A 57,671-nucleotide genomic window follows, 5' to 3' on the forward strand; every position below is an offset into this window, starting at 1 on the left:
TTTGCAATATTTGGGCAGCGAGAGTTTCGATTTTCGTCGGGTAGGTCATTCTTGGTAGGTGTGAGAATCACCAAGTTAAGGGCCTACCCTTTTTTAGAAGCCTAAAATCGTAGCGGACCATTGTGATACACACGTAAAGAAAGGCCCGAAAACAAGCACTTTGAATTGCGTACCTTTGCGCCCTCAAAGCGATGATTTTTAGGGCCACCTCCCCCAGGCCAAACAGTTCCAAAAGACCAATTAGACTATGTTAAGCGCAACCGGTATATATCAGCAGTACGGCGATCGGGTCCTGTTCAATTACGCTTCCTTCGTAATCATGGACCGCGACAAGGTGGGCCTGGTGGGCCGCAACGGGGCCGGCAAATCCACCATGCTGAAGATTATTGCCGGAGATATGGGCAGCGACGAAGGTACCGTAGTACGGCCAACCGGCAGCACCCTCGGGTTTCTGCACCAGGAAATGGAACTGCCTACCGGCCGGACGGTGATGGAGGAAACGCTCACCGCTTTTGCCCACATTCAGGCCATGGAAGACCGGTTGGCCGAGCTCAATAAAGAGATGGAGGTACGGACCGACTATGCCTCCGATTCCTATTCCCGGATGCTGGAAGAGTTTACCTCCCTGACCGAGCGCTTCGCGCTCGTGGGCGGCATCACGATGGAAGCCGAAGCCGAAAAATTCCTGAAGGGTCTGGGCTTCGAACAAAAAGATTTCAACCGGCAAACCACCGAGTTCTCCGGCGGTTGGCAGATGCGCATCGAACTGGCCAAAATGCTCCTGATGCGGCCAGACTACCTCCTGCTCGATGAGCCTACGAACCACCTCGATATCGAATCTATCATCTGGCTCGAAAACTGGCTGAGCACTTACTCCGGTGCCGTCATCACAATCAGTCACGATAAGCAGTTCCTGGACAACGTCACCAACCGTACCCTCGAAATCGAACTGGGCAAAGTGTATGATTACAAAGCTAATTACTCGAAGTACGTAGAGTTACAGGCTGAGCGCCGTGCTAAAGCAGAAGCGGCTTACGAGAACCAGCAAAAAGTCATCGCCGAAAAGGAACGGACGATCTCCCGCTTCATGGCCAAGGCTACAAAGACCAAGATGGCGCAGTCTATGCAAAAACAGCTGGACAAGGTAGAGCGTATTGAGCTGGACGTAACCAACACGGCGGTGATGAACCTACGCTTTCCCAAAGCGCCGCGCTCCGGCGCCATCACCCTGCAGGCCCGCAACATCACCAAGAAGTACGGTGACCTGGAAGTACTGCGCGGGGTTAGCCTGAAGGTCGACAAGGGCGACCGGGTTTCCTTTGTAGGGCAAAACGGACAGGGTAAAACAACCCTGGCGAAAATCCTGATCGACCAGATCCCCGCAACGTCGGGTGAGGTGGAACTGGGCCACAACGTAACCATTGGTTACTACGCCCAGAACCAGGCCGAAGAACTGAACGGCAAAATGACTTTGCTGGAAACGATGGAGGAGCACAGCCCTCCGGAAATGCGGACGCGCCTGCGCTCGATGCTCGGTTCCTTCCTGTTCAGCGGCGAAGACGTAGACAAAAAAGTGTCCGTCCTCTCGGGGGGAGAGCGTGCCCGGCTGGCGCTGGCCTGTATGCTGTTGCGGCCATTCTCCCTGCTGGTGCTCGATGAGCCTACGAACCACCTCGATATGGCCAGTAAGGACATGTTGAAACAGGCGGTCCTGAACTACGACGGAACCCTGATTGTGGTAAGTCACGACCGGGAATTCCTCGCCGGCCTGACGGATCGGACCATCGAGTTCCGTGACCATAAGCTTTACGAGCACCTGGGCGACATCAACTTCTACCTCGAAAAGCGGAAGATTGACAACATGCGGGCTGTCGAGCTGGAAAAATCCAAAGCGGATACCCCGGCTGCTTCAACGTCCGCTGCACCTGCGGCCGCGCGAAAAAAGCCGACGCTCAGCCATGAAGAGAAACGCAGACTCGAAAAAGATGTGGGTAACGCCGAGCGGAAGATCGAACGGTTGGAAAAAGAAATTGCGAAGATTCACCTGCAAATGTCGGTTCCTGATTTTTATGATGACTCCGCAAGGGTAGATAAGACCACCGCAGAACTGAAGGCGAAACAGGCTGAACTGGAACAGGTGATGGAGAAGTGGGAAGAGGCCACTTTAGCGCTGGAGGGATAAAATGGCTCGTGGTAGCAGCAAATTTGATTTTGTAAGATTGCGTCAAAGCCAAAAATAAAGTATTAAAGTCGACCCATGGGGTATACTATTCGCGGCTGCGAAACGTATATTGGGGGCACTATATTAGGAACATTAGCCCTGTCGTACCCAGTTTTCCCTCAGAACTTTTACCCCTACGTTGACAAATGAAAAACCTGTTCACCACCTCCGTGCTCGCGGCGGCGCTCCTCCTCATCCTCTCCGGGTCCAGCAGTTCTGGTCTGGGTACTCCAGAAAACTACCACCGCTTCGAGTTGCCTTTTTATGCGCAGCCGGTAGACATCGTGTATGATCCCGCAATGGTGATCCCCGATCCGGGGCCGCTTACGAGTATCAGCATCGTGAAAAGCTACCGCCTGCTTACCAAAAAACCGACGCGGGTACTGCTGAACAGTTTGCTGGAAGCAAAGCAGCGCTACGAACTAAACGATTTCCTTTTCTACAAACTCGCCCGTACCAGCCTTCAGGTAGTGTACGGAGATGCGGACCAGAACGCCCGCGAAATAACGCTGTTCGGCCTGCTGGTCGATGCGGGTTTTGACGCACGACTGACTTACCGTGGTAACCGCGTCTTCGTGAATGTGTATACAACCGAAGACCTGTTTGAAGTGCCGATAATCGACACCGGTGGCCGGCCCTACGCCAACCTAAGCTGCCTGAACGGCGAATGCAGCGGCCGCCAGCGGTTGTTTATTCTTGATGAACACCCGAACCCCAGAGGTCGGTCGTTCGGCTTTCAGCTCGACAACTGGCCGGCACTCGGGGTGCAGGCTACCGAAAAGCAGATGCACTTCAAATACCACGGTATTCAGCAGGATATAAAAGTAACTTTTGACCGAACGGTAGTGGACATCATGAAAGATTATCCTTTTATCCACGAGTATGCCTACCTCGAAACACCGCTGTCTGGTACATTGCGCAGCAGCCTGCTGCCCCAGCTGCGCCGTTACCTCGAACCGCTGGATGAGCGCCAGCGGATCGAATTGCTAGTGAGCTTTACCCGCTCGGCTTTTGAGTACAAAGAAGACAACGAATACTTCGGACACTCCAAACCGATGGTGCCGGAAGAATTGTTCGGTTACAGTTTCTCCGATTGTGAAGACCGCTCCGCACTGTTTTTCGCGCTCGTCCGCGATTTGCTGAATATGCCAATGGCCGTGGTCGCCTACGATGATCACCTCACTATAGCTGTTGGAACCGATAATATTACCGGAGATTCTTTTACCTACGAAGGCAAAAGGTATGTGTTCTGTGACCCGACCGGGCCGAAGGACTCAAGCCGGATCGGACAAATTCCACCCGGCTACGAGAATAAAAATTTTCAAATCATAGGGACTTATAAGTAGCTGGTTTTCAGCAAAAAATAGTGCTTTCGTGACTTCAATGCGCAGGTTCGCGTCCAAATGTTACTTTTGCGGTCTGATGGAGTGAAACCAAATCGCTCGCTGATGGCTTATTTAAGTAGAGCGATTCAGTTTTGCTCTTTTTAAGACAACAAAAAAAACACGCGTTAGTATGTATTGGACTCTAGAACTTGCTTCCCACCTCGAAGATGCTCCCTGGCCCGCAACCCGCGACGAACTGATCGATTATGCAGTTCGCTCCGGTTCCCCCCTGGAAGTGATTGAAAACCTCCAGGCGATGGAAGACGAGGGTGAAACCTACGAGATCATTGATGATGTCTGGCCGGATTACCCCCGCAAAGATGACTTCCTCTTCAACGAGGACGAATATTAAGACATCGTGCATTTTCTGGTTTTTTGAAATTTGCGCAGTCGAATAAAATTTCACTGCGCAGATTTCAAAAACAACGAAAATGGTACAGGTGAAAAGCCGGTGGATCGCCCCGACTACCGGCTTCGTCGTGTCCGTACCTTACCTTCGCGGCTGACAACCGCCAACCGACCATGAAATACACCATCGCCATTGACGGCTACAGCGCCTGCGGAAAATCCACGCTCGCCAAGGCCATGGCCAAGCGCCTCGGCTACCGTTTCATTGATACCGGAGCGATGTACCGTATGATCACCCTGTACTTTCTACGGGAGAAAATCGACATCACGGATGAGTGCGCGGTCGCAGGTGCACTGAATGGTTTACGGGTAGATTTCGTACCCGGCAGCAATGAAGCACTCCTGAACGAAGAGAACGTTGAAACCGAAATCAGAGGCAGAGCAGTGTCGGAGATGGTCTCTCCGGTGGCCACCATTTCTGCCGTCCGCCGCTGGATCGTGCCGCAGCAACGGGAAATGGGTAAGGAAGGAGGTATCGTGATGGACGGCCGCGACATCGGCACCGTCGTCTTCCCGGATGCCGACCTCAAAATATTCGTCACCGCCAGCATGGAGGTACGTACCGAACGCCGCCTGCAGGAAATGAAAGACAAGGGCATCCCCGCCACCCGCGAGCAAGTAGCCGAAAACCTCGTCACCCGCGATCACATCGACTCTACGCGGGAAGACAGCCCCCTGCGGCAAGCAGAAGACGCCATCGTACTCGACAACAGCCACCTCAGCCTGGAAGAATTCATTGAGGCGGGGATGGTTTTGGTGAGGGGCATCCCCGGGTAAGCAGTTACGCAAAGCGTAACCTCCCGGATATTACCGCAGGCATTACCTTACGTAGCAAATCCGCTTTATGCCAGCCTCTAAAACAAAAGACTATTTCTTCGTAGGTATACAGTTGCTAATCTTCGGAGCCTATGCCCTCGGGTTTCGGGCGCTGAGCTTTAGCCTTCCGTCGGTATTCGGTTATGTGGGGCTGTTCCTTGCCTTTAGCGGACTTTGCACCGGCGTCCTCGCCCTGTTACAAATGAAAACAAGCTTTTCTCCTTTTCCCACCCCAACGGCCGCGGGAGAATTGGTGACCTCCGGTTTGTTTGCATGGAGTCGTCATCCCATTTATACGAGCATTTTACTGGTTGCATTCGGCTTTGCGCTGTACAGTGGCTCCGGCTACCGGATGTTGATTGGGCTCGCTTTGCTCGTTCTGTTCTTCTTCAAGTCTTCTTATGAGGAAGAGCTGCTCTCAGCTCGATTTACCAAATACGCCGACTACAAGAAAAAGACGAGCAGGTTTGGATTCAGTTTCTGATTGAAAGCAGGTTTGTTTTTACGAATGATATTTATGCGGTTTCACGCTCATTTGCGTCTAATCCGGAAAGAACCCACAAAATGCGCACCCTACATTGCTTGTTTTCCGGAACAGCCTTTTCGCAATCAATTGAATCCGACAGTGTAGTCTTAGCCCCCCGTGCCCGAACCAGGAGACAAACTACCTTCAATCGAGTTGTTTTCAGTGGAGCAGAATCTGGCGTTCACGAAACAGTCGGTATGAATATCGTTCGCGTTGTAGATACTTCAAATTCCTACCGATGGAGTGACGAATCCGAAGTAATCACCTTCCCTCCGGAACTCAATACAGTTACTATTTGCCGGCAGGGCGATGCAGATGGAAATTTGATCGGTGCTTTTGATAAGTCAAATGGCCTGGATAATAATACAAAGCTGGGTTTGATTCGGAAATAGAAGGAGTAAAAGCAGCAACGAGCGGGAGTTTCTCCCCTCCTCAAACGCCTGTCCTGTGCGGCAGCACTTTCTACTATATTCTACCCACTACCCACTACCCACTAAGGCTTACTCAAATCCAACTCCCGCACCATAGACAAAAACGACCGGCCAAAATCTGTCAGGTTATCGAAATTGAGTTGGCTGACGGCGGGCCGCAGGCGCGGATAGCTGTCGTGGTGGCGTTCGGCGAGGTCGTTTACGGCAGCGCGTATGGCGCGGCGGGCGGGGCGTCCGTCGCGGTCCAGGAACTGTTGTTTGTAGCCTAGTTTACGGAAGTATTCGTCTTCGCGGACGCGGTAGTAAAGTTGAAGCAGGTCTTTATCCGGCGGCGGTACGGCGTAGTTGAACAAGGCGTAGCCGACGATGTAGCCGGGGATGGCCTGGGCTACTTCGGGCAGGCCATTGTCCTGGTACCAGTCCATATTCGGCAATTCGTTATCGATGAGCGCGGAGAGGCGGTCGTGGTTGGCGGGCAGGGTAATGCCGAAGGTGGATTTGCCAGCGTAAAGTTCTTCGGAGAACGACTCCGGAGCGCGGCGCAGCAGGTGCTGAAGCTCACTGAGGAGACGTACATTTTTGTAGGTTACCGGCTGTTCGTCTTCGCGGGCGAAGTACATACGGTGCATCCGTTCCAGGGCTTCCATGGAGTAGCCTTCGGGAATGAGGAGGTAATCGAGTTTGTAGACGAGGTCGAGCAGCAGGTAAGCCACGGCTCCGGGTTGGTCTTCGGGGTTCAGTTTTCCGGTGGCGAGGTAATCGATCACACCCTGTATCCGGTCGCGCAGGAAGCCCAGTTTCAATTCTTTTTCCTCGGTTGAGAGTTCACGCAGGTGGGTAATTTCGACGGGGCTTAAAAAGTCGCGGAACTCATCGAGCAGGAGGTCGTCCTGCTTATCGGCGCGGAGTGCCATTTCCTTGAGGGCGTGGTAGAGCTTGTGCGGGCTGGCGTCGTTGATGGGAGAGTCGAACACGATGGTAAGGCAGTCGTCTTCGTCGATGGCAAAGCGGCTGTACTTCATTTCGTAGTTCATCGTCGTCAGGCGGTGCAGCAGGTCGGCGTTGTTGGCGTCAAGGCGGGCAATACGGGCGGTGGCGCGCAGTTGCTCTACGTCGGCAAATCCGGTTACGCGTTTACTGCCCTGATAGAACTCAAAGTACAGTTTTCCTTCTTCGGGCTGCCATTTAACGTTATCCTCTGTGGGGTCGTAGAGGTAAGCCATGAAGGCTTCAATGCTTTCCAGGTACTGGCCGCGCTCGAAGGCGGAGAGGGCTTTGTCCCAGGCAGCATAGTTCTCCGGCGTTTTGAACGCATCGGTGTAGCGGCCGAAACTGTAGTCGGGGCCGCTGTCAGGGTCGTAGCCGGAGGCGCGGCCGAAAAGATTATCCCAGATGCTCAAAAGGTGATCGGTTGGTTGAAGTATACTTGTGGCCTGTCAGGTTGAACGGGGGCCGTTCGGCAAGGTACGGTAAATCTCCTGTTTGTGTTGGTTGTTCGCCCTGGGTATGTACAACACAAACTGCACAAATGCCCAAAATGCTAGCTGCCGTGTTTTCCCCTCCCCGGGAACTCCCGGAGGAAGCAGCACAACGAAAGGGACCGGGGAAGAGGGTGGGATCCACCTGTTTCGTAATGTACACCAGCCAGGGCCTGTCAGCTAAACTACTTTTTAAGGTGAGGAGGCGGCGCTGGCGCAGGTGCAGCGAAAGGTTTTTGGAGAATGGACGCGGCAAAGACTTGTAAGATTCCAAAATCTTGACCTACCTTTGCGCATGGAAACGAACTACCCCTCCAAATTCGCAGAACAAGGCCTCACTTTTGATGACGTCTTGTTGCTCCCCGCTTACAGTGAAGTACTTCCCCGCGAAGTCAGCCTTTCCAGCCAGTTGACCCGTGGATTGCGCCTTAATGCGCCCATCGTCTCTGCCGCAATGGATACGGTAACCGACGGCCGTCTGGCCATTGCTATTGCCCGCCAGGGTGGCATCGGTATCGTACATAAAAATATGACCATCGCTCAGCAAGCCGAGCAGGTGCGCATGGTTAAGCGCTCTGAATCCGGAATGATCGTTGACCCCGTAACTCTGAAGGTCGACGCTACGGTCGCTGATGCTAAAACCCTGATGAAGCGTCACCGAATTGGTGGCATCCCCATCGTCAACGATGCGAACCACCTCATCGGAATCCTTACAAACCGGGACCTTCGTTTCGAGAAGGACGGCAAGCGGGCCATCAAGGAAATTATGACCACGGAAAACCTGATCACGGCCCCCGTCGGCACAACCCTGAACCAGGCGAAGGTTATTCTGCAACGGCATAAGATCGAAAAACTACCGGTAGTGAGCGAAGTCGGCCTGCTGGAGGGCTTGATCACGTACAAAGACATCATGAAGGTGAAGGATTACCCCAACGCCTGTAAAGATAGTTACGGCCGGCTGGTGGTAGGCGGAGCGATCGGTGTTACCGCTGATATGCTGGAGCGCGTACAGGCCCTGGTTAACGTCGGGGTAGACGTAATTACCATCGATACCGCCCACGGCCACAGCCGCGGCGTACTTGACTCGGTGACCAAGACCAAAGACGCTTTCCCTGACCTGCAGATCATCGGAGGCAACGTCGCAACCGGTGCTGCTGCCAAGGCCCTGGCCGATGCCGGAGCGGATGGCGTGAAGGTTGGTGTAGGGCCAGGCTCTATCTGTACCACCCGTATCGTGGCCGGTGTGGGTGTCCCTCAGCTCTCGGCTATCCACAACGCCGCGGAGGCGTTGAAAGGAACCGGCGTACCGATTGTTGGCGACGGAGGTATCCGCTATTCCGGCGACATTGTGAAGGCGCTGGCCGCAGGTGCAAGCACCATTATGGCGGGTAGTCTCTTCGCCGGTGTAGACGAAAGCCCGGGCGAAACCATCCTCTTCGACGGCCGGAAATTTAAGGTCTACCGTGGCATGGGCTCCCTGGGAGCAATGAACAAAGGATCTAAAGACCGTTACTTCCAGGATGTGGAGGACGACGTGAAGAAGCTCGTCCCCGAAGGCATCGAAGGTCGCATCCCCTACAAAGGATCGCTGGCCGAAGTTGTTACCCAGTACCTCGGCGGCCTGCGGGCCGGCATGGGTTACTGCGGTGCTGCTACGGTGGCAGACCTGCAAAAGGCGCAGTTCGTACGCATCACCAGCGCCGGTATGGGCGAGTCGCACCCGCACAATATTACGATTACCAAGGAGGCTCCTAACTACTCCCGGAGGTAGAAGTTATAGCGTGCGTATCACCAGATGCACTACTATCACGAATTCGCCGCATGTCACGTCTCAACAAGGGCCGGGGGTGAAGGAGATCCGTGCATCTCGTGATACACACGTTATAGCCAGCGGCTGCGGCAGCCTGGTGCGCGATTGTCCCCGGAGGTAACGAAGCGCGTGCTGTTTGATTACTTAATGATTCGTTGCACAATTTGCCGGTTGCCATCGTCAATATTCAGGAAGTATACTCCCTTAGGTAGTCCGACTACGTTCAGGCGTATCTTATTGAGCCCGTCAACGGCGGTCATCTTTTGCTGGTGCACGAGCTGGCCGGCATAGTTATGAACACTAACCGTTACCGCTTTCTCTTTTTCGGTTTCGTATTCCACGGTCAATTGGTCTTCCGTTGGTACGGGGAATACCCGTACAAAATCGAAGTCTCCACCCTCCCGGACAACCTGAATAATTTCAGACAACTGGGAATGACCGTCAAAATCAATCGACCGAAGCCGGTAGAAGGAATTTGTGTAAGGCGCATCGTCCATCGAACTGTATTCCTGCGGAGACGATGAGAAACCGATGGCTGCTACCTCACTGATAATATGCCAGTCAGAGACTCCATCGTTAGAACGTTCCACCTGGTATTTTTCGGTGTTTTCTTCAAGTGAAGTTACCCAATGAATTATATTGCTGCCTTTCCCGGGGACCGCTGAAAATTCACTTAGGGTGACCGGCAATGGCATAGAGTTTGCCACACAGATGACCATCTCTTCTATGCGCGTATCCGAATTGCATTCTACGGAGGCATCTGACGAAACAACCAGAATGATGCAATCGCCAGAGGCGACACTCGAAAAGGTTAAACCGGTTAAGTCGCCGTCTAAATCATTAGCTAACTGAGTTCCGGACGCAATGGAGCCCGAAGGGCCGGAATAGATATCAAGTTCGTCATACTCTTCCTCGATTTCGCCCTGCATGAATTCGATGTCTACCTGAGAAAATCCTGGTTCCGGACAAATTTCCACCAGTTCAGAGGTGCCAGGGTTGAAGTTCTCGTAGCAAGCTATGATGGTATTGAGGCAAGAAGGAGTATAACAAGTGGTGGTAAAAGATATTGGGGTATACCCCTGATCTGCGCAGGTGTTAGAAAAATTAGAGTTGACGTAGATGCTGATGCACTGGTCTGCGACTGGAGCTGTTAATACGAGGCCCGTCAGGTTTCCTGCTGTTCCGTAGCTTTCATAGATTAATGTGCCATCAGTGCCCGAGCCTGCCGGTCCGTAATACGCCATTAATTCATCGGAATTGTTCTCTACCTCTCCCGCGGTAATCGTTACTTCTATAGCTTGTCCGGTAGCCGGGCAAAGGTCAACAGCAATCGGTATTCTACTAGAGGTGCCTGAGTAGCAAACGGGGCCTCCGCCTGATGGGCACTGGGCCAGAATTGGTGTGGAGACCAAACACGCGGCCAGGAGCAAAAAGGTGGTGATTCTTGTTTTCATGTGTCGATCTGTTTTTTGAAGAATGGGTAATATGAATGTGGTTTGTGCATCCGACCAATAATGGTGGGGTGTGCTGTTTACTGGTAGAAGGAGACAAGAGTTTTGGGCCTTGTCTAACAGTATGGGGTTGCTCCTTTTTTACAGGTTCCGGCAGAAACGCGAAGCAGGTTCTAAAGAAACCGTGCAACGAAAAAGGGAGGGAGGTGTGGTTACTGGAAGTAGCGAGCAAGGCCGTTCAGGTACCGTCATGACTTCACCTCCACAGATGGAATACCCGACCATTAATGGTGGATGTGCCAATAAAAATTGGATGTAAAGCTTTGGTCTTTCAGGAGATAGACCTTGCTGCTTGATTGTAAATATAAAAACATTTTGCCCTGAATACCGTCAGGTGGGAGATGAAATATAGATTAAACTTTGTTATCCTACATCAATCTTGCATAAGACTGGAAACACTTAAGAAGGCAGGCTTGAAACCTTTTTTGATTAAAGTACAGGTAGTATGGTATTGTCTCGGAATCCGGAATATCCACCATTTTGATGGGTTTTAAGATGCGAAGAACGGTACCACGAGACTTGGGTAGCGGGGAAGCAAAGTCGGACAGATGCTGAACCGGCGTTCTTAGAACAGACAATAAAAGATCGAACTTCCGTTAAAGCGAGGTTAATCTTAAGCGTTGCAAACCACGCGAACGAGGTTTACGTCGTCTCTTCCCCGTAGCAACTTATCTTTGCGCTCCCAAATGAAAAACTACGGCTGGTACATCGTTGCTCTTCTAACCCTGCTCTGCACCCGCGGCCGCGCCCAAACTGCGCCCGTGAACCAGGATTCTACCGTTCAGGAATACGTAAATATCGATCGTGCCGATACGCTGCGGATGGTGAATCAGGGCGCAAGCCAGATCCTCGTCGGTAACGTGGAACTGAGCCAGGACAGTATTTTTATGTACGCCGACAGCGCTAAACTGGTCAACGAGGTGCAGGTCTACGCCTACGACAACGTTACCATCCAGCAGGGCGACAGCCTGGCCGCTTTCTCGAACGAGCTGGACTACAACGCCGAAAGCCTGCTCGCCAAGCTACGCGGAGATGTCGTACTACAACGCGGCGAAACGGAGCTGTACACCGAGCGTCTGGATTACAACCTGGCCACCAAGCTTGCAACCTACCACACCCGTGGCCGTGTAGTGAACAAGGAAACAGAACTGAGCAGTACCCACGGCTACTACTACGCCGACGATAAGAAAGTGTACTTCCGCGATAGTGTTGTCGTGGTCGATGATCGCTTCGAAATGCGCGCCGATACCCTGATGTACGACCTGGCCGCCGAGCGCGTGTACTTCCTCGGCCCCACCGTAATCAGAACCGATACCCACCGTATCTACTGCGAAGCGGGCTACTACGACATCCAACTAGACGAGGCCGTTTTTGCCCAAAATGCCCAGTACAAATCCGGCGAACGCCTCGCTGCAGCGGATACGATCAAGTACTTCGGTAAAGACGAAGTCTACATTCTGGAAGGCGATGCTTACGTTGCCGAAGGCGACTTCCAGCGTGCCGAAGCCGACCGCATCAACTTCTTCCGCCGTCAGGAACGCTACCTGCTGGAAGGCAACGCTTTCCTGCGCGACTCGGTCCAGTCGGTTAGCGGAGATACCGTGGATTACGACATCAAGACGGAAACATTTGCAGTAAGCGGCGGTCGGCCAAGAATCTCGGCTCCGCCGATGATCATTGACGCCGAGAGTTTTACCACTGACCCGGAAACCGGCTCCCGTACCGCCTCTGGCAATGTTTTCTGGCAGGATACCTCGGCCAATATGGCCATCTCGGCAGCCAGTGCCACCTACAACGAAGAAACCGGCTACCTCTTGGCTACCGGCGGTGCCGGCCCTAAACCCGGCCAGCCTGATTTTATGGGGAACCGTCCTTTGATGACTACCGTAATGGAGGGTGATACTCTTTGGATGGTATCCGATACGCTCATCTCGGTCCAAAAAGAGAAAAACGATACGGTTTACACTGTACGTGAAGTAGAGCGAGATACCATAATGATCGGGGACTCTCTGACCGTAAACGTGATCACCGCAACGGATACGCTGGTGACGACCGATAGTATTCGCTACCTCTCCGCCTACCGCGATGTCCGGATCCTGAAAAGTGACATGCAGGCGGTGTGCGATTCCCTCGGCTTCAATACCATCGACTCGGTACTGACGCTGTACCAGGACCCTGTTCTATGGCAAGACACCAGCCAGCTGACGGGCGATACCGTTCGTATCCACTTCAAGGGAGAGTCGTTAGACAAAGTACAACTCCTCCGGAATGCACTCGTAATCACTACTCCGGACCTGGTCTTTTTTAATCAGGTAAAGGGCAAGCACATCGAGGCCTTCTTTGACAGCACGGCCCTGGAACGGACCGAAGTACAAGGCAACGCCGAAGCCATTTACTACATTCTGGACGACGTGGGGCAGTACGTTGGCGTCAACAAAACAGCTTGCAGTGCGATGGTCCTGCACTTCAGGAACGGCGGCGTTCGCAAAATTCGCTTCCTCAGCGCACCGGAGGGTAAGATGGAGCCGATGAAAGCGGTGAACCACGACGCGATTAAGCTGGAGGGCTTCCGCTGGGAAATCAAACGCAAGCCCCTTACGTTGGAAGATTTGTTCCGGGCACGAAGCAAGGCTGCTCCGGTTACCGAGCCGGTTACCTTACCTGGTTCTTCAGAGCCTGAAATTTTAGAAGAAGAACGGTAGTTGAATACTTTTGCTAACTTTTCATCCGCTTTAAGATTGCTCCCGTTCCGAAAACCTATTTTTGTGCACATGCTGCGTAACCTGATAACACTAGTCTTTCTGTTTTTTACCTTAACGCTCGTTGCTCAGGCGGACAAACTAACCGATGCCCGCGAAGCATTGAAAAGCGAAGATGCCCGCGCTCAGATTGCGGCGCTCGATAGCCTGGTTGCCACCGGGACGGCAAGTGCGGAGCTGTACCAGGCTTTAGGCAATGCCCATTTCAACAACGGTGACTATGGTCTTGCTATCCTGAACTACGAGCGCGGATTGCGCCTCAAGCCCGGGAGTAAAGAACTAAAAAACAACCTGAAGTACGTCCGCGGCGAAGCGGGAATAAACCGCCTTGAGCTGCCCGACTTTTTCCTGGCCCGCTGGTGGCGCAGCGTCGGGGCCGCCCTCGGGGCGGGCACGTTGTTCTGGCTCGCCATGGGCTTTTGGTGGCTCGCCGTAGCCGGCGCCGTTTTATGGTTTTTGCGCCGCAAAGAAATGGATGAAAAACGACGGTTCGCACTGTTGCCCGGAGCTGTCATCTGCCTCGTTGTTGCAGCGATCTTCTTCAGTATGGGCAATAGCCGTAATGCCTGGCTCGAGAATGACCGCGAAGCCGTGCTTACGGCTAAAATTGCTGACCTCCGGGTCGCCCCCGGCCCCGAAGCCACGCTCGAAAAAGCGCTCAGCCAGGGACTCAAACTCCGTCTCCTCGATGAGTTCGACGGCTACGTCAAAGTCGCCCTCGACGACGGTAAGCAAGGCTGGCTCCCAGCAGAAGCCGTAGAGAAGATTTAGAGAGGGGAACAGCAGGGCGGAGTGAGGTGATGCTGTTGTTGATGGGTAAAACCCCCTCGACAGCCGTGAGCTTTGCTATCGGTATAAGTTGTCATCTGTTCCAAAACCCCCTCCCCAACCCCTCCCCACGGGGGAGGGGCTCGTGAAAACGCTTCGCGTTTTGAGGGTTGAACTGTTCTCTGAGTGCCCAACTTGCTGTTGTTAATGCCTGCTTGTTCTGCTATTGCCGCCTATCCCGCCTATAGCTCGCGGCAGCACTACCCACTACGTTCTACTGTCTACATTCTACCCACTACACTCTAAAACCTCCTCTCCAGTTGCTTCGTTTGTTTAGCAAGGTGAAGGTCTCCGAAGGAGACACTGGCCGTGATGGTTCCCATTCGTTCCTGGCTGGGGCGGATGGCAAAGCGGCGAACCTCGGTGGTGCGGGCCAGCTCGGTGATTGTTTTATCGTCGGGTAGCTTCACTTCGCCGTTGTTGAGACTCAGGTCATAAGCGATGCCTTCTCCGCCAAGTGGTTCGTAGATGTAGACGTCGCTTTTGTCGGCATTGATCTGGAGGTCCTGCATCGAGAGATTAGGGCTGAGTTTCAGTTCTCCGTACTGCGCAGTAATATTGAAGGTGCCGCCGATGTCGTAGAGGTTGATGTCTGACCGGCGGGAGTTGATCACTACGTTACCGTCGATGCGTTCCCCGGTTATGTCCCCAAAGCGACTGCGGATGTCCAGAATCCCCTGAACGTTGTCGATGTTGATGGCCGAAAACTCACCGTTTATTCGCAGTTGGTTGCGCAGGTTAGAGATCGTGGCGCCGCCAAAGTGGCTCTTCAGGTACACCGGGCATTCTTCGGGCAGGGTAATGTAGTAGTGCACCGTCAGTTCACTGCGCGATCGTTTCGTTTTGTCTACCAGTTTATTCTTCAGGAAAATCTTCTGGCCAGCAACTTCACTGATGTAGTCCAGGTTTTTCAGGTCTTCTTCTGCCTGCTCAAGTTGCGGATGACGAGCGGTCATGACCACCTTAACGGAGATTTTCTGCTTGTCCCAGGTCTCCACAAAAATCTCTGCTTTTTCACCTTCCACGGCCAGTTCGTTGCCCGGCTTATAGGGGTAGGTGTCTTCTATCGTCTTGGTCACTACTTCGCGCATGGCGTTGTCCGTTTGGGCGCGGACGCAGGTGCAGAGAACCGTTAGAAGAGCAAGAATGGTTAGTCTTAGCATTGTCGTGTTTTCAGGAGAGTAAGTTGTGGACTCAGCCACTTTACTAGAGTTCAACGATGATCCGGCGGTAAACGTCAGACCGGTCGCGTTCAATCTCTCCCAGTTTGCGGATCAGGCCGGGATCATCTTCGCCGTAGGAGACAAGCATTGCTTTTATTTCGTTGCTTGCCTCGGTGAGCTCTCCGAGCTCCTGACCAAGATTATTGAGGGTTGGTTCGTTACGTGCTTCGATTTCGGCAAAGGCATGGTCGAAACTTTCGTCGTCGAGGTTCCAGTCGGCGGCTTTTTTCGCAGGGGCAACTTCCTGGCTGTAGGTTATGCTGACCGTTTGCCGTGCTTGTACCTCCTGGTTGAGGCCCAGGCCAATAGTGACCAGCAGGGCAATGGCGGCGGCAACGCCCGCCAGTTTCCGGAGCGGCAAACGACGTTCTTTAGCTAACCGTTGCTGAGCAACGGCTTCGTCGGTATGCTCCATCTCGCGGCTGATCGCGTTCCATACACCGGCTGCCGGCGTGTAGGTCGGCAGCTTATCGGAGAGGACAGGCTTTAGTCCGCCGACGATGCCGTCCCATACCGAAGCGGGAGCTTCGTGAGAGCGCAGCCGCTCTAAGGCATCCCGCAAAGTTTTAGCATTTTTTTCCTTCATGGCGTTGGTTTTCCCGGAGGGGTGTATTTATTTCTGATCCGAAGCGCTACACGTAGTGCCGGAGGTACTCTCTGAGTTTTTTCTTGGCGTAAAACAGTTGGCTCTTACTGGTGCCGACCGTGATCTCCAGCATATCTGCCACTTCCTGATGTTTGTACCCTTCGACCTCAATGAGAACAAAAACGGAGCGGTAGCCATCGGGAAGCCGGTTGATTGCTTTTTCAAGGTATTCTGTGTCAAGGCTGGTAGTCCCCCAGTCTACCTCTTCGTCTGCATAGTTGAGCGGAAGCTCCTCAGTGACTTTGTGTCGGCGCAGCTTGTTCAGGGCTGTCCTCACAATCACGACTTTCATCCATGCACCGATGGTGCTTTCACCCCGGTAAGTATGCAATTTCTGAAAAACTTTCAGAAAACCCTCCTGCAAAGCATCGTTAGCAAGGTCGAAATCGGCACAGATGCGGTAACAGGCAGTGTACATGGCACGGCTGTAACGGTCGTATAGTTCTTTTTGAGCACGGCGGTCCTGCTGCCGGCAGGCCGCCACGAGTTCCTGTTCGGTCATGCGGGCGGGGGTTGTCGATAGTTCAGGAGAAACCGTGACTTTTTTTTGCAGCTTAAGCATAAGAGTGAGGTGTAGCGTAAAGAGAACGGTTTCATGCCGAGGGTTGGTCTTGGTCAGGAAAAAAACGTAGCGATAAAAGTACTGTGAAGGCTACTCCCTATTTTGTGGGCCGAAACCTGAAACACCGCATGAAACCTATTACCCGTATTTCCACGCTTCTGGTACTGATCAGCGTAGCCTTTCTGAGTTGCGAAAAAGAGGAAGCAGATGACCGCCCCGACTTCATCTTCCAGGGAACACTTACGGATGTTACCGACGGTAGCCCGAAAACCGGGTGGGACGTTTTTCTCTGGCAAGCACAACGGCCAGTCTTTCCTCCTCCCACTGTAGTTCCGATAGTTTCATTTGGTAATGATACCATAGCTGCAGATGGTCGGTTCAGTATGGACGTCACTTCGTACTCGGACAAACGCCGGGCGGGAGAAGAGTGGTTCAACAATGATCCCGAACGAAAACGAGAGTACTACAACGACTACCGCTTATTCTTCCGGGCACCGGGCCCCTACAATGATATCGACCCGACCGATCTCGACTACCTCATTCTTGATCCTGACGACAAAGACCTTCTCCTGGAAAATTTCGACTTTACAACCAAGGGAGAAGTTATCACCCGCGACATTCAGGTGTTCACCGGAGGGCGGGGGCGCGTAAACTGCCGCTACGAAATCGAACGGCCGGTACCGGACCAGGGAAGTATCTCATTTCAGACGTCGATCCGTGATCTATCCTATGACCGTCCGTATTTTATCTACGCCCCCGGCTTCCAGGATTTAACGGAGCCCGGCAGGGTCTACCTGCAGACGTTGGGACCACCGGTAGGTCGTGAGGTGGAAGCAGTGACCACCTTCAGAACCACTCAGTACCGCAGCGATGCCGGAAGTGTTGTAGTGGTGGATTCACTGGTCCTGCGGGACACTTTTCTCATTCAAAGCCTCTCCGATACATTGCAGGAACGCACGTATGTTTACTAGGTGAATTTCGCCAGCAGCTGTAGAAAACGCCTGATTTGTGCAGGAGTTGATTCAAGACCATCACTAAGGGTATCAAACAAAGAACGGGTACTGCAATACGCAGCACCCGTTCCTGAATCTCGGTGTCGATGAATTATTTGTCACCACCGGGGCGTCCACCACCGGGGCGTCCACCACGGGCAGGACGCGCATTCTTGATCTCTTCTACAGAAAGGAAGCCATCGCTGTCGGCGTCGATGGTTGTAAAGTTTTCTGCCAGGCGGCCTGATACTTCGTCTTTGGCAAGTTTGCCGTCTTTGTTAGTGTCCATCTCTGCGAACATCTCTTCCGGAGATTTGCGCTCGCCACCACGTTGCGGGCGCTCACCGCGCTGTTCTACTGCTGCTTTTTCTTCAGTGGCGGCAGTTTTAGTACTGTTGCAACCAACGGCTGCGAGAAGCATAAGAGCTACGGGGAGGAAAAATAATTTTTTCATTGGTAAAGAGTTTTAATGAATGTTGATCGTAACCGAAGTTACTCCCGTAAGACTCATACTTTTTCGTTTTCCTTCTCTCGAGATGAAAACATTTTCATTTTTTTCCCAGCCCCGCCGGAGCTCTCCTCTTTAGTACTTATTTGCTGGTCATGGTCAACGGGTCCCACTCAACAATTCTCCGTTCGAAGTAACTGACGTTCGCCGCCAGCGATGGTGCCGCAGCCCGGAAGCCAAAGGCTCCGTCTTCCACCACGGTGCCTCCGTTGCGGATGGCCGTAAACCAGTTGTTGAAGTGGTGTACGTGATCAGAGTACCCCTCCGGTGTACGGTAAGTCCATTCTTTAGGGCCCTCGATCGTTGGTGGGGCGGGCGGATACTGGGCTTTGTACCACTGCTCGAACTCCTTGCGCTGTGGTTCCGCAAAGGTATTGAAGGCATCCCAGCCGCCGTAGCCGGGAGCGGCGGGGAGTTTGTTGCGCTTCAGGGTGATGGAGTTCCAGCCCAGTTCCAAACTGCCTTCGGTGCCAACGAACCGCGTCCTGGAGTCGCCTCCACCGCCCGCCACGAAGTTGACGCGCAGTTGCATATTGAAGGCCGGGTGTCCGGCTTGCTTGCCGTAGTCGCAGCTGGCAATGAATACGTCGGGTACGTCGCGCCCGTCCTCCCAGTACCGGAGGCCGCCGGTGGCGTAAATCCGGTTAGGGCCCAGCGAGTCCAGTACCCGGTGACTACCCGAGAAAAGATGAACAAAGAGATCGCCCCCAACTCCGGTGCCGTAGTCCTGGTAATTGCGCCACCGGAAAAAACGGGTAGCATCAAAAGGCATCTCCTGGCTGTTTTTAAGGAAGGTGTCCCAGTCAACCGTCTCGGGCGAGGCATCCCGGGGGATCGAGTATTGCCATGCGCCAAGCGCATCGAAGCGATCAGTAAAGGTCTCGATCATGACCAGCTCGCCGAGCTCTCCGCTGCGGTAAATGTCCCGCGCTTTCTCAGTTAGCAACGAGCTGACCCTCTGGCTGCCAACGATCAGAACACCGGGGTTACGTTGTTCTGCCTCCAGTACGGCCTTGCCTTCATCCAGACTTTGCACCAGCGGTTTCTCGCAATAAACATGCTTGCCCGCATCCAGCGCCGCAATCGTGATGGCGTCGTGCCAGTGATCAGAAGTGGCTACAATGACGGCGTCGATGTCTTTGCGGGAAAGGACCTCGCGGTAGTCGCGGGTGACAAAAATGTCCTCGCCGTACACTTCCTGCGCCCGGGCCAGCCGGCCGTCGTACAGGTCGCATGCCGCTACCATCTTTACGCCCGGGTTGCCGAGCGCGGCGTTCACATCGTTGAAGCCCTGGATGCCCATACCGATGCAGGCCAGGTTGATTTGGTCGTTGGCCGCAAAGCGTTGTAGCGGACCGCTAAGGGTGGTTGCGTTTGCCTGCTGAGTAGCGAGCAGCGGCACGGCGAGCAGGGTAGGAAAGCGTTGGAGGAATTGTCTTCTTGTAGACATAGATCGGCTTTAATTTGAAAAGCCAAAGTAACCATCAGGTGCTACAATTTACACCCTCCCCATTATTCTGTCCATAATCCAGCTGGTATGTAGAGCGGTGGCACCCGTCGAAGGATGACGGAAGTTCCCGTCCAACAATTCCTTTTTCATGTTTTCCACATGGGGCATCTGGACGTGCTTAGGGTGTTTGATGAAGCGTTCTTTTCTCTTTTTGCCGTAGTTGAGCACCACCGGCTTTTCGTCGAAGACAGAAAAACGAATGCTGCCGTCGCTACCTGAAATTTCTACGTTGTCTTCAGTTTGGCTGCTGCCAAAGTTCCAGCTCCCCGCGCCGGTAACCCCTCCGGCGTGAAGCCAGCAGGCCGAAAAAGCATCTTTGGCACCGTAGAGCCCCTGCTGGTTCAGGCTGATGCCATGAACGGTAGTGATGTCGCCCAGCAGAAAGGTGAGGAGGTCTAACCCGTGGCTGGCCAGGTCATCGAAATAGCCGCCGGGGGCTACCGCGGGGTTTGTCCGCCAGTTGGGCGCACCTGATAAGTCCAGGGCATCGGGTTGCTTGCTGAGGTGCCAGTTTACATGGCGGATTTCGCCGATCTTTCCGGCCTTTAACCAGGTGGCGATTTGTTCGAAACGGGGCAGGGAGCGCCGGTAGTAAGCCGAAAAAAGAGGAACCTCCTGCTGCGCAAAAGCATCGCAGATGGCGAGGCTGTCGGCGTAGCTCGGGGCTAAGGGTTTTTCCACGCAGCAGATCTTTCCTGCGGCGGCGACCTTCACCGCGTAGTGGCGGTGGGAGTCGGGTGGGGTAGCGATGTAAACGGCGTCGATGTCCGGGTCATTGATCAGGGCATCGGCATCGGTGTACGTTTTTTCGACGCCGTGGCGCAGGGCGTAGTCCTTCAACTTAGCTTCGTTGCGGCGCATCACTGCTTTGAGTTCAAAGCCTTTGGTTTTCTGGTAGGCGGGCCCGCTTTTTACTTCGGTTACGTCTCCGCAACCGATGATTCCCCAGCGGATCGGGGTGGGGTAGGTGGTGGTTCTGGACATCCGGTTAAATTTCCGGTAAGATAATCAGGCGCGGCCGCAGGATGCAGGGGGAGGTTTTAAAAAATCAGTTTCCTACCCGACCTGGTGCACCCCCGCTGCTTCCGGCTTAGCCGTAGCGTTGATCTCCTGCATGATTTCGGCGAACAGAGCGTAAGACTTGAACCGGTCTTCGTGATTGTAGATGGCGGTAGCGGCAATCAGTTCGTCAACGCCCGTCTGTTGCAGGAATTCCTCTACCTGGGCTTTTACGGTTTCTTTACTGCCCACAAACGAGAACTTCAGCATTTGGCTGATGGTAGGGTGCCGAAGGGCGCCCCTGAGTTCGTCGGTCATGTCGGTTGGCGGCTGCAGGAAATCCCTGTTGCCGGTAACCAGGCCAATGAACATCCGGAGGATGGAGGTGTAGAGTCGTTCTGCTTCTTCGTCGGTGTCAGCAACCACAATATTTACGCCAGCAATAGTGTAGGGCTTTTCCAGTTGTACCGATGGTTTAAACTCCCTGTGGTAGATCTCGAGCGCATTGAATAATTGTGCCGTGGCAAAATGGCTGGCGAAGGCGTAAGGAAGGCCTTTCTTCGCAGCAAGGTGAGCACTGTCCGTGCTGGACCCGAGGATGTACAGCGGAACGTCTACTCCTTCGGCTACCGGAGCGCGCACCGCTGCATGCTGGTTGTCTGGAGAGAAGTATTGCTGAATCTTCTCAATCTCGCGGGGGAAAGAATGGGCGGCCTGCATAAAATCTGACCGGATCGCTTGTGCTGTTACCTGATCGGTGCCCGGCGCCCGGCCCAGACCAAGATCGATCCGGTTGGGGTACAGGTTGCCCAGGGTACCAAACTGCTCGGCCACCACGAGGGGAGAGTGGTTGGGCAGCATCACCCCGCCGGAGCCTACGCGAAGTGTTTTGGTCCCTCCGGCAATATGGCCAATCAATACGGGCGGAGAGTTACTGCCTACACTGGCGGTGTTGTGGTGCTCGGCGAGCCAGAAGCGCTTGTATCCGGCAGCTTCCGCCGCCTGCGCAAGCGCGAGCGAGTTGGCAAAGGTGGTGCTTACCGGGTCTCCCTTAGAGACAACGGCCAGTTCGAGGATAGAATAAGCAATAGCTTGCGAATACATAAGTCTGAGTTTTAATGCCCGTGAAGACAGGGGATATTGAGAACACGCTGGCCGTTTCATTAGTTTGTCTGGTTTAGGTCACTAGAACGACGTACCTTAATCCCCCCAACCAAATACCCAATATTCAATGCGTCAGTTTTCTCTGCTCTTTTTACTCCTGCTATGCACCTGCGGCCCCGCCCAGCTACTCTCCCAGAGCAGCCGCGAATACCTGGAACTCGCTAAAATCGCCCACGTAGAGCAAATGCACATGGCACCGATGCGCGATGGCATTCGGCTGCGAACCGATGTTTACCGCCCCAAAACTGATGAAAAAGTCCCCGTTATCCTGAGCCGTACACCCTACCAAATGAACGGCTGGGTGGATGGCGAAGAGCGTACCCGCACCTACCAGCGCGCCCTCGATTGGGTGAAGGCCGGCTACGCCTATGTTGTGCAAAACGAACGCGGTCGCTACTACTCGGAAGGCGAATGGGACATCCTCGGAACGCCAACTACCGATGGCTACGATGCCTTCACCTGGCTGGCCGAACGTGACTGGAGCAACGGGAATATCGGTCTGCTCGGCTGTTCCTCTACCGCCGAATGGCAGATGGCCGTAGCTGCCCTCGGCCATCCTGCACTCAAAGCTATCGTACCGCAGGGCTACGGAGCGGGTGTCGGCAAAATCGGTAAGTTTCAGGAGCAGGGCAACTGGTACCGCGGTGGCGCGACCCAGATGTTGTTCATCGCCTGGCTGTACAGCGTACAGCACGACCCGATGCGGCCACGCATCCCGAAAAACGCCACGAGAGAAGACTTGCTGCGCCTCCAGCGCTTCCACGATATGGCACCGGAGTATCCCCGGGTAGCATGGGAAGACGGACTGAAAACCCTGCCCGTGCAAGACATCATTAAAGCACAAAACGGCCCGCAAGGCATTTTCGAGGAAATGGTAACCCGGACACCAAACAGCAAAGAATGGTTTGAAGGCGGCCTCTACCACGACGATATGCCGTTCGATGTACCCGCCTTCTGGTTCACGAGTTGGTATGATGTTTCTATCAGTCCTAATCTCGCGCTGTTCAACCACGTACGCAAGCACGCAACGACGGAGAAAATGCGCGATGAGCAGTTCCTCGTCATCGCCCCGACCCTGCACTGCGCGTACACGCGGGCAACGGCAAACACCATCGTCGGAGAGCGCTCCGTTGGCGACGCACGACTCAATTACCAGGAGCAGATAGAAGCTTTTTTTGCGCAGCACCTAAAGGGGGAAGCGCAGCAGGCGCGGCCGCGGGTGCAGTATTACGTTATGGGAAGCAACGAATGGAAGTCGAGCACGGCCTGGCCTCCGCCAGCCGCCAAAATGGAGACGTTCTACCTCGACTCCGACGGGAGCGCCAACACGTTGCACGGCAACGGTCGTCTCGTCAGCAAGGCTCCCGCTTCGGATAAGCCCGATGGCTTTGTGTATGACCCTATGAATCCCGTACCGAGTTACGGCGGCAATGTTTGCTGTACCGGCAACGCCGTAAAGGGAGGTGCCTTCGATCAGCGCGTAATGGAAACCCGCAACGATATCCTCGTTTACACCACCGAACCGTTTAAGGACGGTGTGGAAATCGCCGGCAGCATCGAAACGACCCTCTACGTCAGCTCCGACGCAAAGGACACCGACTTTACCGTAAAGCTCATCGACGTTGCCCCCGACGGCACCGCCTACAACCTCGACGAAACCATTCAGCGCGTCCGTTACCGCGAAGGCTATGACAAAGAAGTATGGATGGGGAAGGGCAAGGTCTACAAAGTAGAACTGACACCACTAAGTACCGCCAACTACTTTAAGCCGGGGCACTCCATCCGGGTGGAAGTTTCCAGCTCGAACTTCCCCCGCTTCGACCGCAACCTCAATACCGGTGGGCGTAACTACGACGAAAGCAAAGGCGTGGTGGCCCGGAACATGGTTCACCACTCAGCGGAGTATCCGAGCTCGGTGCGGATTCCGGTGGTACGGTAGGTAGATTCCCTTATCGACATATCGAAGCCGCAGGGAACGGCCAGCTGCTGATACGTTCTGTCCCTTTTACCGTATTCCTGAGTATGATGCGGACTACGGAAGTACGAAGTCGTGGTTGAGCTTTTTCCTTTTAAGCAGAGGGTAGTCAGCAGGCTACCCCAATGCACATTGGGGAGTTACCTGACTCCTTACTGAATCTCCACTTTCTCATAAGTGGTATTGGCCCATCTGATTTGTGCTCTGCCGCCTTTGACCCGGTAAGCTCCGTACCTGATGCCTGATTGTAAGGCTCTTTCGGGTTCCGGGATGTTCCAGTTGTAAGGAGTGCCGCCGATTACGGCGTCAGCGTAGTGGATTTTCCGGGTAGGATCATCGGGATCCTGTCTGAATCCAACTTCCAGCTCGACGTCGGTGGCTTCTCCTTTCGGGATGTTGGTAAGGAAGACAAGGTCTCTGCCCTGTTCGCCCGATCCGCCACGGAAATTGATCTGTTCGCGAAAGAGATCGAACGATACCTGTACCTGATTGCCGTTACTGTCGGGGCCGTACACTGGCTTGGCTAAGTACAAACAGATGGCGGGGTCGTTAGAGCCTCCGCCGCCGGTGTGCTTTCCTTTGGCTTGTATGATGTATGTGCCGTCGCTACCGTCGGAGTTCGTTTTGCCCGTTTCCAAAATCCGGACTGTGCCCGTAAACCGGGCGTAACTCCCTACTCCGGTTGTTTGGGATCGATTCAGCGATCGTTCAATTCGGGGCTGCAGGCCGTTAGCATCAAGGTGGTTGGAGTTATGAGTGATGTTGTACACGCCCCACGTTGTTCCGTCAATGGTGCTTTCCATGTAGTTGGCGTAGCAGCTCCGGTCATCAGCTGTTCCTACGTTAACGGGATTTGGGATGTCTGTTTCCCGGACGGCGTTTGTGCCCGCGGTGGTGCACTCCGTGATCGGGCTGGTATCTTCATCGGTTACCGGTTGCATTTCGACTTCCATTTCATCGAGGATTTCTTCTTTAGAGTTGCAGGAGGGAAGAACCGCCAGCGCGACCAAAAACACTAACGGGAAAAAATGGAGGGTAAGCTTATCTTGTTTCATTCACAGTGAGTTTTATCAGACTAAAAGTGGTGTGAATAATGAGCAAGGGCATCCTGTAGTATCCTGTATACTTTGCCTTTCGGTGAAAAGTAAAAGACGGCTTCTGACTAAATGAGGATAGGGGACGCGCGTTGCCCGGTCTTGGTTCCGGGCGGTAATCCGTTCCCCTTAATCCCCGGCCATTTCTGGCCGGAAGGGTAAGCAGGATAGGCCGGAAGGTCTGTTTCCTTTAGTGCGGAGACCTGGTTTTACGTATTCATCAGTAAAAACGGGGCGCCCTTCTGTATCCTGAGCAGTGGGCGTGGTCCGGTTTCATGCTTTCATTGCTGTTGGCGGGGCTTCCCCTCCTCCTCCTTTCTGCAAAACCGAACACCTTAGTGTTCGTAATCGAACACATTTCATTTTATCGTTAAGTGTAAGTAGTTGAATTGCAGTTTCCGTGGCTTGTGGCATGGTCTTGGCGTGGGTACTATTGTGCTTCAACCGCCTTTGCACCTGCGTTTGCGCCTTAAAAGGGCTTTAGACGATGAAAAGGTAAAAAGTAACTACCGTTCACCGAATAAAACAAGCGTTCGTCGAACAAAACCAAGGAGCCATAGAACTTATTTTTTCTGCGTCGAAACTCCCCCGACATTTGATTTATCAAAGCACAGGGAATAAAAATTCCAAAACAAAGTGCAACCATTCACAAAAACGAAAGTCTCTTCTTACAACCCATACAAATTACAGATCATGAAACGCTTCTTCCTTACTTCTCTTTACAGCCTTCTTATCAGCTGCGCTGTTTTTGCTTCCGGCGCCGGGAAGTCGGGTAGCAGCCTTTTCGATCACTGGATGACGGATAGTAACACCAGCATCGAGCTTCACGTAAATTTTGACAGCCTGGAGGTATACCGTAAGAAAGTAGACTTTATGCCCGCCAAAGTTGTTCAGGACGGCGAAGTGCTTGATCTTGAAGTGGCGGTTCGCGGCAAATTCCGCCGCAGTGCCTGTGCAATGCCGCCTCTGAAGTTGAAGTTTGCAAAAGATGGTCTCCGCGCTGCGGGCCTCAATACCCACAACGACTTCAAACTGGTAACTCACTGTACTAACGACGAAGCCGGACAAGACGCTTTGCTCCGCGAGCAACTCGCCTACGAACTCTACCGTACCGTAAACCCCGCCGCCAGCTTCCGTACCCAGCTCCTCACCATCACTTACGTTAATACTGTCGACGGCAGCACCACTACCAGCTACGCTATCCTGATCGAGGATGTCGACGAAATGAAAAACCGCATTGAAGCTGAAACCTGCAGCGATTGCTACAATATGCCAATCGTAAACGTAGACAATGCTGAAGTCGTCACCTTGTTTCAGTACATGATCGGTAACGCCGACTACAGCACCCGGATGATCCGTAACCTTAAAATGGTAACCACTCCCGATGGTCAGAACACTTTCGTACCCTACGATTTCGACTACACCGGCCTGGTAAACGCAAGCTACGCCAAAGGAATGCCTCACCTCGGGCAGACCAAGATCACGGACCGGGTACTGGTTTGGGAGTTCTCCGATGCTCCGGACTTCGGCGACGCCGCAGATTACCTGGTAAGCCTGAAAGATACCCTCCTGAACCAGGTGGTAAACTTTGACGGGCTGGCTGAAGCCAGCAAGAAAGAAATGACCAAATACCTCAAAAGCGGTCTTCGTCAGATCAAGAACGGCGCATTTGAGATCATCAGCAAATAAGAGTCGGAGACTCTTAAACTCTTAGTGAAATGTATGTGTAACCCTGATTTTTAATTGATTACTAGATGTAGTTTTCACCGGCACCTCTGAGTTTGAGGGCCGGTGTTTTTGTTTGCATACTTGTCGTGCCAACTGTTATTTTCCTTCCTACCTTTGCTGCATGCCCGCTCTTCCCGTTCTTCTGCCGCTTGCCCTGATGGCTGTCGCTATTGTTGCGGCTCTGGCTATCGGCGGATTATTCTTCCTGAAGCAATCCGGCGAGCGAAGGGCCAACCGGTTATACGGAGCGCTGCTCATTCTGGGGGGGCTCACGCAGCTTCATTTTGCCCTCGACTTTGGGGGGTGGCTGATCAGCGATCCGTGGTTGCGTTACTTGCCGATCTATTTCAGTTTGTGGTTGCCGGTTTTACTGTTCAGCCACGTTAAGATCAGCCTCTATCCTTCCTACCAGTTCCGGTGGACCGACATGAAGCACCTGACGCTGCCCATCGGGCAGACGCTGTATTTTCTGGCCATCTGGCTGTTTCCCTCGTTCCGGCATGAGACCGGCCGGTATTTCTACAACCCATTCTACGGTGGCCTCGAACAGGCGCTGTTTTTGTTTGGCTGGCCGCTTTACGTGCTTTTCAGCGTTTTGTACCTGCGCCGCAAGCGGGCGGCACTGAACATGCGGAGCCTGCCGAGGCTGTTGTGGTACCTCCGTAAATTACTCAAGGGAGTACTGCTGTTCATTCTTGCCTACGCCATTCTTTCGGTGGCCGACGTGCTGGCGTTCAAATATTTACTCACTGACCTGCGCAGCAGGGTTTGGTACGCCGGTGCGCAGGCGCTCAGTTTCACGGTTTTATTGCTGTGGCTGTGCGTATACGGAGGGCAGGTACTGGTGTGGGGGCGTGCGCTGCGGGTCGCTGTGCAGAAGCCCTGACCAGAAACGTGATAAAAGTACGGTGGCGCGGCCGCAGGTGAAAAAGAGTTTTCCAGGATCGCTCCTCCGGCAGGGTGAAAATCATTTCGTGCTCCGGGCTTTGGCCCACGCCTGCCAGGCGTAGAAGCCCAGCGCCATCCAGCAAATCATCAGCCCGAAAAACTCCCGCGTAAGCTCTACGTGCGGAGATTCGGCCTTCATCGAGCCGGTGATGGTAGGCATTCCGTCGTTAAGCCACCGGGCGAATTCCGGCACGTAGGTAGTCCACCATCCAAAAAGAACAAGAGCAGGGAGCAGCGGAACGATGGGCCGCAGGCCTCCCCAGAAGGCACGGAGTGCAACAAACACAACTACACCATATGCTGCTACCCATTTGTTCCAGTCCGGATCGTTGAGTTGCCAGTAGGCACAAAGGGCGAAGAGGGCCGCTACGGCTAAATGGAGGTGTTTCATTGGTATTATCTTGCTTGAATTCTTTGCTGGAGTGTCCGCATGGAACCGGGCAAATGTAGTCATATCCCGACCTCTCCGCAGGAAACACTACTTTTGATCCACGATGAATGATCTTACTGCCCGATGAATTGTTCGTCTCCTACAGACTAAATGACCAATCAACAGATGAACGCAATCGATCAGGTAAACCTTTCTTCCGACGGACCCAACCTCTCCCGGATAGTTGCCGGAACCATGACCTGGGGAGAATGGGGAATCGACTACTCCGCTTCGGAAATCGCCGACATGATCGGACATTGCCTGGACCTCGGCATAACCAGCTTCGATCATGCCGATATTTACGGACATTACTCTACCGAAGCTTCTTTTGGCCATGCCCTTAACAAACTCGGCACCAGCGTCCGCGCCCAAATGGAGCTCATCACGAAATGCGGTATCCGGCTGGAGACCAACCGCCGCCCCGAAAACCGGCTGAAAAGCTATGACCTCAGCCGCGACTACATCATCGCTTCCGCCGAACAGAGCCTGAAAAACCTGCAGACCGATTACCTCGACCTTTTTCTGCTGCACCGACCGAGCCCATTGATGAATCCAGCCGAAATTGCCGAGGCCTTCACCCACCTTGAGCAGTCGGGAAAGGTTCGTTCCTTCGGGGTCAGCAATTTTACCCCAAGCCAGTTTGGGCTCCTGAGTCAGGCGGTTACCCTGGTCACGAACCAGGTGGAATGTCATCCCTTACACCCCGATTGTTTCTACGACGGAACTTTCGATCAGCTCCTCGCGGCCAACATCAGGCCAATGGTATGGAGCCCGCTCGGAGGAGCAAAGTATTTCAAGGGGGAATCCACCACTGTTCTCCGTCTGCGCGATACCGTGAAAACACTGGCGGAGAAATACGGAAACGTCGGCGAAGACGTAATCCTTCTGGCGTGGTTGCTGAAGCATCCGGTCGGAGCAATCCCGGTGGTTGGTACTACAAAGAAGGAACGCCTCACCGGAACCCGCCTCGCCCTCGATCTCGAACTGGAAACTCAGGATTGGTTCGCCATTCTGGAGGCTGCCGTCGGCCACGAGGTCGCTTAGAATGAGTAGGTAGCGCGTAGAATATAGTCGGTAATTAGGGCCCCTCCCGCCCGGCAGCAACTACATTCTACCCAACTACGAACTACCAACTACATTCTACCAACTACCCACTAACTATGCCACTGATCGTTCCCGTAAGAAACCACACTCCCAAGTACGGTGAAAACTGCTTCCTCGCCGAGAACGCTACCCTCATCGGTGAAGTAACCCTTGGGGATGATTGCTCCGTTTGGTACACCGCCGTCGTACGCGGAGACGTAAATGCCATCACCTGCGGTGATCGTGTCAACATTCAGGATGGAGCCGTCATCCATGGTACCTACGAACGGGCCGCTACGACCATCGGCAACGACGTCAGCATCGGCCACCGGGCCATTGTGCACGGCTGTACCATCCACGATTCTGTCCTGATCGGGATGGGCGCCATTGTGATGGACGATGCGGTGGTGGAGTCCAATGTCATCATCGGTGCGGGTGCCGTCGTTCCCGCCAATATGCGCTGCGAAGCCAACTCGGTGTACGCTGGCATCCCGGCCAAAAAGATCAAAGACCTTGCTCCCGCTCAGCGGGAGGATACCATCGAACGGATCGCGGGTGCTTACCTGAAGTACGCGTCGTGGTTTAAGTAGAGAGTGGATGGAGTAACTGCGTTCCGCCTATCCCCGACCAGCTCAGTTCAGAATAACTTCTTGTACGTAATCCGGCAGCGCGTTTGATCGTACGGACTAAACTGAACCGCTACAATATCTCCTGAATTTAACTCCCGGGAGGGAAGATTTAACTTTTGATGAACGTGTAGCGCGCATAACTCAATGGTCCGCTACGATTTTAGGGCGCTTTCGCTCCAGAAATCTTTAATATCCTACCCTCTGCTTGCATTTTAGGTGTGTGTAAGACTATTCAGCACCTACGTTTTATGCTCTTTCGTCCAGCGGAAAATGAAATGGTCATGTAACTAAGTCGATTGTACACCAATTTTTACTGCCGGTGCCAAGGCCGATACTCAGGAGTTGAAACTTTAGGTTCCATTTGCAACCACTTAGCTTTTGGATAGAAAAACAGCCTCTTTAGAAGCTTAAACCTTGATTTATGCCTATGCAAAGAAGGCGTTGGTTTTTCCCTGAAGTATAGTCTAATGGCCTTCTTCACGTTAAGCTCTGTGTTCTGAACATAACAATCAACGGTGGCCGGCGTCGCAGCCGAGGTTTTTGCTACCTTTTGACCTCAAAAGTAGGCCACCGGCAGGCATGCTAGACGGGATGTATGACGAGTTATGATGCTGTTACGCCCCTGCACAGACTGGCAGCACGGAAGTAAAGTCATCTCATTAGCTACAAACTGTAGCGGACCATTGTAACTCCAGGGAAACTCGCTCACAGCGTGAGTATTGAACGGGTCTACGCATCCTTTATCATATCCAGAATTTCATCTACACCCAGTTTACCCGCTTTACCCGTTCCGCTGAGGATCTGATCCGCCAGATCTCGTTTTTCTTTGTGGAGGGCGATTATCTGTTCCTCAATCGTTCCTTCGGAGACGAAGCGGTAGACGGTTACAGGACGTTGCTGCCCGATGCGGTGAGCGCGGTCGCTGGCCTGGTCTTCGGCCGCCGGGTTCCACCAGGGATCGAGGTGGAGGACGTAGTCGGCTTCCGTGAGGTTGAGGCCGGTACCACCGGCCTTAAGGCTGATCAAAAATACTTTGCCTTCGCCATTTTGGAAGGCGTCTACTGACTCTTCCCTTTTTTTACCGGGGGTGCTCCCGTCGAGGTATTGATATTCGATGCCCTGGCCTTTGACCCAGTTTTCAACGATCTTAAGGTGTTTCACGAACTGAGAAAAGATGAGGGCTTTATGTCCGTTTTCCAGAATCTCGAGGAGGGTCTCTCCGACCAACTCCAGTTTGGCGCTGCCAATTTTTGAGTTGGGCCGGACCAATCGTGGGTGGCAGGCCGCCTGGCGTAGCTTGGTGAGTTGGGCCAGTACGGTGAAACGTTTTTGTTGTTCGTCGGCAGCGGCGATGTCCTTCAGGGCCTGTCGGCGCATGGCTTCGTAAAGCGCCTTTTCCTCGTCGCTGAGGTCAACGCTCAGTACAATCTCGGTTTTGGGTGGCAGCTCGGTGAGTACCTGATCTTTGCGGCGGCGGAGGATGAAAGGCTTAACGAGGTTCTTCAGCGTTTCGCGTCTTTCTTCGTTACCATCGCGGCTAATGGGGCGGTTGAATTTTTCGTTGAAGGCCGTCTTACCACTGAGTAAACCGGGGTTCAGGAACCGGAAGAGACTCCACAGCTCGCCGAGGTGGTTCTCTATGGGGGTTCCGGTGGTAGCCAGTTTGAAATCTGCGCTCAGATTCTGGACGATTTTGGCGCGTTTCGTAGCGGTGTTTTTGATGGCCTGGGCTTCGTCGAGTACGATGGTGGCCCAATCGATGGCTTGCAATTCGTCGCCAATAAAACTGAGCAGGCCGTAGCTTACCAGGGCGAGATCGCCGGTGCCGAGTTGGGGTAAAAGATCAAGGTCAGATCGGCTTGCGATGAGCACCGGAACCAGGTCCGGAGCGAAGCGTTCGGTCTCCGCCTGCCAGTTGCGGGTAACGGAAGCGGGAGCGATCACGAGCGCTGGCCCTTTCTTCGACCGGGCAGAAAGCATCGCGAGGGCCTGAATGGTTTTACCCAGCCCCATATCGTCGGCCAAACAGCCACCAACGCCCCATTCCGCAAGGCGCATCAGCCATTTGAATCCGTCTTTCTGATAGTCTCGCAATTCAGCACGGAAGCTTTTTGGTACGCGCGGACGAATGGATTCAGCCTTCTTGATCCGTTCGAGGCTTTCCGTCCAGGCATCGTCGAATTCGAGGTCTTCGAGGCCATCGGCCATCTCTTCGAAAGCACTGGCGGCAAGGGTCGGGAGTTGGAACTTTTTACCCTTCTTGTGTAAGAGCCCTTCCATTTCCAGAACCCGATCTCTGAGTTCGTCGGTGAGGGCGACGAATTCACCGTCCTTCAACTCGATGAACTGGTTCTCGTCGCGGTTTTTCATATGCTCTAACAGCATCTCGAGGTCGAGAACGCGCTCTTCGTTTACGGTCAGCTTGCCGTCTACCTCAAACCAATCACGGCTCTTGCCTACCTTGATGGCCAGTTCGTCGGAGCTGGCAGTTCCAACGATCTTAAGCTTCTCTCCTTTCGGATGCTCGATGGAAATGAGTTGCTCCTGTACCAGGGCCCGGAGTTCCAGCAGGATGCGCAATGCTGTTTGCGTATCTTCGATGGTGTACTCGTAGTAACTCCCTTCGATCCGGTTGAGGGTGGGGCAGGCTTCGAGGGTTGCTTCAATTTCAGCAATCTCTTCCTTGAAGTCACGAATGAGCAGCTTGCGACCTTCTTCAAGCACAACAACGGTACGGGGCAAGCCATCTCCCGGTTTGAAGTAGATGGGCTCTTCGGGGATAGGCTTCACGTACACGGCTACCTGATAACCATCTCCGAAGGGCAGCAGGTGGATGCAGGGCATAGTACTCCCCTGAACCTGCTCCAGGTCCTCATCAATGAGGTCGAAAGTAGATTGGACACTAACCGTAGGCCGGATGTCTTCCACCATCGCTTCTACCCGTTCGCGCTGAGTATCGGGTACTTCGATACCGTGGCCGATGGCCCAGGCAATTTTGCCTTGCTCTTCGCTCAGCTGATAAACACGGTAGCGGGTAGGGGTTTCTTTGCGCCATACGTAACCGTGGGCCTCGACCGGCGGGTCGAATCTCATGAGCAGACCGTTGGGGGTCTCGGTGATCTGTAGTTCTGGCTCGGACCTGATCAGTTCAATGGGGATGCGCTTCTTATCGCCAAGGTAAATCCGGGGGTGGTCTGCGATTTCGTGCAGCATCCGGCCGAAATCGACGTATAAACTGTCATCGTTGTAAATCATGGAACCGCTTAGCCGGCGGCCATCGATGGTTTTCAGTGCGTTGACGGCGTTGCCATCGGCGGGGTCCATCGTTTCCGGGTTCTTGGGCGTGATGAGCTCGTACCACTTCATTTTGCGGCCTTTGCTCCAACCGCTTTTGCCGAGTTTTTGCTCTTTACAGAAGATTTCTTCGTTTTCAAAATCTATAACCCAGACGGTACGGAACTGAGGAGGACCCTTTTCGTCGTCCTGGTGCTTGCCTTTCCTGCTTTGGGCCAGAAGGCGTAAAGCGTACTCCCACGGTTCTTTGACGGGGAGAAGATTTTGCATTAAAAACTTTCCCTGCACCTGCGTGCTCGCCTTCTCCTTCCACATATCTGCTTTCTCGTGGTGAGGGAAAATGGTGGTGAGGGAATTCAGAATTTCGTCTTTTACCCACGGGATAGCGATGTAAGAGTCCTCTTCGATATCGGAAAAGAGCTTACGAAGCAGGGTCTGGCGGGGCTTCATCCCGGTCCAGGCAACACACCAAAGGGCAACCATCCATTCAAGGGCGTGGGTCGGGCCGTCGCGGAGTTGCTTTTCGAGGAGTTTTTCCCCTGTTTCCACTCGACCTGTATGGATGAACACGTAGGCCAGGAAACAATTGATCAGGAGGGGATAGCTGCTTTCGCGGAATTTCGAAGCGCGTATTTCCAGCTCTTCTTTGGTGATTTGCCCTGACCCGAAAGCGCGCGCAAGCGCGATGACATCAATGATGTTCGCCTCTCGTTCGGGGTTGGTCATTTTCGTGAACGCAGCGTCAGCCTTGCTGGTGTCGCCTTGAAGCAGGTGGGCAACAGCCTGTAAACCGGGGTCGAATCTGAAATCGTCGGGAAAATCTTTGAAGAAATGCATCCCGAGCATAACTACAGAGCGGGTATCTTCGCTGTATTCTTCGGCGTCTTCGGTCTGGTTGAGTTCTTTGATCAGCGGCAGCAAACGGGCTGGGGTGTCCGGATGCCACTCTTCGTAGTTAAATTGCTGACTATTGAAGTGAAGCCATTGGAAATAGCCACTCCGCTTTTGCCAGAACTGCCAGTCAAGAACGGTCAGTACCTCATCTACAGCTTGCTTGGTGAGCCGTTGCGGGTCTTCGTAGTACCGCCTCGCATCGGAGAGCAGGCTGTAAAGCCGAACGAAGTCCCGCTCTTTATTGAGTAGTATCTTGTGGAGAATACGAAGCTTAATTTCATTGTACCGTATGTGCCAACTATGGCCCTGACTGCCATCTTGCGGTAGTCTTTTGATCCTCGTTACGGCGTTCACGATGGCATCCAATTCCTCCGGGCGCAGGGCATCGGCCGAAAAGAACAACGGTATTCTCCATGTATCCGTCACCGCCATGGAACGGTAGCTTTCGTAAGCAAAACCTCCCCGGTTCAACTTTCCAAATATTTTAGAGATGCCGGCACGAGACCATTTGCCAATAGTTGAGCACTGCTCATTGGCCAGTCGCAGTGTTTTTTCGAGCTCGTACGAATCCGAAGAATTATCGCTCAAAAGAATCGTCAGAAGCAGTATCAACTCCTCCCGGGACTGAACGAGTAACGTCTTTTTATGGCTTTCGTGGTCAGATATGGGCAGGGATGGAGTCATTTTTTAATGAGTCTTAAGGCGGCAAGATAAGTAAGAGTTGAATCAAAGAAGCACCTTCACTCTTTCAACACACCCTACCAACACAAAATTATCGTAAATCCTGAATTCAAGATCGAACAGCATTTCAGCCTTGCCTTTTTTTAAAAAGGCTGTGCCGGTTGTCGTGTTAGCATTGAATGCTCCAAAATCGACGAAAAGATGTTGCTTAAAGTCGATTTTCCGCCGGCCAAAAGCCTTATACATCGCTTCTTTTGCCGACCATATCAGGTGAAGTTGCAAGAGCTCGAATTCTGGAATGAGTTGCAGCTTTTCACCAGCCCCGACAAATTTATTTGCGAGGCGACGAATACGGGGGACGATCCGTTGGACATCGACACCACATGGATTGGGATGCGCAATTGCTGCGGCATAATCTGTAGTGTGACTAATGGATACGTGGAACAGGGAGTCTCGGAGGTGGGGTTTTCCGGATTCGTCCTTAAAAAGCTCGCCGCGCCGGGCGCGGCCGCTCATGTGGTGCAACAGGATGCGGGCTGCGAGGAATTCGCGTCGGCGACCTTCTCCTTTGATCTGACCGATGGCAACAGTTTCGGCTTCAGAAAGCTCTACGTTGTTGCGCAACCATTCCTCGGTCTCTGTTATGTGCCAAAGGCCATACTCGCCGGGCGCGTGGAAGTCTTCGTGAAGCAGAACTGGCAAATGAAAAAGTATTGAGTGATGAAGTGCAGCGCATTAATGCTCGTCGGGGATGCTTAAACTGACCGTTGTTTGGGCGTAAACATAAAACGCAAGAGGCATAAGCCCTAATACGAGTCCGGCGATGAGTACTTGAGTAAAGGGGGCAAAAGTAGGGACTACATACCCCAGGCTGAAGAAAGCGATGGCAAAGAAAACGTATTTCATATTAATCCTGAATAATAATCGGCAGATGCCGTAAGCGTATATTTTAACGCCGTCAGTGAAAGGAAGCTCTTTTAAATAGAACGGAAACTTAAATCGTATGTTCACGAATAATATGCTGACGAGAACCGAAGAACGTACCGGCCACAACGCCGCCATTTATGCTTTACGACCTGCCCGCGACGGATTTTACTCCGCCGCTGCCGATGGGCTGCTCGTACACTGGCATCAGAATGACGTGAATTTCGGACGCGCTGTAGCCAACGTTGAGGGAGGTAAATTTCTGAGCTTCGATACCCTCGAAGATGGTGGTCTCGTCGCCGGCGCGCTCGATGGTGGTGTGCACTGGCTCTACCCTGATGCACCGGAGCGGAACCTCCACGTAGCCCAACACACCCGGGGCGTTTTTGCCGTGCTGAGGGTAGGTGATAAGATCTTCACTGCCGGAGGAGACGGTGTGCTTACCAAATGGGATGCCAAAACCGGACGGACGATTGAAAGCCTGCCCGTGAGCGGAAATTCGTTGCGGTGTATTGATAGTTATCCGGGAAGCCCGATTCTCTCCGTCGGCGCCAGCGATGGGAATGTTTATACCGTTGATAGTGATGAGATGAAAGTCGTTGGTCAGTTTGCTGGCAATCCGCCGTCCACTTTTTGTGTTGCGTTTCAGCCGGGTATGGGCTTCCCCCGTATGATCTTTGGCGGCCGGGATGCACGCCTGAAGGGGATGGACCTGGCTTACGTCAAAGTACCCCGACCCTTCGCACCCATCGATGCCCACAACGCCACGATCAACGACCTCGCTTTCTCGCCCAACGGTAGTTACCTTGCTACTGCCAGCCGGGATAAAACGGTAAAACTCTGGGATGCCAACAGTTGGGAACTACTCAAAGTCTGCGAAGTCGTCCGTGACCGGGGGCACGTAAATTCCGTCAATTGCCTCCTTTGGCTGGACGATACGACGCTTATTACAGCCGGAGATGACCGGCGAATTCTGACCTGGAAACTCAACGTCAAGAATTAGATTGTCGGAAACCGCAGGCAAAGGCTTTCACCAACACCAAATTCCTGGTTCTCTAACTATCTTCGCCCCCATGATCTGGAGCGATAAAAAAATACTGGCTGCTATTGAGCGCGGCGAAATAGTAATTACCCCTTTTGACCGGGCGAACCTCGGTACGAACAGTTACGATGTACACCTCGGTAAGTACATCGCGCGGTACAAAGACCACATCCTGGACGCAAGGGCGCACAATGAAATCATCCACGATGAAATTCCGGAAGAAGGGTTTCTGCTGCACCCCAATACCCTCTATCTCGGCGTCACACTGGAGTACACCGAAACGCACAGTTCGGTGCCCTTTCTGGAAGGAAAGAGCTCCGTTGGCCGGCTTGGTATAGACATTCACGCTACGGCAGGTAAGGGTGACGTTGGCTTCTGCAATCACTGGACCCTTGAGATCAGTTGCACTCACCCCGTACGTGTATACGCAGGAATGCCCATCGGGCAACTCATTTACTTCGGAGTAGAAGGGGACATCGAAAATTACTACAACAAGAAGACCAACGCCAAGTACAATAAGGTCCAGGTGCGGCCGATGGAGTCCATGATGTGGAAGAACTCTTTCTAGAACGTTAACGTATCGGTTCGTTGGGCTGCCGCAAGCCGGAGACATTCCAACGAACCAACGAATTAACGTTCCAACGAACTAACGAACCAACATGACTACAATCGAACTCGCCCAGCACATAATCGACGAACTCACTCCCCAACTCGGGCCGGGCGAGGCAACTTCCGTTTCGCGCCTCGTGCTTGAAGACCTCTTCGGGTATCGCAGAGGGAGCCATCCGCGCAAGCTCAGCCAGGACGAGCAGATTATGGCATGGGCCACGATCAATCGTCTCAAAGCTGGCGAGCCGGTGCAGTACGTTACCGGCATTGCCGATTTCTACGGCTTACAGCTCAAGGTAGATCCGTCGGTTCTGATCCCCCGGCCGGAAACCGAAGAACTGGTAGAATGGATACTGGAAGAACACGGGGCGGGGACGCAGGTGCAATGCCTGGATATCGGCACCGGATCGGGCTGTATCCCCCTCGCGCTGAAGGCTAAAAGACCCTCCTGGGCGTGTACCGGTGTTGATGTAAGCTCCGATGCCCTCGACATCGCAAAGGGCAACGCCGAAAAACTGAGCCTTGAGACAGACTTCCGGGAAACCGACATTCTTGAAGAACCCTCACTGCACCTGCGTTCCGCCAAATGGAACATCATCGTTTCAAACCCTCCTTACATCCCCCCTTCGGAGCGCTCCGTAATGAGCCCTTCCACCCTCTCGCATGAGCCGGAGCTGGCTCTTTTCGTCCCGGAGGATGATCCGTTGTTGTTCTACCGCCGCATCACCGAAGCCAGTAAGGAGCTCCTGGCGGAAGGCGGCAACCTCTACTTCGAAACCAATGAGTTCAACAACGAAGACGTTGCAGCCCTAATGAAAGCGTGTGGCTACAGCGGGGTAGAGCGGAGAAAAGACCTGCAGGGGAAGTGGCGGATGGTGCGGGGGAGCCTGATCCGGTAGAAGTCACACTAAAACGCTTCGATTTTTTCTTCCAGCCACGGGCGTGAGGCAACGTACTTTTTGCCGGCGAGATCGGTTTTTAGCTGAGCCAGAGCTTTTTTATCGCCGGGCAGCATGCGGGTGAGCCTGCGGGTAAAGGAAACCAGGTTGCGGTAGGCACGCTGATTGATTTCGGGGATCTCTTTGTGCCGGTTCAGGTAAGCAGTAATAGAGTCGAAGAGCGAGTCCAGGGCCGTGTCTGCGTTAGTTTCGTAGTAGATGGCAAGGAGCATTGTCTTAGAGTTCAGGTTGTAGGTGGTATTTTCGTATTCCACATCACGCAGATAGTCAAGTGCCTTGTCGTAGCTGCCCTGGTAAAAGTAGAGGGTTGCCGAATTATAGTTTACGGCATTAGAGCGTTGCTTTTCGGGAAGCCGGTTTTGGTAGTTCTCGATGTAGTACTCTGCCCAGTCGTAATCGCCGTGGCGCAGAGCGATCAGGATTGTATTTCTGAATTGTAGAGGATCGAGCTTGCCGTCGTCATACACCAGGTCGTACTCCAGCGCATAACGGTAGACTTCGAGATATTCGGCGAGGAAGTCCCTGCTGCCTTCATTGATTCTGCGGCGACAATAATTGAGCGCCGGCTGGAAAAACTCGTACGCCTTGTCTCCGGCCATGCTGTCGGTGTCGCGTATAATTATGTCTTTGTAGTGATAGTAAGCGTCGTGGTCTTCTGATTCCGTCAGCATCTTATACATATAGTAATGGATGGCTACTACGGGGTGGTCCAGATAGGTTCCGTTCGTGTCGAGAAAACGGACGATGTCCGGAACTAACTGAAGATCATATGCAGATTGATCGGTTTGTATACGGCTGTGAATATTAGCGGCATGCCGCAGTTTCATCACGATGTAATAAACATCGAGGTTGTTGCTGATGGCTTCCACGTTGGCCCGTTCGTAGGGGCGGTGCTCATAGTTGAGCAGCGAGTATTTTCGTTCCTCCAACAGGTGCCGGTACAAGTAGGCTCCGTGATCGTAGCTGTCTTCCTGCCCGGCAATGTCTTCCCAGTTACGTTCCACGCCCCGAATGAGCTTATCCGGGTTTTGCTTTTCGAGCGCGGAGAGGTAGAGGTAGTTTTTCAACTCCGGCTCTTCCTGCAGCATTTGCTGTGTCAGAAACTCCCTGATTTGCTTGAACAGGTCTGAGGTGAATTTGCGGAAACGAACATCGTTGAACGGCTTCTTCTTACCAAAGATGCTCAACCAGATTTCTTGTTTGTCAAGACTTTTGCCTTTGTCCAGCCGGCGGGTAATTTCATCGAAAAAAGCTAATAAATCCTCGTTGCCGGAAAAGAACACAGACTGGATGAGTTTGCGGCATCCGCGCCTTTGAGTTCGGTCCAAACTGGCTAAAAGGCTAATTAACTTATTAGATTTTTCATTCATTGTTCACAAATCTACGAGCTAAATGTCTAAACTTCAACATTAAAGGTCAATCTGGATAGAAATACTAATTCACGAGTAGTTCGCAAAAAACAATAGGAACATAACGTTACGTCCTTCCTTATTACTATATTGTGGCCTCAACCGATTTAAACTACTCCCCTCATGAAATTACGGCAACTAAAGTTGGTTTTGCTGTTTCTTCTGACGGTCGTCATCTCTGACGTCTCCGCTCAGGGGTTTGAGGATTTGCAGACGGTCAAGAATCAAGCAGTAACTTTCGAGTTCTTCTCCCGTTTTGCTCCGGTTATGGGTCGCCTGCCCGAGCATGGTTCTGTCGATCTCGAAGAAGGTCCTACTACTTATTATACCCTGACGTACACCCCGGATGCCGACTATATCGGTTCCGATGATATGTTGCTCGTCAGTTTCCCGTACCAGGTCAATGTTGCGTTCACCGAATTCAACATCAGCGTGGATGAGGCTAAAATCACAGCAAACCACGACCTGGCTTCTACCGTAGCGGGTACACCGGTTACTATTCCTGTTCTCAGCAACGACACCTCCAACGTCGGTACGCTTTCTCTGGTTTCTGTCCCTGTAGCTAATGCAGGTACTGCCGAGATTGTCGATAATCAGGTAGTCTTCACTCCTGAACCGGGCTTTTCGGGCCTTACCGACTTCAATTATGTCATCTGTACATACGGTGTATGTGATTTGGGGACAGTATCCGTTAACGTAACTCCTGATGGTGATGATACTGCCGGAGATACGATTCGTGTGTTCACGATCCGTGATCAACCACAGTTCATCTTTGCTCCTGCGGATGCTACTCCTGCCGGAGAGCCGGCTTCGGGGTCAATGGTTTCCATCGAAGGTGTCATGGCTTACCAGCCTGATGAGGATTTTATCGGTGATGAATACCTCTCATATGTCTCTCCGGGAGCTTCTGCTCCTACCGTCTTTCACATTACCGTGCTGGACCTGGAGAGAAACCAATTTGCCGTTGAGGACCGTGCTTACGCCCCGGTTGACGGGACTGCGAAGCTGAACGTTTTGCACAACGACCTTTACAATGTACTTGCCGATTGCATCAGTTTCGGTGCGCCCCAGTTTGGTACATTGACAGAGACTGCCCGAAAGGGCGAGGTCGTCTACACCGCACCCGAAGGTTGGTCTGGTGTAGATCAGTTCACTTATTCCTCCATGCCTCCGGGCTGTGACGGTGAGCCAGAGCTACAAACGGTTTATGTGTTCGTTTCCAACTTTGCACCAGCAGAAGACGAAACAACCCTTACTACTCCTGCAGGAACTCCGGTTCGCCTGACTTACGATGCCGACGGAGGCGCCGTAAGCTGGAGCGTAGTGGATTACCCCGCTTTCGGTACAATCATCTCTGACTCAGTTTCTGGCGCACTCAGCTATCTCCCTCTGGCTTCTGCCCTGGCTCAAACCGATGAGCTCACCCTGGCCTACTGCCTCAACGAAGACGAGGCAGGTGACTGCGAGTACCGTACCGAGGTAACCGTAACAATCAACGTCACGGCAGAAGATGTAAACGCTTGTATCGACGAAGACTGTGTTTGGCCTGGCGATACCAATAACGATGGAGTTGTCGATGTAGGAGACCTTCTGCCTATCGGGCTCGCTATGGGCAGCAGCGGTACGCCGCGCCTAACGGCTAACCCTTCTGGCTGGTCTGCCCAGTACGGCGAAGATTGGGCGACCGATCTCAATGGCCTTAACCACAAATACATCGATGCTAACGGCGACCAGGTGATCAGCTCACTTGATACCCAGGTAGTAATGGAGAACCTTGGCTTGCAGCACCGTCTGCGCGCCGAACAGCAAACTTTTACCACTTTCCAGTTGAGCCTTAGCGGCCCGCTCGACGCAGAGCCTGGTGATCTCATAGTACTCGATATCAATGCCGGAAACAATGTCGTAATCGTTGAAGATGTATTCGGTTTCCGTTTCTCTTTCGACTACGATACTGACTATGTGAATCCAACTTCAGTTGATGTTAACTTCGACGAAGCCAGCTGGATGAGCTACGATAGTCCTATTCTGTCCCTGACTGATAACCATCAGGAAGAAGGACGTATTAATACTGCCGTCACGCGTACAAGTAGCGAGGGAATCAGCGGGTTCGGTCCGATTGGTACGCTCGGTGTTGTGATCGTTGAAGATGTATTTGGCTTCTTCGGTGAGTATGATGGTCCTGTTTCTGATTCCGCAGGAGATATTACTACGACGCTGGGTGGAGACGAAGCCGTGGCTATGAATGCTGCTGGCCATCTCGATGCCGTTCGCGTTGCCCCCTACGAACTGAAGATCAAGCGCAGGCCAGCAACCGAAGTTGAGAACTTTGCCCCCGCCGAAGCCAATACTTACCTCGACGGTAAACTCCTCGCTTACCCCAATCCAACTGCCGGTAACCTTGTGGTTCACCTCAATGGCCAGCAGGAATTCACGACACTTCAACTTACGGATGTTACCGGACGTACGGTACTGTCTGAGCAAGGGCTCAACACCAACCACCGCGAGCTTTCGCTTGCGGGTCTGGCAAACGGTATCTATACCCTCACTATCACTACTGAGGATGGCGTGGTTAACCGCAAGGTCGAGCTTATCAAGTAATTCCGCCGACTGAGGCTTGTTTCCCCGTCCAGCCGGATGGTTATCCCGCTACCAGGCCCATTTCTGATACTATACTAAGTGGCAGCAGCCGGTAACCGTCGAACTCGGCAAAGAGAGACATTGGGCCACCTCCGCTTATCGCGAGAAGGGTGTAAAAATTCTCATAATCCGGGTGGAAGTGAATAACCTCCCCTTTGGCGTCGAGAAGAACTTTGTCGTGGCCGTGTTGCGCAGGGCGGGCTTCCTGCAGGTAGACGGGGTAGCTGTACAGCCAGGGGTTGAAGGCCAACGCTTTTTGGTAATTCGCCCTCATGTTCGTGAAAGAGGTGTAGCCTATCAGCCCGTCGTAAGGCCGCCCGCCTGGGACAGGGTGGGGGAAGATGGCCCGCTGGGGGTAACTGCCCGGATAATAGTGAACCTTGCCGTCGAACGAAGTCGCCAGGGGCCAGGCGCGTTCGAAAGGGCGTTCGCCGAAAGCATAATCGACCAGTAAGGCGAAGCGTCTGCTTTTTTCGCCCCTCAGCCAGACGCGGCGGAACCGGAGTTTTTCTTCCTGTCCGTTCACAACGCCCATTACCAGCCAGTGATCTTCGAGGCCAGGCTGACGGAGGATATCATCCTTGCGGGTGGTCATACCGGCAAACTGAAGCAACTCGTCGTGTTGTTTCACGGAGAGTTCTTCTTTATTCTTCCAGGCGCGTACAAAGAGGTAGAGGTCTGCGAGGGCACGTGCGATTTGGGCCTCGGTCCCGTCGGGACCGAGATTAGCGAGTCGGCGGAAATGCCCGGCCGGGCCGGGCAGCTTAGCGTCCGTCAGGCGGGCAGCGGCGGCACGGAAGAGATCCGGCCCCTGGGCGAGGGTGTCGGCAATCCCACGACGGGCAATATCCAAAAGGCGGACTTCCAGCTCCTCCACGCCGCTGGTCATCAGGGCGAGGCGTTCTTCGAAGCGGTCATCGGCGGCAACGACGTTCGTGACAGGTTTAACGGCTTTATCAGCCTGGAATTGGACCGATCTTACCCAAGCCGGTGGCTGTGCTACGCTGATGCGCTCCTGCGCATTCTTAAGCATCAGCACGAGGGCCAGACCGTGGGCACAAGGACGCTGACGGGCACGGCAACTGCAAACGAACTTCCCGGTGGTGAGCTTTACGGCAGATTCAATGGCTTTGCCCATCGGGTTAGGACCGTAAACGAACTCCCCCCAGAGCCACGTTCCGTCGCCACCAATGATCCGCCAGCGGCGGCTGTAGAAAAGCTTCCGACCCGCCTCGAGCGTTTTTGCATCGGGAGCAAGGCGAAGTAGATCGTCTGGGGTCGAAATCACGAGAAGGTATTTCTGGAGGTTCGTTGGAGTTGTGGCCGGTAGGGAGGAACATCAAAAGGGGAAACATTGCCCCATTAACGTCTTTTGCACCTGCGGCCGCGCCCGGGTGATGGATTACCGGAAGTAAAGCAAGTACGCAGCAGCAAAAGGAACGACGAAGATAAAAGCATCGAACCGATCAAGTAAGCCGCCGTGGCCGGGCAGCAGGTTCCCGCTATCTTTTACGCTGACGCTGCGTTTCAGCATGCTTTCCACGAGGTCGCCAAGCCCTCCGAAGATGCCGACAATTACGGCAAGGCCAAGCCACTGCGTGACCGGAATGTCGTTGAACAGAAAGCTGAGACCCCAACCGAAAAGCAGTGTTGTCAGGAGGCCTCCAATGGTGCCTTCCCAGGTTTTCTTCGGTGAAATCCGGGGAAACAGCGGCGTTTTTCCGATAGCGCTGCCGGTGAGGTAGGCTCCGGTATCGTTTACCCACGTAAGAACCAGCAGGCCGAAAACGATGCGGTTGCGGAATTCATCTCCGTCGAAAGCAATGAAATTTACCAGCGCAAACGGAATCCCGATGTAAAAGAGCCCCAGAATCATGAAGGCAATGTTGGCAAACGGTTCCTTGCTGTTGCTGTACAGTTCGTAGATGAAAATGGTGAAAACAAAAGGCGAAAACAGCAATGCGGAAATGGTTATGAACTGTTCCGGGTCAATGACTTTCATAAGTTTCAGAATAGTCACCAGTACAAACGGAAGCAGACCAAGGACGACGCCGAAAATTTTACGGATTTTATCGCGCCGTGTGTGCAAATCGAGGGTCAGCCCGAGAAATTCCCATAAGCACCCTGCCGCGATGATGAGGAACAGGAGGGCAAACGTGTAGGGCCCGGTGAGGTGCCCGGCAGCCATGATGATAACGAAAATTACGGCGGTGACGAGCCTTCTCCAGAGTCCTTGCATGTACATTAAGCTGAAAAACGAAAATTTTGCTGTGCTGCCAGTGAGCACATTGCGTGAGGGGTAAGATAAGCACGGTTGCTGAAACAAATACGTAGCGACCACTTCCTGACCCAAAGGTTACCGTTTAGGCGCGGCCGCAGGTGCAAAAGGGGGTAAAAACGTTTGTTTTCGCACTGCAGCAAATACCTGGCCGTTGCGCATTTCGCTGAAGGTAAGCAACACTGCGGTGTTTCGAAAGGGATTTTTTACCGTTGATTCCTCCATTCCGGTATAACGTTAGCGGTTGTAGGCGATTTGTTGTTCGCCCCCGGAAGGTGTGTATCACGAGATGCACGGAATCTCCCTCTCCCCCGGCCCCTCTCCTCGGGAGAGGGGAGACGTGACAAGCGGCAAGTTCGTGATAGTAGTGCATCTCGTGATACACACCCCCGGAAGGCCTGAAATCCGGTATTCAACAAAATAGCCTATCTTTTGGCGGCAAACCAAACACTTATCGCCATGGCCAAGGCCAAGCCCGACGACGATCTCAAACTGTACTACTCCATTGGCGAAGTCGCGGAGCGGCTCGGTGTCAATGCTTCTCAGCTCCGTTTTTGGGAGACGGAGTTTAAGCACATCAAGCCAAACAAGAACAGCAGAGGAGAGCGACGCTTTACGAAAGAGAACATTCGTCAGTTGGAAGAAGTGGAATACCTGCTCAAAGAACGGGGGTTCACCATTGAGGGAGCACGGAAGGAAATTGCCCAGGCCCGGAAGCCCGTTGCCGGGAAAGATGAAGTCATCAATCGGTTAAAAATGGTCAAAGAGCGCCTGAATAAGCTGGTCAAAGAGCAGGAATAAGTAGCGGCAAACCGATAAGGTCTTACCTTCGCCTTTCCATGGCTTATCTCTTTTATTACCTCATTCTATTGCCGGTCAGTTGGTTGCCGCTTCCGGTGCTCTACGGCATCGGCCGGTTCTTTTACTGGCTCGGATATCGGGTGCTTAAATACCGCCGCAAAGTAGTCTACGGCAACATCCGTGGCTCTTTCCCTGACTGGACGGAAGCGCAGGTCGAAGCACAAGTCGAAAAGTTTTACCGCTATTTTTTCGACAGCCTTGCCGAGTCCATTAAGATGTTCTCCATCTCTGAGCGTGAAAGTGTGATTCGCTGCCGGGTCGAAAACCCGGAATTACTGGCACCCTATACGGCTGCAGGAAAGAGTGTCATCATCTACGGAGCACATTACGCCAACTGGGAAATCGCGGCAATTTCCTTCCCGTCTCAGCTGAACGGAGCCACGGTGATGGCGATTTACTCGCCCCTCAAAAACGAAACGCTCGATGGCCTTACGCACGGAAACCGTACCCGCACCGGCCTGCACCTGGTTTCCCGCCGGGAAGTAGATAAGTATTTCGAGGAAGATCCCGTTCGTCCGGCGGTAGAGATTTTCATCGCGGATCAGTCGCCCAGCAATGCTGCCTGGTACAAAGTCCACTGGACTCATTTTCTGAACCGAACCACCAGTTTCCTCATGGGCCCCGAACGCTATGCCGTTCGCTATGATCGTCCTGTCTTCTATATGAACCTCAGAATGGAGAAGCGCGGGCACTACGTCTCCCGCTTGTTTCCGGTTACGGACAAGCCACGGGAAACCGAGCCCGGTTTCATTACCGAGAAGTTCGTAAGACAGTTGGAAACCGAAATTCAACGCGATCCGACCCCCTGGCTCTGGACGCACCGTCGTTGGAAACGGGGCGTTGCGCCGGAGGCCGCAGCCGCAATGGAAGGCAAGGACTGGGTTGCCGGGCAATATGAAAGGTAGCGCAGGGTAGGGTCGCAGGACCGCTTCAGGCCCGCCCACAATTTTTAATCAAGAAACCGGAGCACTCCTGTATCCATTGGGGTCCAGACTGCGGTCTTTACCCCGATACGGCGCAAGCCTATGTTGACCCAGGTATTGCACGTTTTGAACATAGAGTAATTTCCGTGGGCTTCGTAGAAGCGGTCGTGTTCGGTGTATCCTTTGCCTACCAGTTCCATCACCTGGCCGTTAGCGTCGGTTCTGAAGGTCGGGATGATGTAGGCCCACAGCTGGCTGAGCTGCTCGTCGCTGAGGTTTATGTGGGACCAGGTGGCATGAACGGCAGCGTGTTCGGTAACGTGCATCGCCGTCGCACTGGGCAGAAACATCGCTTTGATGGCAACCTTCGGGCTGAGTTCCGCCCAGGTTGGCGTATCGAGGTAAAAGCCCTTGTCTCCCCACCCGATGGCAAGCATGGTGGTGCCGGGGGCGTAAGCCAACTGGCTGAGCAACTGGTCGGGCACCATCTCCAGCGGGAAAACCAGATCGAGGTGCACTCCGTTGGAGTGCGCGTAAATGCGGTTTGGCCCCGACTTATTCGAAGACGCTGTATTGACCGGGATGTAGGACAACAAAAAAGACAAGCCCACATAAATACCCAAAAAGAGAAAAAGCCAGGCCAAGACTTTTCCCGAGAATAGAAAAACACCCTTCATGCGCCTAAAGGTAATGAATGTGGGATTGGAGGCTTTTCCGAACTTCTTTCGTGTACAGCACGGAAAGAACGATCGCGGGAATTTTACCCGGCTATCACGTCCTCGCCGTTGGACCGGGGATAAAGAGGAAAACCGGGCGTCTTGTAGTCCACGCGTTTTTTTCTCCGGGGCTGAGCACATTCGGTCAGCTACCCAGGCAAGTAATCTTGGTCTGTGTTTTCAGTAATTCAGTTGCAATCTGCGCGGGAAGATAAAATGTCGCCTTACCGTGGCCTGCGGGTACGCTCCCACAGTTTTTTGCGGAACTCGCGCTCTACCTCTGGCAGGCGGATAACCTTGGTGGCGGGCAAAATTTTGAGGTACTTGTCTTCTGCTTCCAGGGTCAGGGTTAGCATCTGCTGTTTATGGGTGCGGCGGTTCAGCAGTTCTGTCCGGGCTTCCTCTTCGGTGTATTCCTGGGTTGCGTGACCGGGCGTTTTGCGGGCGGGGCCATCCTTCTTGCCTTCGGCAAGGCGCTCTTCGTATTCCCAATAAACGGGGAAAAAGTCAGCGGCTTGCTGCGCGGTCAGTGCCAGCTCTTCGGTGATGAAAGCCTGACGTGCGGCCTTGATGCGGCCGAAGCGTTCGGAGCGCATTTCTGTGCCTGCCCGTTCCGTCCGCTCTCCGGGCAAAGAGGTATTACGACCGGGTTGCGCCACGAGCGAGGTTGCAGTGATCATAAAAAATGCAAGGAAGAAAAATAGCTTATTCATAGGATTCAAAGTTGTAGGCCTCGGCGGCAAAGAGTTCGGTCTCGAAGTTGTCGAGGTTGTCAGTGATATAGGCCTCGATGTCGGACGCATCGATTTCGGCGAGGAGGTCTTCACTGGCTGGCTGTTGGGTCTCGGTAGCGAGTTGTTCGCTGCCTGAACCATTGGGCCAAAGGAGCACAGTGGCAACCAAAAGCAAGACCACCGATGCCGCAAGGCTGAGCCATTTGCGATTAATGCCAACGGTGCGGGCGGGTTGCTTACCGGCCTCGATGCTGCGGGTTGCAAGTTCGTCAAAGTAGCCGGGCGCAGGCGTCCGGAAACCATCGCCGCGCTGTTGCAGCTCGGCCAGCAGGCCCGTCAGTTCGGTTTTTTCGTTATTGGACATATGCTTTCAGTTGAGATTCTATTTTTTTTACGGCCAGGTGGTAGCTGGCTTTGAGTGCTCCCTCGGATGTTCCGGTGATTTCGGCGATTTGCCGGTAAGGCAGGTCGTCGAAATACCGGAAGCTGAAAACAGCACGTTGCTTCGCGGGCAGCGTCGCCAGGGCACGGTGCAGGTGCGCCTGGGCTTCGTCGCCGTCGAAGTAAGCATCGGCTTCCAGTTGCCGGTCGGCAATGCTACCTGGTTCTTCGGAACTGAAGCGGGCGTTGCGGCGTTGGCTGCTGCGCAGCCAGCTCAGGGCCTCATTGGTGGCAATGCGGTAGAGCCAAGTACTTAGTTTGCTGTCGCCACGAAACTTCTTCAGGTTGCGGTAAGCCTTCACGAGGGTATTTTGCAACACGTCGTCCGTATCCGCACCAGAGTGTAGCATACGCAACAGGTGGCGGTGCAGGGCGGGGCCGTACGCGGCCACCAGCTTACGGAAAGCGGCGTCGCGTTGGCGCGGGTCGTTCAATTCCCCGAGGAGGGTTGCTTCGTCGGTTGTTGGGATCATTCATAAAGTTGGACGCTTCCGGAGCTTCAAGGTTTATTCCAATGGTCGTTTTTTTTGCGCGACCGCAGGGTGCAAGGTGGGGCGTTTAAAGAGCAATGCCTATTTTAGCACGGCGCTTTGCCGGACAATTGATGCCGTGCCGAAGCAAAATCACCTCGTAGACACCTTACTCATGTACACCAAACTCTGTTTTCTCCTCTCCATCTGTTGTTGTTGCTACCTCCCCGCTCAAACCGTTCTGTCGGGCAGCGTTGTTGATGCCGGCACCGGTGCGCCGCTTCACTTCGCTACGGTTGCCGTAGCGGGCCAGCCTTACGGTACACTCACCGCCGAAGACGGTAGCTTTGAACTCAATACCCCGGAAACCCTCGCTCCCGCAGCAACCATCGTCGTCTCCTACCTGGGCTACGGTGCAGAAGAATACACACTTGCCGACCTGGCGGGCGGTGCGGATATCAAACTCCGCCCCGGCAGTCTGGGACTGCCAGTGGTAGAAGTCTCCTCGGCCGGAGAGCTCACTGCCATTGAGCTGGGCCGGAAGGAACGCAAGGCTATTACGTTCTATCAAGACGTTTTCGAGCAAACGTACCAGCTCGCCAGCCGCATCAATAACCCGGAGAAAAGAGAGGGCGTAATTACCGGCATCCGTTATTACTTCGGGAAAGCTGCAAAGAAGGGAAAGCCGGTACGCATCAATTTTTACAGCGTCGACCCGGCCTGCGACTGCCCGGGCAGCCCGTTGCACGCTTCCTCCATCATCCCCGGAAAGAATAAATCGAGATGGAACAAACTCGACCTCACTGCCGATCAGGTCGTTTTGCCCGCAGGCGACTTTTTTGTCGCTTTTGAGTGGCTTGCGCTGAGCCTGCCGAATGCTTCAGCCCTCAACTTTAGCATCGGGATTATCCCGGACCGCAACGCTGCGGCTATATACGAGAAAGTTGGAGGGGCACCCTGGGCCGAATCGGTTAAGCGCGGCATCTACCGGCCTTTAGTGCGGGTCTCCGGAAAAGTAAACTAGAGAAAACCGATCGGTGCAAGTCTGTAATCTTTGCTCATTAAATATTCTTCCTTTGCACCCGCGGCCGCGGCCCCACACACAACTACTCTGGCACGGAAATTGTAAAGGATAGATAATTAATCCATTGATCCTTGGTCCAGACCAAACTTGCCAAAGCTTTACTTTCTCCCTTCTCGCTGCTCTACGGCCTGGGGGTGAGTTTTCGGAACTGGACCTACGAACGGGGCCTGCAGAAGAGTATCTCTTTTTCAGTGCCCGTTATCAGTGTGGGTAACCTGACCGTAGGCGGGGCCGGTAAAACGCCCCACATCGAGTACCTGATCCGCGGGCTGGAGCCCTACCTCAATATCGCAACCCTGAGCCGGGGCTACCGCCGCAAAAGCAAGGGGTTCATCCACGTGCAGCCGCACATGGACGCGAACATGGTGGGCGACGAGCCTCTGCAGTACGCCCGGAAGTTTCCCGGCTTAACGGTGACCGTTGCCGAAGAGCGCGCCTTTGCCATTCCGGAAATAATGGCCCGCAAGCCCGATACCCAGTTGGTTTTGCTCGACGATGCTTTCCAGCACCGGTCCGTAAAACCCGGGCTCAATATCCTGCTCACTACCTTCGACAATCCTTTCACGCAAGATTACCTCCTGCCCAGTGGCCGGTTGCGGGAGTGGCGCTCGGGCTACGAGCGGGCCGATATCATCATCGTCTCTAAATGCCCCCGCGACCTTGACCGCGCCACTGCGGATGCTCTGATCGAAGAGATTGAGCCGCTGCCCCACCAACGGGTATTCTTCAGCTACTACGACTATGCTGCCCCTTACTACATGCTCGACCATCGCTACCGCCTGAAAATGGAGGAAAACGTAAGCGTGCTGCTCATCTCGGCCATCGCTAATACAGATTACCTGCTGGAGCACCTGCACCGGCAGAGCCCGCACGTCCAGACCCTCGATTACGAAGACCACCATTACTTCGACCGTAGGGACCTGGGCAACCTGAAGCTTCGTTTCACCGAAATGCCCGGCAAGCATAAAGCGATCATCACTACCGAAAAAGACGCTACCCGCCTGGAATTGCACCGCGATTTCATCCTGAAGGAACGGTTGCCCATCTTCGTACTTCCCCTGGCGGTCCGTTTTCATTTCGGGGAAGGGCCGGAGTTCGATACCCTCGTCCGGGATTACCTGCTGGAGTTTAAAGCTTAAGGGCAGTTGCCAGACCAGCAGGGCGCAAAAGAAAACAGGAGCACTTCTCCTGAGGAAAAACAGTGCTGACCTTTCCCGAATTTCCCTACCTTCGCCCTATGCTAATCCGTAACGCAAAAATCGTTGACCTTAACGGACCGAATCACGGTAAAACCCTTGATGTTCGTATCGAAGGCGGCCTCATCGCTGAACTGGGCGAAAAGCTTAAAGCGAAAGAAAAAGAGGAGGTCAAAGATCTCTCCGGTCTCCACATTTCTCCGGGTTTTACCGACCTGGGCGCGTACCTGGGCGATCCGGGTTTTGAGGAACGCGAAGACATCGCAAGCCTGCGGGCCGCCGCCGCTGCGGGCGGCTACACCTCCGTTGCGGTGCTGCCCAACACCGATCCGGTGCGGCAGTCTGTTGCGGATGTGGCCTACCTGATCCGTCAGAACGGAGCGCACCCCACAGACCTGATTCCACTGGCAGCGTTAAGCAAAAACCTGGACGGTAAGGACATGACTGAAATGCTGGAGCTCAACGATGCCGGAGCACCCGTTTTTACCGATGGCCCCGAGCACAAGGTTTCCGGGAGTCTGCTCAAGCGGACCCTGGAATACTCCAAAGTACGCGACCTGGTCGTGATGATTTCTCCTTACGACGAGCAACTCGTCCCCGACGGGCAGATGCACGAAGGCGAGGTAAGTACCCGCCTGGGGCTGCGTGGAATTCCCGCCATGAGCGAAACCATTCCGCTGAAGGAAGCAATGGATATTCTGGAGTACACCGGTGGTGTTCTTTACGTTCATTTGCTATCTACCGAAGCAGGAGTAGCAGAGGTGAGGCGGGCAAAAGCACAGGGGTTGAGTGTTTACGCGACCGTTAGTGCCCATCACCTTCAGTTTACGGCAGAAGAATTGGGTAGTTTTGATCCGAACTTCAAGATGTTGCCTCCCCTGCGCGGAGAATCCGACCGGATGGCCCTCATTGAGGGGTTGAAAGACGGTACCATCGATGCCATTGTGAGCAATCACTTCGCCCGCCACGGCGAAGAGAAAGACCTTGAGTTTTCTTACGCTGACTTTGGGGCAATCGGTTTGCAAACGGCCTTCCGGCAGGCGCTGCTGGCCCTGAAGGATCACCTCAGCCTGGAAGAAATTGTAGCCCGGTTTTCCACCCGCCCGACCCGGCTCCTTGGTCCCGATCCTTTGCACCTGCGCTCCGGCGCCCCCGCAAACCTCACGCTTTTCACTCCGGACGGAGAGGAGGAGTTTCTCGCTACTGAGTTGAAGGGAAAAACCAACAACAGTCCGCTGCTGGGCAAGACGCTGCCGGGAGCAATTCTTGGCGTGGTAAACAATGGCGTTGTCCACTGGAATGAATAGCAATTCATCGTCCCCGGAAAGCCAACCACCTGACGGTATAAAAGACTAACACTACCTTTGCTGTATGGACATAAGCGTCGTAGTACCATTATTCAACGAAGAAGAATCTCTGCCTGAGCTCACGGCCTGGATTGATCGTGTAATGAAGGCCAATGACCTGTCTTACGAGGTTTGGATGATCGACGACGGCAGTACTGACCGCAGCTGGCAGGTTGTACAGGAACTGCGGGCCGAAAACCCTAATCTCAAAGCCGTGAAATTTCAGCGGAACTACGGGAAGAGCCCGGCCTTGTACGTGGGCTTCAAGCAGGTGATCGGCGACGTAGTCATTACTATGGACGCTGACTTGCAGGACAGCCCGGATGAGATTCCTGAGCTTTACCGGATGGTAAAAGAAGAAGGCTTCGACCTGGTGTCGGGCTGGAAAAAGAAGCGGCACGATCCGCTTGGCAAAACGCTTCCGTCTAAGTTCTTCAACGCCGTTACCCGTAAAGTGAGCGGAATTGAACTGCATGATTTTAACTGCGGGCTGAAAGCTTACCGCCGCAACGTTGTGAAATCCATCGAGGTGTACGGAGACATGCACCGGCATATGCCCTTGCTGGCCAAGTGGGCGGGCTTCAACAACATCGGCGAAAAAGTGGTCGAGCACCGGGCGCGCAAGTACGGGTACTCCAAATTCGGCGTTTCCCGGCTGGTGACGGGTTTTCTCGATCTGCTTTCCCTCATGTTTGTGGGCCAGTTTGGCAAGCGGCCGATGCACCTGTTCGGTACGCTGGGGACGCTCATGTTCATGGTTGGCCTGGGGAGTTTACTCTACATTGGCGGAGTGAAAATGTACGCGCTGGCCAACAAGATTCCTCACATTCTGGTGGTCGAAAACCCGTGGTTCTACATCGGCCTTACCAGCATGGTGCTGGGCACCCTTTTGTTTGTGACGGGCTTCCTTGCCGAACTCGTTTCCCGCTCGGGCTCTGATCGAAACAACTATTTGGTAGAAGAGATAGTTGGTAAGGAGTAAAATCTGCAGGGTGCTGCTACGCAATAAGTCGCGCGCCCCGCAGGAAGCAATTCTATGCATTTTTTAGCGCGCACGCAGGTGCAAAAATGGTTGAAGGAGCAGGAACGTGTTCTTCGCCCAATCATCCACCTTTGTAACCGGCGGTAGCATTTTACCCACAACCGACTATGCTAAAGGTTTACGACGATACTTACTTTATGAACCAGGCGTTGGCCCAGGCGCGCCTCGCTGCGGCGGAGGGCGAAATCCCCGTCGGCGCAGTCGTTGTTTCCAACGAGCGCATAATAGCCAGAGGCTACAACCAAACGGAGCGGCTGAGCGACGTAACGGCCCACGCCGAAGTGATCGCACTGACCGCCGCAGCCAATCACCTGGGCGATAAATACCTGCACGACTGCACCCTCTACGTTACCCTGGAACCCTGCCCGATGTGTGCCGGAGCGCTTGCCTGGAGCCAGGTGAGCAGAATCGTTTATGGTGCGAGCGACGACAAACGCGGATTTATGCGTTTCGGGCGGGAAATACTACACCCCAAGACACGGCTGGAGTTTGGTGTGCTGCACGAAGAATGCAGCGAACTGATGACATCCTTCTTCGCATCACGTCGCTGATGAGAGAATGTTAGGAGTGCTCAGTAAGCGGCCAAATTTGCTACTGATAATAAACCGGAAAGGGGCTGGCTTGATGGTGAAATTGGTGTCAAAAGGGTATGAAATATTCATTCTGTGAGCACGTAAAACGTTGATTTAAAAAGAAATAGTTGTGTTTGTAGTCCGGATTTCGGTAAAAAAGGCGATATTTGCACCGCTTTTGAAAATCCGTCCCAAAGGATCATCCAACGGAGCCATATTCACTAATTGAATAGGTGCTCTCAAAGGTCCTGGAACATTAAAATTAAACAATGAGAAAAGCTGATTTAGTAGCAAGCATCTCCGACAAAACGGGCATCGCTAAAGTCGATGTACTGGTATCACTAGAAAGTTTCTTCAAGGAAGTAAAGGGTAGTCTCGCCGAAGGTGAGAACGTATACATTCGTGGTTTTGGATCATTCGTAGTTAAAAAACGGGCTAAGAAGATTGGTCGCCACATCAAAGAAAACAAGGCTATTGAAATCCCTGAGCATTTCATCCCTGCCTTCAAACCCGCAAAAGTATTTGTGGAGCAGGTAAAGGACAAAGTCACCGCTTTACCTAACGAAGAAGCCAATAGCTAATGGGACGTTCCCAGTGGATAGCCATCGCCGTTGCCAGTATACTTCTGGCCCTTACTTACTGGGGATGCCCGGTACGACCACCTGAAATGGAGGAGGGGTTCAAGCGTGGCCCGCTGGAAACAACCGGCCTCGAATCTCTGATCCGTGCCGCCCGTGCCGACCTGCAGCCCGCGCAAGTGGCCACACTTGCAAGCCTGGAAAGCCGACTCGAAAAAGAAGAACTCCCCGATAACCGTCGCCCTTTACTGGAGCAGCTGGCCGGAGAGTGGTATAAAGCTGGTCACCCCTCAATCTCCGGCATCTACGCCAAGGAGATTGCTGAGGAAGCCAACACTGAAGATGCCTGGAGCATCACCGCTACGACCTTCAATATTTGCCTTAAGCAGGAAGGTATTGACGACAAGACGCGGCAATTTTGCGCCAGCCAGGCCGAACAGGCTTATCAGGCTGCCATCAGTCTCGATCCGGAAGATCCAAACAATCGGATCAACCTTGCCGTTAGTTACACGGATTTCCCGCCCCGCGATAATCCGATGAAAGGAATTCTGTTGCTCCGTGAACTGGAACAGCAGTACCCCGAGAACCCACGGGTCTACACCACCCTGGCTCAGCTCGCTATAAAAACCAACCAGTGGGAAAAAGCCGCAGAAAGATTGGAGAAAGCCGTTGAACTGGCCCCCGACAATCCCGATGCAGTTTGCAACCTCGCCCGGGTTTACGAAACACTCAACCGAACAGACGAAGCGGCCACTTTGGGCGCTCGCTGTCAGGAGCTTGTTAAATAAACCTTTTCAATCTGTTTGGCAACCAACAATTTGTCACCGTAGGATGTATTATCTTTGCGGGTCCAAAATACTCGTAACCATATTTTATAACCAAAACGACTAACTATGCCGTGTGGAAAAAAGCGGAAGCGTCATAAGATTGCTACCCATAAGCGGAAGAAGCGTCTGCGCAAGAACCGCCACAAGAAAAAGAACCGCTAGTACGATTCATCGTATTGCAACATACCATCTCCGACCGATAAGTTAGAAACTAGAACTCAGGAGCGAAAAGCCAGTTGTTTTTCAATTGGTTTCAGCCCTTGTCTTTTATGCTCTTCTTCTCGGTCGGATACCGATGGTTTTCGGCGTCAATTCTTGCCCAGTATCTCCTTATTTCGGACTACTACCTACCTGCCTTAATACGACCAAGGCCTTTACCCCGAGCTGTTGTGCACTTCTCCAAAAACTGAAAGTGCTACTGTTTACACTCAACCTCACCTGCCGTACACCTTCGCGACGATTTATCTTCTATTATGCGCTGGCCAGTTTTAGGCCCCGCGACAAGAGCTTGACCGCCACCTGCCGTTTCTTAAAACGCGCGGCGGTAAAATTCCCGAAGTTTTTCTTCTCGTCCGAACTTTACGTGCCTCTTTCCTCAAGCCTGAAGGTGAGCAAATGTCGTTTCTTCTGGTAGCTGTTAACCGAACTGATCGATGCCCGGCCCGCTTTGGCGGCGGCCTCCTCCGGTTTACCGGTATGCTTTAAATGGTCATGAATGCCCAGAGTGCTCCCTCCCCGGAATCTATCCGGCGGCGGGCTTTGTAGTATTCATCCAACCCTGAAAAAACAATGGAAAAAGAAATGATCGTCTCTTCAACGGGTAAAACCGTAGAAGTGGCGCTCCTCGAAGACGGCAAGCTAGTGGAAATCCACCGGCAACGCTCCACGGATCAATTTACCGTAGGCGACGTCTTCCTGGGGAACGTAAAGCGCGTTACCGCGCCACTCAATGCCGCATTTGTCGACATTGGGCACAAAAAAGATGCATTCCTGCATTACACTGACCTTGGCCCGAAAGTCCGGTCTCTCCAAAAATGGTACACCACTACTGCCAGCGGTAAGAACCCTACCGACCAACTCGGTAAATTCCGCATGGAAAAGGAGATCGTTAAAACCGGTAAGATCGACGAGGTCTTTAAAAAACGCCAGGTCGTACTTACCCAGGTTCTCAAGGAACCGATCAGCACCAAAGGCCCGCGCCTGAGCTGTGAGATTACCATTCCTGGTCGCTACCTGGTTATCACGCCTTTCAGCGAAACCGTAGCGGTTTCGAAGAAAATCAGTACCAGCGAGGAGCGTAAGCGCCTGCTCGTTCTGGTAGAGAGCATCCGGCCTGCGAATTTTGGTGTCATCGTTCGTACCGCTGCCGAAGGCAAAGGGACCGCCGAGCTTTTTGAGGAAATAGAACTCCTCATGGCGAAATGGAAAACCATTTACGAAGCCGCAAAGACTGCTAAAGCTCCGGCAAAACTTCTCAGTGAAGCCGATAAGACCACCGGTCTGCTCCGCGACCTGTTCACGCCCGATTTCAGCAAGATTGTCGTCGACGACAAAGAACTGTTCGAAACCGTACGAGAATACGTAGCTGGTATCTCAAAGAAGAAAGACATCGTTCAGCTGCATAAGTCTAACCGACCTGTTTTTGACGCCCACGGCATCACGAAGCAGATCAAAAGCAGCTTCGGTAAAACGGCGACGATGTCGAGCGGTGCTTACATCGTTATTGAGCACACCGAAGCGATGCACACCATCGATGTGAACAGCGGCAACAAAATGCCGAGCCAAAACCAGCAGGAAGCGGTCCTCAAGATCAACCTGGAGAGTGCCGCCGAGGTGGCACGTCAGTTGCGGCTCCGCGACATTGGCGGCATCATCGTCGTCGATTTCATCGATATGCGCGACGCCGACCACCGCAAGCAATTGGTGTCTGCGATGCGCAAGCACATGAAGAACGACCGTGCGCAACACACCGTGTTGCCGCTGTCTAAGTTCGGCCTGATGCAAATTACCCGCCAGCGTGTTCGCCCTGAGGTGAAGATCACCACGGCCGAAAAGTGTCCTACTTGTGCCGGAACGGGTAAGGTGAACGCAACCATCTTGCTGACCGACGATATCGAGCGCGACCTCAATTTCATCATGGAAGCACGCCCCAAGGCTAAGCTGAAACTGAAGGTGCACCCCTTCATCGCTGCTTACCTCAAGCGCGGTATGCCGAGCCTGCAGATGAAGTGGTACATGAAGCACTACCGTTGGCTCCAGATTCAGGCTGACAATGATTTCCCCATTACGACCTATAAGTTTTACGACGGGGCCGATGAGGAAATCAAGCTCTAATGCTGGGCCCTTTGACTGAACGAAAAAACGCACCATCCGGATTCCCGGGTGGTGCGTTTTTGTTTGGCTTTAAATGAAAGAATCGATGGTGAGCGAGCAATGCATACGTCGGTTCCTTTGAGGCCTAAGGCTTTGAATTGTGGAAGTGGGGGAGGG

50 protein-coding genes are annotated in these 57,671 nt (G+C 53.4%); 29 read left to right on the plus strand and 21 right to left on the minus strand.

The annotated features are described in order from the left end of the window. Positions 1–247: 247 nt before the first annotated feature. The 6 genes from FUA23_RS18785 (at position 248) to FUA23_RS18810 (ending at position 5,748) form a co-directional block, all read left to right on the plus strand. Entirely contained in the window at positions 248–2,182 is a 1,935-nt protein-coding gene (locus FUA23_RS18785) for an ABC-F family ATP-binding cassette domain-containing protein (protein ID WP_147932312.1), read from the plus strand. Between the two features lie 185 nt (positions 2,183–2,367). Further along, positions 2,368–3,567, plus strand: a complete 1,200-nt coding sequence (locus FUA23_RS18790; RefSeq protein ID WP_147932313.1) for a hypothetical protein — start codon at positions 2,368–2,370, stop codon at positions 3,565–3,567. 169 nt (positions 3,568–3,736) lie between these two features. After that, positions 3,737–3,958, plus strand: a complete 222-nt coding sequence (locus FUA23_RS18795; RefSeq protein ID WP_020569366.1) for a DUF2795 domain-containing protein — start codon at positions 3,737–3,739, stop codon at positions 3,956–3,958. Between the two features lie 170 nt (positions 3,959–4,128). Then, positions 4,129–4,791: a (d)CMP kinase gene (gene cmk / locus FUA23_RS18800; RefSeq protein ID WP_147932314.1), complete on the plus strand. Its 663-nt coding sequence runs from the start codon at positions 4,129–4,131 to the stop codon at positions 4,789–4,791. A gap of 67 nt (positions 4,792–4,858) precedes the next feature. Beyond that, positions 4,859–5,314 (plus strand): methyltransferase family protein, encoded by a 456-nt coding sequence (locus FUA23_RS18805; protein WP_147932315.1) that lies wholly within the window; start codon positions 4,859–4,861, stop codon positions 5,312–5,314. Between the two features lie 239 nt (positions 5,315–5,553). Beyond that, complete coding sequence (locus FUA23_RS18810) at positions 5,554–5,748, plus strand: hypothetical protein (protein ID WP_147932316.1); 195 nt, start codon at positions 5,554–5,556, stop codon at positions 5,746–5,748. A gap of 101 nt (positions 5,749–5,849) precedes the next feature. Here FUA23_RS18810 and FUA23_RS18815 read toward each other — a convergent pair whose 3' ends face one another. Next, a complete protein-coding gene (locus FUA23_RS18815; RefSeq protein ID WP_147932317.1) occupies positions 5,850–7,187 on the minus strand; it encodes a type III secretion system chaperone family protein in 1,338 nt (445 codons plus the stop codon). A 373-nt stretch (positions 7,188–7,560) separates the two neighbouring features. Between FUA23_RS18815 and guaB the strand changes: the two genes are divergently transcribed. Continuing rightward, complete coding sequence (gene guaB, locus FUA23_RS18820; protein ID WP_147932318.1) at positions 7,561–9,036, plus strand: IMP dehydrogenase; 1,476 nt, start codon at positions 7,561–7,563, stop codon at positions 9,034–9,036. A gap of 179 nt (positions 9,037–9,215) precedes the next feature. Here the strand turns inward: guaB and FUA23_RS18825 are convergent, their stop codons facing one another. Next, on the minus strand, positions 9,216–10,529 hold the full coding sequence (locus FUA23_RS18825; RefSeq protein ID WP_147932319.1) for a T9SS type A sorting domain-containing protein: 1,314 nt from the start codon (positions 10,527–10,529) through the stop codon (positions 9,216–9,218). A 743-nt stretch (positions 10,530–11,272) separates the two neighbouring features. On the opposite strand from FUA23_RS18825, the gene FUA23_RS18830 reads away from it, so the two are divergent. Next, positions 11,273–13,288 (plus strand): OstA-like protein, encoded by a 2,016-nt coding sequence (locus FUA23_RS18830; protein ID WP_147932320.1) that lies wholly within the window; start codon positions 11,273–11,275, stop codon positions 13,286–13,288. Positions 13,289–13,357: 69 nt separating this feature from the next. Beyond that, complete coding sequence (locus FUA23_RS18835) at positions 13,358–14,116, plus strand: hypothetical protein (protein WP_147932321.1); 759 nt, start codon at positions 13,358–13,360, stop codon at positions 14,114–14,116. 299 nt (positions 14,117–14,415) lie between these two features. Here the strand turns inward: FUA23_RS18835 and FUA23_RS18840 are convergent, their stop codons facing one another. Genes FUA23_RS18840 through FUA23_RS18850 form a run of 3 tightly spaced genes read right to left on the minus strand, consistent with a single transcriptional unit; the run spans position 14,416 to position 16,604 of the window. Further along, positions 14,416–15,336 carry a DUF4097 family beta strand repeat-containing protein gene (locus FUA23_RS18840; protein ID WP_147932322.1) on the minus strand — a complete coding sequence of 307 codons (921 nt, stop codon included), beginning with the start codon at positions 15,334–15,336 and terminating at the stop codon, positions 14,416–14,418. 43 nt (positions 15,337–15,379) lie between these two features. Further along, the gene (locus tag FUA23_RS18845) at positions 15,380–15,982 is read right to left on the minus strand and encodes a hypothetical protein (RefSeq protein ID WP_147932323.1); all 603 of its coding nucleotides are present in this window, start codon (positions 15,980–15,982) and stop codon (positions 15,380–15,382) included. Between the two features lie 46 nt (positions 15,983–16,028). Beyond that, entirely contained in the window at positions 16,029–16,604 is a 576-nt protein-coding gene (locus FUA23_RS18850; RefSeq protein WP_147932324.1) for an RNA polymerase sigma factor, read from the minus strand. A gap of 128 nt (positions 16,605–16,732) precedes the next feature. Here FUA23_RS18850 and FUA23_RS18855 point away from each other — a divergent pair, with 128 nt between their 5' ends. Then, positions 16,733–17,575, plus strand: a complete 843-nt coding sequence (locus tag FUA23_RS18855; RefSeq protein WP_147932325.1) for a hypothetical protein — start codon at positions 16,733–16,735, stop codon at positions 17,573–17,575. Between the two features lie 133 nt (positions 17,576–17,708). Here FUA23_RS18855 and FUA23_RS18860 read toward each other — a convergent pair whose 3' ends face one another. The 4 genes from FUA23_RS18860 to FUA23_RS18875 form a co-directional block, all read right to left on the minus strand. Further along, positions 17,709–18,050 carry a penta-EF hand family protein gene (locus tag FUA23_RS18860; RefSeq protein ID WP_246144367.1) on the minus strand — a complete coding sequence of 114 codons (342 nt, stop codon included), beginning with the start codon at positions 18,048–18,050 and terminating at the stop codon, positions 17,709–17,711. A 136-nt stretch (positions 18,051–18,186) separates the two neighbouring features. Then, positions 18,187–19,554: a Gfo/Idh/MocA family protein gene (locus FUA23_RS18865; protein WP_147932326.1), complete on the minus strand. Its 1,368-nt coding sequence runs from the start codon at positions 19,552–19,554 to the stop codon at positions 18,187–18,189. A gap of 48 nt (positions 19,555–19,602) precedes the next feature. Further along, on the minus strand, positions 19,603–20,598 hold the full coding sequence (locus FUA23_RS18870; protein ID WP_147932327.1) for a Gfo/Idh/MocA family protein: 996 nt from the start codon (positions 20,596–20,598) through the stop codon (positions 19,603–19,605). 72 nt (positions 20,599–20,670) lie between these two features. Next, a complete protein-coding gene (locus FUA23_RS18875) occupies positions 20,671–21,717 on the minus strand; it encodes an LLM class flavin-dependent oxidoreductase (RefSeq protein ID WP_147932328.1) in 1,047 nt (348 codons plus the stop codon). 127 nt (positions 21,718–21,844) lie between these two features. On the opposite strand from FUA23_RS18875, the gene FUA23_RS18880 reads away from it, so the two are divergent. Continuing rightward, a complete protein-coding gene (locus tag FUA23_RS18880) occupies positions 21,845–23,716 on the plus strand; it encodes a CocE/NonD family hydrolase (protein ID WP_147932329.1) in 1,872 nt (623 codons plus the stop codon). Between the two features lie 188 nt (positions 23,717–23,904). Here the strand turns inward: FUA23_RS18880 and FUA23_RS18885 are convergent, their stop codons facing one another. Continuing rightward, a complete protein-coding gene (locus FUA23_RS18885) occupies positions 23,905–24,807 on the minus strand; it encodes a hypothetical protein (protein ID WP_147932330.1) in 903 nt (300 codons plus the stop codon). A gap of 732 nt (positions 24,808–25,539) precedes the next feature. Between FUA23_RS18885 and FUA23_RS18890 the strand changes: the two genes are divergently transcribed. Both FUA23_RS18890 and FUA23_RS18895 read left to right on the plus strand, forming a co-directional pair. Next, entirely contained in the window at positions 25,540–26,535 is a 996-nt protein-coding gene (locus FUA23_RS18890; RefSeq protein WP_147932331.1) for a CotH family protein, read from the plus strand. Positions 26,536–26,695: 160 nt separating this feature from the next. Further along, positions 26,696–27,460 carry a hypothetical protein gene (locus tag FUA23_RS18895; RefSeq protein ID WP_147932332.1) on the plus strand — a complete coding sequence of 255 codons (765 nt, stop codon included), beginning with the start codon at positions 26,696–26,698 and terminating at the stop codon, positions 27,458–27,460. Between the two features lie 81 nt (positions 27,461–27,541). Here FUA23_RS18895 and FUA23_RS18900 read toward each other — a convergent pair whose 3' ends face one another. Further along, positions 27,542–27,913, minus strand: a complete 372-nt coding sequence (locus tag FUA23_RS18900) for a transmembrane 220 family protein (RefSeq protein WP_187271128.1) — start codon at positions 27,911–27,913, stop codon at positions 27,542–27,544. Positions 27,914–28,063: 150 nt separating this feature from the next. Here FUA23_RS18900 and FUA23_RS18905 point away from each other — a divergent pair, with 150 nt between their 5' ends. Beyond that, entirely contained in the window at positions 28,064–28,996 is a 933-nt protein-coding gene (locus FUA23_RS18905) for an aldo/keto reductase (protein WP_246144368.1), read from the plus strand. 116 nt (positions 28,997–29,112) lie between these two features. Beyond that, positions 29,113–29,625: a gamma carbonic anhydrase family protein gene (locus FUA23_RS18910; protein ID WP_147932334.1), complete on the plus strand. Its 513-nt coding sequence runs from the start codon at positions 29,113–29,115 to the stop codon at positions 29,623–29,625. A 768-nt stretch (positions 29,626–30,393) separates the two neighbouring features. Here FUA23_RS18910 and FUA23_RS18915 read toward each other — a convergent pair. The 3 genes from FUA23_RS18915 to FUA23_RS22445 are packed head-to-tail and all read right to left on the minus strand — an operon-like array spanning position 30,394 to position 35,439. Next, on the minus strand, positions 30,394–34,536 hold the full coding sequence (locus FUA23_RS18915) for a DEAD/DEAH box helicase (protein WP_147932335.1): 4,143 nt from the start codon (positions 34,534–34,536) through the stop codon (positions 30,394–30,396). A 42-nt stretch (positions 34,537–34,578) separates the two neighbouring features. Further along, positions 34,579–35,235, minus strand: a complete 657-nt coding sequence (locus FUA23_RS18920) for a 4'-phosphopantetheinyl transferase family protein (protein WP_147932336.1) — start codon at positions 35,233–35,235, stop codon at positions 34,579–34,581. 33 nt (positions 35,236–35,268) lie between these two features. Then, entirely contained in the window at positions 35,269–35,439 is a 171-nt protein-coding gene (locus tag FUA23_RS22445) for a hypothetical protein (RefSeq protein WP_187271129.1), read from the minus strand. Positions 35,440–35,536: 97 nt separating this feature from the next. Here FUA23_RS22445 and FUA23_RS18925 point away from each other — a divergent pair, with 97 nt between their 5' ends. The 3 genes from FUA23_RS18925 (at position 35,537) to prmC (ending at position 38,007) form a co-directional block, all read left to right on the plus strand. Then, on the plus strand, positions 35,537–36,460 hold the full coding sequence (locus FUA23_RS18925; protein ID WP_147932337.1) for a WD40 repeat domain-containing protein: 924 nt from the start codon (positions 35,537–35,539) through the stop codon (positions 36,458–36,460). A 70-nt stretch (positions 36,461–36,530) separates the two neighbouring features. Then, positions 36,531–37,067, plus strand: coding sequence for a dCTP deaminase (gene dcd, locus FUA23_RS18930; protein ID WP_147932338.1), 537 nt, complete (start codon positions 36,531–36,533; stop codon positions 37,065–37,067). Between the two features lie 91 nt (positions 37,068–37,158). Then, complete coding sequence (gene prmC / locus FUA23_RS18935; protein WP_147932339.1) at positions 37,159–38,007, plus strand: peptide chain release factor N(5)-glutamine methyltransferase; 849 nt, start codon at positions 37,159–37,161, stop codon at positions 38,005–38,007. Between the two features lie 8 nt (positions 38,008–38,015). On the opposite strand, the gene FUA23_RS18940 is transcribed toward prmC, so the two are convergent. Continuing rightward, positions 38,016–39,350 (minus strand): hypothetical protein, encoded by a 1,335-nt coding sequence (locus tag FUA23_RS18940; RefSeq protein WP_147932340.1) that lies wholly within the window; start codon positions 39,348–39,350, stop codon positions 38,016–38,018. A gap of 249 nt (positions 39,351–39,599) precedes the next feature. Here FUA23_RS18940 and FUA23_RS18945 point away from each other — a divergent pair, with 249 nt between their 5' ends. Beyond that, the gene (locus tag FUA23_RS18945) at positions 39,600–42,074 is read left to right on the plus strand and encodes an Ig-like domain-containing protein (RefSeq protein WP_147932341.1); all 2,475 of its coding nucleotides are present in this window, start codon (positions 39,600–39,602) and stop codon (positions 42,072–42,074) included. 40 nt (positions 42,075–42,114) lie between these two features. Here FUA23_RS18945 and FUA23_RS18950 read toward each other — a convergent pair whose 3' ends face one another. Then, on the minus strand, positions 42,115–43,401 hold the full coding sequence (locus FUA23_RS18950) for a hypothetical protein (RefSeq protein WP_147932342.1): 1,287 nt from the start codon (positions 43,399–43,401) through the stop codon (positions 42,115–42,117). A gap of 114 nt (positions 43,402–43,515) precedes the next feature. Then, positions 43,516–44,352, minus strand: a complete 837-nt coding sequence (locus FUA23_RS18955; RefSeq protein WP_147932343.1) for a phosphatidate cytidylyltransferase — start codon at positions 44,350–44,352, stop codon at positions 43,516–43,518. 498 nt (positions 44,353–44,850) lie between these two features. On the opposite strand from FUA23_RS18955, the gene FUA23_RS18960 reads away from it, so the two are divergent. Beyond that, on the plus strand, positions 44,851–45,192 hold the full coding sequence (locus FUA23_RS18960; RefSeq protein ID WP_147932344.1) for a MerR family transcriptional regulator: 342 nt from the start codon (positions 44,851–44,853) through the stop codon (positions 45,190–45,192). Positions 45,193–45,230: 38 nt separating this feature from the next. Continuing rightward, positions 45,231–46,157, plus strand: coding sequence for a lysophospholipid acyltransferase family protein (locus FUA23_RS18965; RefSeq protein ID WP_147932345.1), 927 nt, complete (start codon positions 45,231–45,233; stop codon positions 46,155–46,157). A gap of 44 nt (positions 46,158–46,201) precedes the next feature. On the opposite strand, the gene FUA23_RS18970 is transcribed toward FUA23_RS18965, so the two are convergent. The 4 genes from FUA23_RS18970 to FUA23_RS18985 all read right to left on the minus strand — a co-directional run bounded on the left by FUA23_RS18970 (position 46,202) and on the right by FUA23_RS18985 (position 48,539). Beyond that, entirely contained in the window at positions 46,202–46,852 is a 651-nt protein-coding gene (locus FUA23_RS18970) for a TIGR02117 family protein (RefSeq protein ID WP_187271130.1), read from the minus strand. A 263-nt stretch (positions 46,853–47,115) separates the two neighbouring features. Beyond that, positions 47,116–47,604: a hypothetical protein gene (locus tag FUA23_RS18975; RefSeq protein ID WP_147932347.1), complete on the minus strand. Its 489-nt coding sequence runs from the start codon at positions 47,602–47,604 to the stop codon at positions 47,116–47,118. Continuing rightward, entirely contained in the window at positions 47,597–47,989 is a 393-nt protein-coding gene (locus FUA23_RS18980; RefSeq protein WP_147932348.1) for a hypothetical protein, read from the minus strand. The genes FUA23_RS18975 and FUA23_RS18980 overlap by 8 nt, the downstream gene beginning before the upstream one ends. Beyond that, positions 47,979–48,539 (minus strand): RNA polymerase sigma factor, encoded by a 561-nt coding sequence (locus FUA23_RS18985; protein ID WP_147932349.1) that lies wholly within the window; start codon positions 48,537–48,539, stop codon positions 47,979–47,981. Before FUA23_RS18985 ends, FUA23_RS18980 begins: the two co-directional genes overlap by 11 nt. 136 nt (positions 48,540–48,675) lie before the next feature. On the opposite strand from FUA23_RS18985, the gene FUA23_RS18990 reads away from it, so the two are divergent. From FUA23_RS18990 to FUA23_RS19025, 8 genes are all read left to right on the plus strand, one after another. Continuing rightward, positions 48,676–49,560, plus strand: a complete 885-nt coding sequence (locus tag FUA23_RS18990; protein WP_147932350.1) for a carboxypeptidase-like regulatory domain-containing protein — start codon at positions 48,676–48,678, stop codon at positions 49,558–49,560. A 131-nt stretch (positions 49,561–49,691) separates the two neighbouring features. After that, complete coding sequence (gene lpxK, locus FUA23_RS18995) at positions 49,692–50,759, plus strand: tetraacyldisaccharide 4'-kinase (RefSeq protein ID WP_147932351.1); 1,068 nt, start codon at positions 49,692–49,694, stop codon at positions 50,757–50,759. Positions 50,760–50,857: 98 nt separating this feature from the next. Then, complete coding sequence (locus FUA23_RS19000; RefSeq protein ID WP_147932352.1) at positions 50,858–52,123, plus strand: dihydroorotase; 1,266 nt, start codon at positions 50,858–50,860, stop codon at positions 52,121–52,123. A gap of 64 nt (positions 52,124–52,187) precedes the next feature. Continuing rightward, positions 52,188–53,144 carry a glycosyltransferase family 2 protein gene (locus FUA23_RS19005; protein ID WP_147932353.1) on the plus strand — a complete coding sequence of 319 codons (957 nt, stop codon included), beginning with the start codon at positions 52,188–52,190 and terminating at the stop codon, positions 53,142–53,144. A gap of 167 nt (positions 53,145–53,311) precedes the next feature. Beyond that, positions 53,312–53,755 carry a nucleoside deaminase gene (locus FUA23_RS19010; protein WP_147932354.1) on the plus strand — a complete coding sequence of 148 codons (444 nt, stop codon included), beginning with the start codon at positions 53,312–53,314 and terminating at the stop codon, positions 53,753–53,755. A 290-nt stretch (positions 53,756–54,045) separates the two neighbouring features. Then, on the plus strand, positions 54,046–54,357 hold the full coding sequence (locus FUA23_RS19015) for an HU family DNA-binding protein (RefSeq protein WP_147932355.1): 312 nt from the start codon (positions 54,046–54,048) through the stop codon (positions 54,355–54,357). After that, a complete protein-coding gene (locus FUA23_RS19020; protein WP_147932356.1) occupies positions 54,357–55,142 on the plus strand; it encodes a tetratricopeptide repeat protein in 786 nt (261 codons plus the stop codon). The genes FUA23_RS19015 and FUA23_RS19020 overlap by 1 nt, the downstream gene beginning before the upstream one ends. A gap of 828 nt (positions 55,143–55,970) precedes the next feature. Continuing rightward, on the plus strand, positions 55,971–57,515 hold the full coding sequence (locus tag FUA23_RS19025) for an Rne/Rng family ribonuclease (RefSeq protein ID WP_147932357.1): 1,545 nt from the start codon (positions 55,971–55,973) through the stop codon (positions 57,513–57,515). The last annotated feature ends 156 nt before the right edge of the window (positions 57,516–57,671 follow it).

The sequence above is a fragment of the Neolewinella aurantiaca genome, assembly GCF_008014675.1.
GTDB classification, from domain to species: domain Bacteria; phylum Bacteroidota; class Bacteroidia; order Chitinophagales; family Saprospiraceae; genus Neolewinella; species Neolewinella aurantiaca.

Bases quoted from the DNA above. Each gene is read 5' to 3' on its own strand.
- FUA23_RS18785 (WP_147932312.1), top strand. From the start codon at position 248: ATGTTAAGCGCAACCGGTATATATCAGCAGTACGGCGATCGGGTCCTG.
- FUA23_RS18790 (WP_147932313.1), top strand. From the start codon at position 2,368: ATGAAAAACCTGTTCACCACCTCCGTGCTCGCGGCGGCGCTCCTCCTC.
- FUA23_RS18795 (WP_020569366.1), top strand. From the start codon at position 3,737: ATGTATTGGACTCTAGAACTTGCTTCCCACCTCGAAGATGCTCCCTGG.
- cmk (WP_147932314.1), top strand. From the start codon at position 4,129: ATGAAATACACCATCGCCATTGACGGCTACAGCGCCTGCGGAAAATCC.
- FUA23_RS18805 (WP_147932315.1), top strand. From the start codon at position 4,859: ATGCCAGCCTCTAAAACAAAAGACTATTTCTTCGTAGGTATACAGTTG.
- FUA23_RS18810 (WP_147932316.1), top strand. From the start codon at position 5,554: ATGAATATCGTTCGCGTTGTAGATACTTCAAATTCCTACCGATGGAGT.
- guaB (WP_147932318.1), top strand. From the start codon at position 7,561: ATGGAAACGAACTACCCCTCCAAATTCGCAGAACAAGGCCTCACTTTT.
- FUA23_RS18825 (WP_147932319.1), bottom strand. From the start codon at position 10,529: ATGAAAACAAGAATCACCACCTTTTTGCTCCTGGCCGCGTGTTTGGTC.
- FUA23_RS18830 (WP_147932320.1), top strand. From the start codon at position 11,273: ATGAAAAACTACGGCTGGTACATCGTTGCTCTTCTAACCCTGCTCTGC.
- FUA23_RS18835 (WP_147932321.1), top strand. From the start codon at position 13,358: ATGCTGCGTAACCTGATAACACTAGTCTTTCTGTTTTTTACCTTAACG.
- FUA23_RS18840 (WP_147932322.1), bottom strand. From the start codon at position 15,336: ATGCTAAGACTAACCATTCTTGCTCTTCTAACGGTTCTCTGCACCTGC.
- FUA23_RS18845 (WP_147932323.1), bottom strand. From the start codon at position 15,982: ATGAAGGAAAAAAATGCTAAAACTTTGCGGGATGCCTTAGAGCGGCTG.
- FUA23_RS18850 (WP_147932324.1), bottom strand. From the start codon at position 16,604: ATGCTTAAGCTGCAAAAAAAAGTCACGGTTTCTCCTGAACTATCGACA.
- FUA23_RS18855 (WP_147932325.1), top strand. From the start codon at position 16,733: ATGAAACCTATTACCCGTATTTCCACGCTTCTGGTACTGATCAGCGTA.
- FUA23_RS18860 (WP_246144367.1), bottom strand. From the start codon at position 18,050: ATGAAAAAATTATTTTTCCTCCCCGTAGCTCTTATGCTTCTCGCAGCC.
- FUA23_RS18865 (WP_147932326.1), bottom strand. From the start codon at position 19,554: ATGTCTACAAGAAGACAATTCCTCCAACGCTTTCCTACCCTGCTCGCC.
- FUA23_RS18870 (WP_147932327.1), bottom strand. From the start codon at position 20,598: ATGTCCAGAACCACCACCTACCCCACCCCGATCCGCTGGGGAATCATC.
- FUA23_RS18875 (WP_147932328.1), bottom strand. From the start codon at position 21,717: ATGTATTCGCAAGCTATTGCTTATTCTATCCTCGAACTGGCCGTTGTC.
- FUA23_RS18880 (WP_147932329.1), top strand. From the start codon at position 21,845: ATGCGTCAGTTTTCTCTGCTCTTTTTACTCCTGCTATGCACCTGCGGC.
- FUA23_RS18885 (WP_147932330.1), bottom strand. From the start codon at position 24,807: ATGAAACAAGATAAGCTTACCCTCCATTTTTTCCCGTTAGTGTTTTTG.
- FUA23_RS18890 (WP_147932331.1), top strand. From the start codon at position 25,540: ATGAAACGCTTCTTCCTTACTTCTCTTTACAGCCTTCTTATCAGCTGC.
- FUA23_RS18895 (WP_147932332.1), top strand. From the start codon at position 26,696: ATGCCCGCTCTTCCCGTTCTTCTGCCGCTTGCCCTGATGGCTGTCGCT.
- FUA23_RS18900 (WP_187271128.1), bottom strand. From the start codon at position 27,913: ATGAAACACCTCCATTTAGCCGTAGCGGCCCTCTTCGCCCTTTGTGCC.
- FUA23_RS18905 (WP_246144368.1), top strand. From the start codon at position 28,064: ATGACCAATCAACAGATGAACGCAATCGATCAGGTAAACCTTTCTTCC.
- FUA23_RS18910 (WP_147932334.1), top strand. From the start codon at position 29,113: ATGCCACTGATCGTTCCCGTAAGAAACCACACTCCCAAGTACGGTGAA.
- FUA23_RS18915 (WP_147932335.1), bottom strand. From the start codon at position 34,536: ATGACTCCATCCCTGCCCATATCTGACCACGAAAGCCATAAAAAGACG.
- FUA23_RS22445 (WP_187271129.1), bottom strand. From the start codon at position 35,439: ATGAAATACGTTTTCTTTGCCATCGCTTTCTTCAGCCTGGGGTATGTA.
- FUA23_RS18925 (WP_147932337.1), top strand. From the start codon at position 35,537: ATGTTCACGAATAATATGCTGACGAGAACCGAAGAACGTACCGGCCAC.
- dcd (WP_147932338.1), top strand. From the start codon at position 36,531: ATGATCTGGAGCGATAAAAAAATACTGGCTGCTATTGAGCGCGGCGAA.
- prmC (WP_147932339.1), top strand. From the start codon at position 37,159: ATGACTACAATCGAACTCGCCCAGCACATAATCGACGAACTCACTCCC.
- FUA23_RS18945 (WP_147932341.1), top strand. From the start codon at position 39,600: ATGAAATTACGGCAACTAAAGTTGGTTTTGCTGTTTCTTCTGACGGTC.
- FUA23_RS18955 (WP_147932343.1), bottom strand. From the start codon at position 44,352: ATGCAAGGACTCTGGAGAAGGCTCGTCACCGCCGTAATTTTCGTTATC.
- FUA23_RS18960 (WP_147932344.1), top strand. From the start codon at position 44,851: ATGGCCAAGGCCAAGCCCGACGACGATCTCAAACTGTACTACTCCATT.
- FUA23_RS18965 (WP_147932345.1), top strand. From the start codon at position 45,231: ATGGCTTATCTCTTTTATTACCTCATTCTATTGCCGGTCAGTTGGTTG.
- FUA23_RS18970 (WP_187271130.1), bottom strand. From the start codon at position 46,852: ATGAAGGGTGTTTTTCTATTCTCGGGAAAAGTCTTGGCCTGGCTTTTT.
- FUA23_RS18975 (WP_147932347.1), bottom strand. From the start codon at position 47,604: ATGAATAAGCTATTTTTCTTCCTTGCATTTTTTATGATCACTGCAACC.
- FUA23_RS18980 (WP_147932348.1), bottom strand. From the start codon at position 47,989: ATGTCCAATAACGAAAAAACCGAACTGACGGGCCTGCTGGCCGAGCTG.
- FUA23_RS18985 (WP_147932349.1), bottom strand. From the start codon at position 48,539: ATGATCCCAACAACCGACGAAGCAACCCTCCTCGGGGAATTGAACGAC.
- FUA23_RS19000 (WP_147932352.1), top strand. From the start codon at position 50,858: ATGCTAATCCGTAACGCAAAAATCGTTGACCTTAACGGACCGAATCAC.
- FUA23_RS19005 (WP_147932353.1), top strand. From the start codon at position 52,188: ATGGACATAAGCGTCGTAGTACCATTATTCAACGAAGAAGAATCTCTG.
- FUA23_RS19010 (WP_147932354.1), top strand. From the start codon at position 53,312: ATGCTAAAGGTTTACGACGATACTTACTTTATGAACCAGGCGTTGGCC.
- FUA23_RS19015 (WP_147932355.1), top strand. From the start codon at position 54,046: ATGAGAAAAGCTGATTTAGTAGCAAGCATCTCCGACAAAACGGGCATC.
- FUA23_RS19020 (WP_147932356.1), top strand. From the start codon at position 54,357: ATGGGACGTTCCCAGTGGATAGCCATCGCCGTTGCCAGTATACTTCTG.
- FUA23_RS19025 (WP_147932357.1), top strand. From the start codon at position 55,971: ATGGAAAAAGAAATGATCGTCTCTTCAACGGGTAAAACCGTAGAAGTG.